General features: G+C 39.7%; 61 protein-coding genes, 9 tRNA genes and 1 riboswitch (2 of these 71 cut by a window edge). Of the genes, 8 read left to right on the top strand and 62 right to left on the bottom strand.

Annotation, left to right across the window (positions count from 1 at the left end; genetic code table 11):
* From rplQ to rpsL, 32 genes are all read right to left on the bottom strand, one after another.
* On the bottom strand, positions 1-140 hold the 5' portion of the coding sequence (gene rplQ / locus ACSYTJ_RS02320) for a 50S ribosomal protein L17 (protein ID WP_491717242.1). Its footprint begins 244 nt before the window's first position; 140 of the gene's 384 nt are visible here — the first part of the coding sequence; its start codon is at positions 138-140; its stop codon lies off the left edge, out of view.
* 17 nt (positions 141-157) lie between these two features.
* Complete coding sequence (locus ACSYTJ_RS02315) at positions 158-1108, bottom strand: DNA-directed RNA polymerase subunit alpha (RefSeq protein ID WP_491720053.1); 951 nt, start codon at positions 1106-1108, stop codon at positions 158-160.
* A gap of 78 nt (positions 1109-1186) precedes the next feature.
* Positions 1187-1579: a 30S ribosomal protein S11 gene (gene rpsK / locus ACSYTJ_RS02310; RefSeq protein WP_219054222.1), complete on the bottom strand. Its 393-nt coding sequence runs from the start codon at positions 1577-1579 to the stop codon at positions 1187-1189.
* A gap of 31 nt (positions 1580-1610) precedes the next feature.
* Positions 1611-1961: a 30S ribosomal protein S13 gene (gene rpsM, locus ACSYTJ_RS02305; RefSeq protein WP_491717240.1), complete on the bottom strand. Its 351-nt coding sequence runs from the start codon at positions 1959-1961 to the stop codon at positions 1611-1613.
* Between the two features lie 30 nt (positions 1962-1991).
* A complete protein-coding gene (rpmJ, locus tag ACSYTJ_RS02300; protein WP_219054220.1) occupies positions 1992-2108 on the bottom strand; it encodes a 50S ribosomal protein L36 in 117 nt (38 codons plus the stop codon).
* A 25-nt stretch (positions 2109-2133) separates the two neighbouring features.
* The gene (gene infA / locus ACSYTJ_RS02295) at positions 2134-2352 is read right to left on the bottom strand and encodes a translation initiation factor IF-1 (RefSeq protein WP_219054219.1); all 219 of its coding nucleotides are present in this window, start codon (positions 2350-2352) and stop codon (positions 2134-2136) included.
* Positions 2353-2496: 144 nt separating this feature from the next.
* Entirely contained in the window at positions 2497-3153 is a 657-nt protein-coding gene (locus ACSYTJ_RS02290) for an adenylate kinase (protein WP_491717285.1), read from the bottom strand.
* A 27-nt stretch (positions 3154-3180) separates the two neighbouring features.
* Positions 3181-4497, bottom strand: coding sequence for a preprotein translocase subunit SecY (gene secY, locus ACSYTJ_RS02285; protein WP_491717239.1), 1317 nt, complete (start codon positions 4495-4497; stop codon positions 3181-3183).
* Entirely contained in the window at positions 4497-4928 is a 432-nt protein-coding gene (gene rplO, locus ACSYTJ_RS02280) for a 50S ribosomal protein L15 (protein WP_491717238.1), read from the bottom strand. The genes secY and rplO overlap by 1 nt, the downstream gene beginning before the upstream one ends.
* Before the next feature lie 31 nt (positions 4929-4959).
* Positions 4960-5142: a 50S ribosomal protein L30 gene (gene rpmD, locus ACSYTJ_RS02275; protein ID WP_491717237.1), complete on the bottom strand. Its 183-nt coding sequence runs from the start codon at positions 5140-5142 to the stop codon at positions 4960-4962.
* 14 nt (positions 5143-5156) lie between these two features.
* Positions 5157-5675: a 30S ribosomal protein S5 gene (gene rpsE / locus ACSYTJ_RS02270; protein ID WP_219054214.1), complete on the bottom strand. Its 519-nt coding sequence runs from the start codon at positions 5673-5675 to the stop codon at positions 5157-5159.
* A 21-nt stretch (positions 5676-5696) separates the two neighbouring features.
* Positions 5697-6053, bottom strand: a complete 357-nt coding sequence (gene rplR / locus ACSYTJ_RS02265; protein ID WP_491717236.1) for a 50S ribosomal protein L18 — start codon at positions 6051-6053, stop codon at positions 5697-5699.
* A gap of 51 nt (positions 6054-6104) precedes the next feature.
* Positions 6105-6644 (bottom strand): 50S ribosomal protein L6, encoded by a 540-nt coding sequence (gene rplF / locus ACSYTJ_RS02260; protein ID WP_491717235.1) that lies wholly within the window; start codon positions 6642-6644, stop codon positions 6105-6107.
* 27 nt (positions 6645-6671) lie between these two features.
* On the bottom strand, positions 6672-7085 hold the full coding sequence (rpsH, locus tag ACSYTJ_RS02255) for a 30S ribosomal protein S8 (RefSeq protein ID WP_491717234.1): 414 nt from the start codon (positions 7083-7085) through the stop codon (positions 6672-6674).
* A 31-nt stretch (positions 7086-7116) separates the two neighbouring features.
* On the bottom strand, positions 7117-7302 hold the full coding sequence (locus ACSYTJ_RS02250) for a type Z 30S ribosomal protein S14 (RefSeq protein WP_491717233.1): 186 nt from the start codon (positions 7300-7302) through the stop codon (positions 7117-7119).
* A 23-nt stretch (positions 7303-7325) separates the two neighbouring features.
* Complete coding sequence (rplE, locus tag ACSYTJ_RS02245) at positions 7326-7868, bottom strand: 50S ribosomal protein L5 (protein ID WP_491720052.1); 543 nt, start codon at positions 7866-7868, stop codon at positions 7326-7328.
* A gap of 28 nt (positions 7869-7896) precedes the next feature.
* Positions 7897-8205 (bottom strand): 50S ribosomal protein L24, encoded by a 309-nt coding sequence (rplX, locus tag ACSYTJ_RS02240; protein WP_491717231.1) that lies wholly within the window; start codon positions 8203-8205, stop codon positions 7897-7899.
* Positions 8206-8236: 31 nt separating this feature from the next.
* A complete protein-coding gene (rplN, locus tag ACSYTJ_RS02235) occupies positions 8237-8605 on the bottom strand; it encodes a 50S ribosomal protein L14 (protein WP_219054207.1) in 369 nt (122 codons plus the stop codon).
* 49 nt (positions 8606-8654) lie between these two features.
* Positions 8655-8921, bottom strand: coding sequence for a 30S ribosomal protein S17 (gene rpsQ, locus ACSYTJ_RS02230; RefSeq protein ID WP_491717230.1), 267 nt, complete (start codon positions 8919-8921; stop codon positions 8655-8657).
* Between the two features lie 25 nt (positions 8922-8946).
* On the bottom strand, positions 8947-9141 hold the full coding sequence (gene rpmC / locus ACSYTJ_RS02225; protein ID WP_491717229.1) for a 50S ribosomal protein L29: 195 nt from the start codon (positions 9139-9141) through the stop codon (positions 8947-8949).
* Positions 9131-9562, bottom strand: a complete 432-nt coding sequence (gene rplP / locus ACSYTJ_RS02220) for a 50S ribosomal protein L16 (protein WP_491717228.1) — start codon at positions 9560-9562, stop codon at positions 9131-9133. Before rplP ends, rpmC begins: the two co-directional genes overlap by 11 nt.
* Before the next feature lie 2 nt (positions 9563-9564).
* Positions 9565-10278 (bottom strand): 30S ribosomal protein S3, encoded by a 714-nt coding sequence (gene rpsC / locus ACSYTJ_RS02215; protein ID WP_491717227.1) that lies wholly within the window; start codon positions 10276-10278, stop codon positions 9565-9567.
* A 12-nt stretch (positions 10279-10290) separates the two neighbouring features.
* Complete coding sequence (gene rplV, locus ACSYTJ_RS02210; RefSeq protein ID WP_219054202.1) at positions 10291-10638, bottom strand: 50S ribosomal protein L22; 348 nt, start codon at positions 10636-10638, stop codon at positions 10291-10293.
* Positions 10639-10655: 17 nt separating this feature from the next.
* Entirely contained in the window at positions 10656-10934 is a 279-nt protein-coding gene (gene rpsS, locus ACSYTJ_RS02205; protein ID WP_219054201.1) for a 30S ribosomal protein S19, read from the bottom strand.
* A 41-nt stretch (positions 10935-10975) separates the two neighbouring features.
* The gene (rplB, locus tag ACSYTJ_RS02200; protein WP_491717226.1) at positions 10976-11818 is read right to left on the bottom strand and encodes a 50S ribosomal protein L2; all 843 of its coding nucleotides are present in this window, start codon (positions 11816-11818) and stop codon (positions 10976-10978) included.
* Between the two features lie 25 nt (positions 11819-11843).
* Positions 11844-12131, bottom strand: coding sequence for a 50S ribosomal protein L23 (gene rplW, locus ACSYTJ_RS02195; protein ID WP_491720051.1), 288 nt, complete (start codon positions 12129-12131; stop codon positions 11844-11846).
* A complete protein-coding gene (gene rplD, locus ACSYTJ_RS02190) occupies positions 12131-12754 on the bottom strand; it encodes a 50S ribosomal protein L4 (RefSeq protein ID WP_491717224.1) in 624 nt (207 codons plus the stop codon). The genes rplW and rplD overlap by 1 nt, the downstream gene beginning before the upstream one ends.
* A gap of 17 nt (positions 12755-12771) precedes the next feature.
* Positions 12772-13407 (bottom strand): 50S ribosomal protein L3, encoded by a 636-nt coding sequence (gene rplC / locus ACSYTJ_RS02185; protein ID WP_491717223.1) that lies wholly within the window; start codon positions 13405-13407, stop codon positions 12772-12774.
* Between the two features lie 34 nt (positions 13408-13441).
* Positions 13442-13750, bottom strand: a complete 309-nt coding sequence (rpsJ, locus tag ACSYTJ_RS02180) for a 30S ribosomal protein S10 (RefSeq protein WP_219054196.1) — start codon at positions 13748-13750, stop codon at positions 13442-13444.
* 312 nt (positions 13751-14062) lie between these two features.
* A complete protein-coding gene (gene fusA, locus ACSYTJ_RS02175; protein ID WP_491717222.1) occupies positions 14063-16156 on the bottom strand; it encodes an elongation factor G in 2094 nt (697 codons plus the stop codon).
* Between the two features lie 109 nt (positions 16157-16265).
* Entirely contained in the window at positions 16266-16736 is a 471-nt protein-coding gene (gene rpsG, locus ACSYTJ_RS02170; protein ID WP_219054194.1) for a 30S ribosomal protein S7, read from the bottom strand.
* A gap of 33 nt (positions 16737-16769) precedes the next feature.
* Entirely contained in the window at positions 16770-17183 is a 414-nt protein-coding gene (gene rpsL / locus ACSYTJ_RS02165) for a 30S ribosomal protein S12 (RefSeq protein WP_219054193.1), read from the bottom strand.
* A gap of 240 nt (positions 17184-17423) precedes the next feature.
* On the opposite strand from rpsL, the gene ACSYTJ_RS02160 reads away from it, so the two are divergent.
* Positions 17424-18098, top strand: coding sequence for a prepilin peptidase (locus ACSYTJ_RS02160; RefSeq protein WP_491720050.1), 675 nt, complete (start codon positions 17424-17426; stop codon positions 18096-18098).
* 48 nt (positions 18099-18146) lie between these two features.
* On the opposite strand, the gene rpoC is transcribed toward ACSYTJ_RS02160, so the two are convergent.
* The 15 genes from rpoC to ACSYTJ_RS02085 all read right to left on the bottom strand — a co-directional run bounded on the left by rpoC (position 18147) and on the right by ACSYTJ_RS02085 (position 32970).
* Complete coding sequence (gene rpoC, locus ACSYTJ_RS02155; RefSeq protein WP_491717220.1) at positions 18147-21803, bottom strand: DNA-directed RNA polymerase subunit beta'; 3657 nt, start codon at positions 21801-21803, stop codon at positions 18147-18149.
* Between the two features lie 17 nt (positions 21804-21820).
* Positions 21821-25444: a DNA-directed RNA polymerase subunit beta gene (rpoB, locus tag ACSYTJ_RS02150; RefSeq protein WP_491720049.1), complete on the bottom strand. Its 3624-nt coding sequence runs from the start codon at positions 25442-25444 to the stop codon at positions 21821-21823.
* Positions 25445-25721: 277 nt separating this feature from the next.
* Positions 25722-28199, bottom strand: a complete 2478-nt coding sequence (locus ACSYTJ_RS02145; RefSeq protein WP_491717218.1) for an ATP-dependent Clp protease ATP-binding subunit — start codon at positions 28197-28199, stop codon at positions 25722-25724.
* Between the two features lie 21 nt (positions 28200-28220).
* Complete coding sequence (locus ACSYTJ_RS02140) at positions 28221-28691, bottom strand: CtsR family transcriptional regulator (protein ID WP_491717217.1); 471 nt, start codon at positions 28689-28691, stop codon at positions 28221-28223.
* Positions 28692-28787: 96 nt separating this feature from the next.
* Positions 28788-28861, bottom strand: a tRNA-Pro gene (locus tag ACSYTJ_RS02135).
* A 37-nt stretch (positions 28862-28898) separates the two neighbouring features.
* Positions 28899-28972: transfer RNA gene (locus tag ACSYTJ_RS02130), tRNA-Pro, on the bottom strand.
* A gap of 43 nt (positions 28973-29015) precedes the next feature.
* Positions 29016-29089 (bottom strand) — tRNA-Arg (locus tag ACSYTJ_RS02125).
* A 21-nt stretch (positions 29090-29110) separates the two neighbouring features.
* Positions 29111-29196: transfer RNA gene (locus tag ACSYTJ_RS02120), tRNA-Leu, on the bottom strand.
* 26 nt (positions 29197-29222) lie between these two features.
* A tRNA-Gly gene (locus ACSYTJ_RS02115) sits at positions 29223-29294 on the bottom strand.
* Between the two features lie 7 nt (positions 29295-29301).
* Positions 29302-29375 (bottom strand) — tRNA-Thr (locus ACSYTJ_RS02110).
* Between the two features lie 11 nt (positions 29376-29386).
* A tRNA-Leu gene (locus ACSYTJ_RS02105) sits at positions 29387-29469 on the bottom strand.
* Positions 29470-29484: 15 nt separating this feature from the next.
* A tRNA-Lys gene (locus tag ACSYTJ_RS02100) sits at positions 29485-29557 on the bottom strand.
* Between the two features lie 15 nt (positions 29558-29572).
* Positions 29573-29645 (bottom strand) — tRNA-Val (locus ACSYTJ_RS02095).
* Positions 29646-29880: 235 nt separating this feature from the next.
* Complete coding sequence (serS, locus tag ACSYTJ_RS02090) at positions 29881-31173, bottom strand: serine--tRNA ligase (protein WP_491720048.1); 1293 nt, start codon at positions 31171-31173, stop codon at positions 29881-29883.
* A 327-nt stretch (positions 31174-31500) separates the two neighbouring features.
* Positions 31501-32970: an amino acid permease gene (locus ACSYTJ_RS02085; protein ID WP_491717215.1), complete on the bottom strand. Its 1470-nt coding sequence runs from the start codon at positions 32968-32970 to the stop codon at positions 31501-31503.
* A 111-nt stretch (positions 32971-33081) separates the two neighbouring features.
* A riboswitch (Lysine riboswitch) is annotated at positions 33082-33255 on the bottom strand.
* 205 nt (positions 33256-33460) lie between these two features.
* Between ACSYTJ_RS02085 and ACSYTJ_RS02080 the strand changes: the two genes are divergently transcribed.
* A complete protein-coding gene (locus tag ACSYTJ_RS02080) occupies positions 33461-34255 on the top strand; it encodes a lp_1002 family arylesterase (RefSeq protein WP_491720047.1) in 795 nt (264 codons plus the stop codon).
* A gap of 33 nt (positions 34256-34288) precedes the next feature.
* Here ACSYTJ_RS02080 and ACSYTJ_RS02075 read toward each other — a convergent pair whose 3' ends face one another.
* The gene (locus ACSYTJ_RS02075; RefSeq protein WP_491717213.1) at positions 34289-34966 is read right to left on the bottom strand and encodes a phosphatase PAP2 family protein; all 678 of its coding nucleotides are present in this window, start codon (positions 34964-34966) and stop codon (positions 34289-34291) included.
* 150 nt (positions 34967-35116) lie between these two features.
* On the opposite strand from ACSYTJ_RS02075, the gene ACSYTJ_RS02070 reads away from it, so the two are divergent.
* Both ACSYTJ_RS02070 and ACSYTJ_RS02065 read left to right on the top strand, forming a co-directional pair.
* Positions 35117-35962, top strand: coding sequence for a sulfite exporter TauE/SafE family protein (locus ACSYTJ_RS02070; RefSeq protein WP_491717212.1), 846 nt, complete (start codon positions 35117-35119; stop codon positions 35960-35962).
* Entirely contained in the window at positions 35962-36345 is a 384-nt protein-coding gene (locus ACSYTJ_RS02065) for a DUF1634 domain-containing protein (RefSeq protein WP_491717211.1), read from the top strand. Before ACSYTJ_RS02070 ends, ACSYTJ_RS02065 begins: the two co-directional genes overlap by 1 nt.
* 72 nt (positions 36346-36417) lie before the next feature.
* Here the strand turns inward: ACSYTJ_RS02065 and ACSYTJ_RS02060 are convergent, their stop codons facing one another.
* The 3 genes from ACSYTJ_RS02060 to ACSYTJ_RS02050 form a co-directional block, all read right to left on the bottom strand.
* Positions 36418-36909 (bottom strand): threonine/serine exporter family protein, encoded by a 492-nt coding sequence (locus ACSYTJ_RS02060; protein ID WP_491717210.1) that lies wholly within the window; start codon positions 36907-36909, stop codon positions 36418-36420.
* An 11-nt stretch (positions 36910-36920) separates the two neighbouring features.
* Positions 36921-37682 (bottom strand): threonine/serine exporter family protein, encoded by a 762-nt coding sequence (locus tag ACSYTJ_RS02055; protein ID WP_491720046.1) that lies wholly within the window; start codon positions 37680-37682, stop codon positions 36921-36923.
* A gap of 72 nt (positions 37683-37754) precedes the next feature.
* Positions 37755-38411 (bottom strand): metal-dependent transcriptional regulator, encoded by a 657-nt coding sequence (locus ACSYTJ_RS02050; RefSeq protein ID WP_491717208.1) that lies wholly within the window; start codon positions 38409-38411, stop codon positions 37755-37757.
* 158 nt (positions 38412-38569) lie between these two features.
* Between ACSYTJ_RS02050 and ACSYTJ_RS02045 the strand changes: the two genes are divergently transcribed.
* Positions 38570-38914, top strand: coding sequence for a hypothetical protein (locus tag ACSYTJ_RS02045; RefSeq protein WP_491717207.1), 345 nt, complete (start codon positions 38570-38572; stop codon positions 38912-38914).
* 43 nt (positions 38915-38957) lie between these two features.
* On the opposite strand, the gene ACSYTJ_RS02040 is transcribed toward ACSYTJ_RS02045, so the two are convergent.
* From ACSYTJ_RS02040 to ACSYTJ_RS02020, 5 genes are all read right to left on the bottom strand, one after another.
* Positions 38958-39878: a cation diffusion facilitator family transporter gene (locus ACSYTJ_RS02040; RefSeq protein WP_491717206.1), complete on the bottom strand. Its 921-nt coding sequence runs from the start codon at positions 39876-39878 to the stop codon at positions 38958-38960.
* Positions 39879-39989: 111 nt separating this feature from the next.
* The gene (locus ACSYTJ_RS02035; protein WP_491720045.1) at positions 39990-40385 is read right to left on the bottom strand and encodes a hypothetical protein; all 396 of its coding nucleotides are present in this window, start codon (positions 40383-40385) and stop codon (positions 39990-39992) included.
* Positions 40375-41136, bottom strand: a complete 762-nt coding sequence (locus ACSYTJ_RS02030) for a DUF1003 domain-containing protein (RefSeq protein WP_491720044.1) — start codon at positions 41134-41136, stop codon at positions 40375-40377. The genes ACSYTJ_RS02035 and ACSYTJ_RS02030 overlap by 11 nt, the downstream gene beginning before the upstream one ends.
* A 4-nt stretch (positions 41137-41140) precedes the next feature.
* Positions 41141-42064 carry an RluA family pseudouridine synthase gene (locus ACSYTJ_RS02025; RefSeq protein ID WP_491720043.1) on the bottom strand — a complete coding sequence of 308 codons (924 nt, stop codon included), beginning with the start codon at positions 42062-42064 and terminating at the stop codon, positions 41141-41143.
* A 39-nt stretch (positions 42065-42103) separates the two neighbouring features.
* Positions 42104-42433, bottom strand: coding sequence for a hypothetical protein (locus tag ACSYTJ_RS02020; RefSeq protein WP_491717203.1), 330 nt, complete (start codon positions 42431-42433; stop codon positions 42104-42106).
* Positions 42434-42792: 359 nt separating this feature from the next.
* Here ACSYTJ_RS02020 and proB point away from each other — a divergent pair, with 359 nt between their 5' ends.
* Entirely contained in the window at positions 42793-43608 is an 816-nt protein-coding gene (gene proB / locus ACSYTJ_RS02015) for a glutamate 5-kinase (protein ID WP_491717202.1), read from the top strand.
* Positions 43601-44845, top strand: coding sequence for a glutamate-5-semialdehyde dehydrogenase (locus ACSYTJ_RS02010; protein WP_491720042.1), 1245 nt, complete (start codon positions 43601-43603; stop codon positions 44843-44845). Before proB ends, ACSYTJ_RS02010 begins: the two co-directional genes overlap by 8 nt.
* Before the next feature lie 245 nt (positions 44846-45090).
* Here the strand turns inward: ACSYTJ_RS02010 and ACSYTJ_RS02005 are convergent, their stop codons facing one another.
* From ACSYTJ_RS02005 to helD, 5 genes are all read right to left on the bottom strand, one after another.
* Complete coding sequence (locus tag ACSYTJ_RS02005) at positions 45091-45477, bottom strand: hypothetical protein (RefSeq protein ID WP_491720041.1); 387 nt, start codon at positions 45475-45477, stop codon at positions 45091-45093.
* 14 nt (positions 45478-45491) lie between these two features.
* Positions 45492-47282 carry an SEC10/PgrA surface exclusion domain-containing protein gene (locus ACSYTJ_RS02000; RefSeq protein WP_491720040.1) on the bottom strand — a complete coding sequence of 597 codons (1791 nt, stop codon included), beginning with the start codon at positions 47280-47282 and terminating at the stop codon, positions 45492-45494.
* Between the two features lie 240 nt (positions 47283-47522).
* Positions 47523-49079 carry a glutamine-hydrolyzing GMP synthase gene (gene guaA, locus ACSYTJ_RS01995; RefSeq protein WP_491717199.1) on the bottom strand — a complete coding sequence of 519 codons (1557 nt, stop codon included), beginning with the start codon at positions 49077-49079 and terminating at the stop codon, positions 47523-47525.
* Positions 49080-49166: 87 nt separating this feature from the next.
* The gene (gene coaA / locus ACSYTJ_RS01990) at positions 49167-50090 is read right to left on the bottom strand and encodes a type I pantothenate kinase (RefSeq protein ID WP_491717198.1); all 924 of its coding nucleotides are present in this window, start codon (positions 50088-50090) and stop codon (positions 49167-49169) included.
* A gap of 9 nt (positions 50091-50099) precedes the next feature.
* Positions 50100-52394: an RNA polymerase recycling motor HelD gene (gene helD / locus ACSYTJ_RS01985; protein WP_491720039.1), complete on the bottom strand. Its 2295-nt coding sequence runs from the start codon at positions 52392-52394 to the stop codon at positions 50100-50102.
* 152 nt (positions 52395-52546) lie between these two features.
* Between helD and ACSYTJ_RS01980 the strand changes: the two genes are divergently transcribed.
* Positions 52547-53194 carry a histidine phosphatase family protein gene (locus tag ACSYTJ_RS01980; protein WP_491720038.1) on the top strand — a complete coding sequence of 216 codons (648 nt, stop codon included), beginning with the start codon at positions 52547-52549 and terminating at the stop codon, positions 53192-53194.
* 186 nt (positions 53195-53380) lie between these two features.
* Here ACSYTJ_RS01980 and ACSYTJ_RS01975 read toward each other — a convergent pair whose 3' ends face one another.
* Positions 53381-57671, bottom strand: the 3' end of a protein-coding gene (locus ACSYTJ_RS01975) for a DUF5776 domain-containing protein (RefSeq protein WP_491720037.1). 4394 nt of this gene lie beyond the right edge of the window; 4291 of the gene's 8685 nt are visible here — the last part of the coding sequence; the start codon falls outside the window, past its right edge; the stop codon is at positions 53381-53383.

The following is a 57671-nucleotide window of genomic DNA, read 5'->3' as shown; positions in this document are numbered from 1 at the left end:
ATCTTATCAGTTGTTGAGCGAACTTCTTTAGCACGTGCTTCAGTAGTCTTAATTTGACCATTGATTAATAATTCAGTGGTTAAATTACGAAGTAATGAACGACGATGAGCACTAGTGCGTTGTAATTTACGGTAACTCATATCTGGATATCCTCCTTTTAATCTTCTTTACGTAGGGACAAGCCTAAGTTATTTAACTTAATTTTTACTTCATCAAGGGACTTACGACCAAGATTACGAACCTTCATCATATCAGGTTCACTCTTATCAGTAAGTTCTTGAACAGTATTAATCCCAGCACGTTTTAAACAATTGTAAGAACGAACAGAAAGGTCTAATTCCTCAATTGTCATTTCTAACATTTTTTCCTTATGTGTTTCTTCTTTTTCGACCATTACCTTTGTGTTCTTAGCTTCATCGGTAAGGTTAACAAACATATTAAGGTGATCAGTTAGAATCTTAGCAGCCAAACTAACAGCTTCACTAGGTGTCATAGAACCATTAGTCCAAACATCTAGCGTAAGCTTATCATAATCAGCTTTATGACCAACCCGTGCATTTTCAACTTGGTAATTTACACGTTCGATTGGGGTATAAACGGAATCAACTGGTAAAACACCGATTGGCATTCCTTCATTACGTTCTTTATTTTCATCAGCAGAAACGTAACCACGACCCTTATTTGCAGTTAAGCGCATATGGAAAGTAGTCCCTTCTGCAACCGTTGCAATGTGTAAATCTTTATTCAAGATTGTAACATCTGCATCGGCTTCGATATCACCAGCAGTAACATTAGCTGGACCAGTCACATTAATCTCGAAAGATTTTTCAGCGTCATCTGATCCTTCAATCTTCAAATCAATTTTCTTAACATTAAGAATAATTTGAGTAACATCTTCCACAACACCCTTAATAGTAGAGAATTCATGTAAGACGTCATCAATTTGAACACTAGTAATCGCAGCACCAGGTAAAGATGAAAGTAAAATTCTTCTTAAAGAATTACCAAGGGTTGTTCCATAACCACGTTCTAATGGTTCTACAACAACTTCACCATAGTTATCGGTTTCATCAATTTTATGAATATCAGGCTTTTCAAATTCAATCATTCTTATCTTCTACCCCTTTCAAAACGTTACGAGTCAATAAAAGTTTATCACCGTTAAGCAAATAACGGATAAATAACCTTAAACCCGACGACGCTTTGGAGGACGAGATCCGTTATGAGGAACTGGAGTTACATCGCGAATAGCGGAAACTTCTAAACCAGTAGATTGAAGTGCACGAATAGCAGATTCACGACCTGAACCAGGACCCTTAACAGCTACTTCAACAGTCTTCATACCATGTTCCATTGAAGTCTTAGCAGCAGCTTCTGCAGCCATTTGAGCAGCAAAAGGAGTTGACTTACGACTACCACGGAAACCTAAAGCACCAGCAGAAGACCAGGCAATAGCATTTCCTTGAACATCAGTGATCATTACTAAAGTATTATTGAAAGTGGAGTGAATATGAGCAACACCAGATTCAATATTTTTCTTTACACGACGCTTACGTGTATTTCTTTTTTTAGTTGCCATGAGAATTATTTACCTCCTTCATAAATATTTTTTACTTACTACCCTTTTTACCCTTACGAGTACGAGCATTGTTCTTAGTGTGTTGACCTCTAACAGGTAAACCACGACGATGACGCATTCCACGGTATGAACCAATTTCTTGTAGTAACTTGATGTTCATACTTACTTCACGACGTAAGTCACCTTCAATTTTGTAACTGTCAACAACTTCACGAATTTTATCTTCTTGGTCAGGAGTTAAGTCACGAACACGAACATCTTCAGAAACGTTTGCTTTTGAAAGAATTTCTTGTGATCTTGACTTACCGATACCAAAAATGTAAGTTAAACCGATTACGATACGCTTATCACGTGGTAAATCAATTCCAGCGATACGAGCCATTAAATTACACCTCCTATATTAATAAATTAATTACTTACCTTGACGTTGTTTGTGCTTAGGGTTAGTACAAATAACCATAACCCGACCCTTACGTCTAATAACTTTACAATTTTCACACATTGGTTTTACTGATGGACGTACTTTCATTCTAATTGCCTCCTAAACAAAAGTTTTACTTAAAACGGTATGTGATGCGACCCTTAGTTAAGTCATATGGAGATAGTTCCACAGTAACTTTATCACCAGGCAAAATGCGAATGTAGTGCATCCGAATCTTACCTGACACGTGAGCCAAAATATCATGTCCGTTTTCTAATTCAACACGAAACATTGCATTAGGTAAAGTTTCTAAAACTTTACCCTCAACTTCAATGACATTATCTTTAGACAAAGAAAAATCCTCCTAAAAATTTATAGATTTTATTAATGAGCAAAAAGCCCACTTATCTCTCAAAATCCTACATACATAGGATAGTTTAGCACACAAAACGCAGCTGAACAATTATATCAACAATAAATTGATATTTAAGAGAAATTATGCTTTAAATTGATCAAGAATTTTTGTAATTGCCTTAGTAACATCTTCGATGGATTGATTACCATCAACAGTGAATAAAACATTTTTATTCTTGTAAAAATCAATTAAAGGTGTATTCATCTTAATGTTTACATCTAAACGATTCTTAACTGTTTCTGGCTTATCATCACTTCGTTGATAAAATTCATGTCCGCCACAAACATCACAAGTATCCTTAACCTTAGGCATTTTGTAAAGTTTGTGATAAGTAGCACCACAATTCTTACAAATAAATCGGCCGGATAATCTTTCAACTAATGTATTAGGATCAACATCAATATTAATCACTGCATCAATTGGTTTATTAAGTTCACTTGTGATTTTTTCTAAATCATTTGATTGTTGTAAAGTTCTAGGAAAACCATCTAACATATAACCCTTATTAGTATCATCTTTTGATAAACGATCCTTAACGATTCCAGATGTAACTTCATCTGGAACTAAATCACCTTTATCAATGTACTTCTTAGCTTCAACTCCCATTGGAGTTTGATTTTTAATCGCAGCACGAAAGATGTCACCAGTTGAAATATGAGGAATTCCATACTTTTCAACAATATATTCTGCTTGAGTACCTTTACCAGCACCTGGAAGGCCCATTAAAATAAGATTCATTGACATAGCTATTTATCCCCTTTGATTTTATAAATCAGTTGGTCTTGGGTTCTTAATGAATCCAACGTATTCACGCTTCATCATCAATCCCTTAATTTGTCTAATTGCTTCGATTGCAACACCAACAATAATCAACAAACTAGTACCACCTAAACCAACTGATTCACTCAAGTTCCAAACGTTTTGAGCAATAAGTGGAATTAATGCAACGATTCCTAAGAAAACAGAACCAACAACACTCAAACGCATTAATAATTTAGAAATATAGGTTTGAGTTTCATTACCTGGCCAAACTCCTGGAATATAACTTCCTTGCTTTGTTAAATTCTCAGAAAGTTTTTCTGGGTTGACCTGAACGAAAGCATAGAAGAAAGTAAAGATAACGATTAGAAGTGTATATAATATGGAACCATAAATTGATTGCATATTAAATATTTGTGACATAATCTGATACCAAGTATCGTTTTGATGGTTATTCGCAAAGTAAATCAAAATTGTTTGCGGAGTCGAAATAAACGAACTGGCAAAGATAACTGGGATAACCCCAGCAACGTTAACTTTTAATGGTAGATAACTACTATCATTTGAACTAGAAACCCGTCTGGTATATTGGATCGGAATTCTTCGTTCAGCCTGTTGAACCCAGGTAACAAAAGTAACAATAATTAAAACAGCAACAAGAATTACAGCTAAGAATGCAATTCCTTGCCATAAACCAGATCCACTTTCACCCAAAATATAATCAGTATATAGTTGTTGGATTCCAACTGGAATTCTTGCAACAATACCTGCAAAGATAATCATGGAAACACCCTGACCAATTCCTCGATCAGTAATCATGTCTCCCATCCAGGTTGTTAACATTGAACCACCGGTTAGAATAATACCGATACTTACATATGTCGCAATTCCTGGGTTTTTAACAAGATTTAAACTACTTAAAGTATTAAAACCTGCAGTAATCCCAACAGATTGGATGAATGCAAGAACAACGGTCATAATTCTAGTAACCTGATTTAATTTACGTCGTCCAACTTCCCCTTGTTTTCCCCATTCCACAAATTTAGGAACGATGTCCATTTGGAGCAGTTGAACAACAATCTGAGCAGTAATATACGGTGAAACACCCATAGCGAAGATGGAGTAGTTTGTTAATCCACCACCACTAAAGGTGTTTAAAATGCTAACCAATCCAGAAGAAGAAACGCTTTGAAGTGCCTTCGCGTTTATACCAGGAACAGTAATAAATGAACCAAGTCTAAAAACAATTAGTACTCCTAAAGTAAAGAGAATTTTATTTCTAATATCCTTTATCTTAAAAGCGTTCGTTATGGTTGATAGCATTAGATCACCTCAATTTTACCGCCAGCGTTTTCAATTGCTGATTGGGCTGACTTAGAAAACTTGTTAGCCTTAACAGTCAATTTCTTAGTTAAATCGCCTTCGCCAAGGACCTTAATTCCGAACTTAACGTTTTTAACTAAACCAGCTTCCGCAAGCTTTTCAGGAGTTACATCAGCACCATCATCAAATTGATTTAATGATGCTAAGTTAACAACTGCATATTCTTTACGGTTAATGTTAGAGAAACCACGTTTTGGCATTTGACGGTAAAGAGGCATTTGACCCCCTTCAAAACCTAAACGAGTCTTGCTACGAGCCTTTTGACCTTTTTGTCCACGACCAGCGGTCTTACCTTTACTTCCGCGACCACGACCAATTCTTGATCTTGATGAACGTGAGCCTTCAGCAGCTTTTAATTCATTTAACTTCATTAAAAGTACACCTCCTTATTAAATAGATAAATTACTTAACTTGTTCAACTTTAACTAAATGTGCAATTTTGAATAATGCACCACGAACAGCTTCGTTGTCTGGTCTTACAACAGTGCTGTTAACACGATGTAAACCAAGTGCTTCAACGATTTTACGTTGCTTAGGGAGACGGTGCGTTGCACTATGAGCTAAAGTAATTTTTAATTGAGCCATCTCTAAACTCCTCCTTATTCTGCTAAGTGTTGAGCAGAAACACCACGTAAAGCAGAAACTTCTTCTGCACTCTTCAATGAAATTAAGCCTTCAAAAGTTGCACGAACTGAATTAATTGGTGTGTCTGAACCTAAACGCTTACTAGTAACATCATCGATACCAGCTAATTCCATAACGGCACGAACAGCACCACCAGCGGCAACTCCAGAACCTTCAACGGCTGGCTTCAACATGATCTTTCCACCACCGAAGATACCAACAACTTCGTGAGGGATAGTAGTTCCAACGATTGGTACTTCAATTAAGTTCTTACGAGCGTCTTCAACAGCTTTACGAATAGCTTCTGGAACTTCTTGAGCTTTACCAGTACCGAAACCAACATGTCCATTCTTGTCACCAACAACTACTAAAGCAGCAAAACGTAGACGACGTCCACCCTTAACAACCTTGGTAATTCGATTAATAGCAACAACATTATCTTCAAGTTCTAATTTACTTGCGTCAATTTGGTTCGGACGAATTTTTTTAGCCATGTGTTATCAATTCCTCCTTTTTTAGAATTCTAGTCCATTTTCACGAGCGGCTTCAGCCAAGGCTTGAACACGGCCATGGTATAAGTAACCCCCACGATCAAATACAACATTTTTAACATTTTTCTTAGCTGCACGTTCAGCAACTAACTTACCTACAAGTTTAGCTTGATCAGTTTTGTTACCTTCACTAGCTTCGCTATCAAGAGTTGAGGCACTAGCAAGCGTCACACCCTCTACGTCATCAATAATTTGAGCGTAGATGTTTTTGTTAGAACGGAAAACGTTCAAGCGTGGGCACTCGGCAGTACCAGAGATCTTATTACGGACACGTAAATGACGACGTTGACGTGTCTTGTTCTTATCTGGTTTTGTAATCAAAATAGTCACCTCTAATTTAATATAGTAGCAAAATAATAAGTAATAATAATATTACTTACCAGTTTTACCTTCTTTACGACGTACATATTCGTCTTCGTAACGAATACCCTTACCCTTATATGGTTCAGGTGAACGAACGGCACGAACCTTAGCTGCGAAATCACCAACGTGTTGTTTGTTGATTCCATTAATGTTGATAGTAGTGTTATCAGGAACTTCAAGTTCAAGATCTTCAGGAACTTCAATTTCAACTGGGTTTGAGTAACCAACGTTAAGAATTAAAGTCTTACCCTTTAGTTGAGTACGGTATCCAACCCCGATAAGCTTAAGGGTTTTCTTGAAACCGTTGCTAACACCTTCAACGATGTTGTTAAAGTTAGCACGCATAGTACCGTGCATTGCACGAACTTTGTTAGTGTAACGAACGTTAGGTTCGAAACTTACTACGTTGTCTTCAACTTTAACTGAAATTTCAGGAGAAAGGATAGTTGATAAAGTACCCTTTGGTCCCTTAACAGTTAACTTGTCATTATCTTGACTGAATTCAACCTTTTCAGGTAATTCAACCTTTTTATAACCAATACGACTCAAAATTACACCTCCAATACTTTTAAAATTTTACCAAATGTAAGCTAATACTTCTCCACCAATCTTCTTGGCACGAGCTTCCTTATCAGTAATAACACCTTCAGAAGTTGAAATAATCGCAATTCCTAAACCATTTAAAACCTTAGGAACAGATTGAGAATCAACGTATGAACGTAAACCTGGCTTTGAAATACGCTTCAAACCAGTAATAACACGACGGTTGTTTCTACCATCGTTATCCTTACCGTACTTTAAGAATACGCGGATAACACCTTGCTTGTCGTCTTCGATGTATTCAACATCGCGAACGAATCCTTCACGTTTAAGGATTTCAGCAATGGCACGTTTAATTTTGGATGCAGGTGCTTCAACTGATTCGTGACGAGCCATGTTGGCATTACGAATGCGAGTTAAGAAATCTGCAATTGGATCTGTCATAGACATAAACGATAAGCCTCCCTTTATTTTTTATATTTTACCAACTGGCCTTCTTCATACCAGGAATTTGACCCTTGTGGGCTAAATCACGAATACAAAGACGGCATAGATGGAATTTTCTGTAAACAGAGTGAGGACGTCCACAGCGTTCACATCTTGTGTATGCTTGAGTTGAGAACTTTGCAGGACGATTTGCTTTTAAAACTAATGCTTTTCTAGCCAATATAAAGCCTCCCTATTGATTCACTACTTAGTGAATGGCATTCCGAACTGTGCTAATAATTCACGTGATTCTTCATCACTATTAGCAGTAGTAACAATAACAATATCTAATCCACGAACGCGGTTAACGTTATCGTAGTTGATTTCTGGGAAAATTAATTGTTCACGTACACCTAAAGTGTAGTTACCACGGCCATCAAATGATTTCTTGCTAACACCATGGAAATCACGAACACGTGGAAGTGAAACATTGATTAATTTGTCTAAGAATTCGTACATGCGTTGGCCACGTAAAGTAACCTTAGCACCGATTGACATACCTTCACGTAATCTGAAACCGGCAATTGATTTCTTAGCCTTAGTAACTAAAGGCTTTTGACCTGAGATCAAAGCTAATTCAGCAACGGCTTCGTCTAAATTCTTAGCGTTGGTAACAGCGTCACCAACACCCATGTTCAAAACAATCTTATCAAGCTTAGGAGCTTGCATGATTGATGAGTAGTTAAATTTTTCAACTAATGCTTTTGAAATTTCATTAGTGTATTTGTCTTGTAAGCGACTTGTCATAAATGAGATATCCTCCCTTCGTCAAATTTTAATCGAGTGATGTGTTTGTCTTCTTTGAGAAACGAACTTTCTTTCCGTTGTCTTCTCTGATACCAATCTTAGTTGGTTCATTGTTAGAAGGGTCAATAATCATAACGTTAGAAACATGAATTGGTGCTTCAACATCATTAATTCCACCTTGTGGATTGCTTTGTGAAGCTTTTTGATGCTTCTTAACGATGTTCACACCTTCAACTACTACGCGATCTTTTGAGGCAATAGTCTTAGTAACAGTTCCTTCTTTACCCTTGTCTTTACCACTGATTACACGAACTTTGTCACCAGTTTTAATTAACATTTTACGGCACCTCCTTGGCGTTTAGTAGTTATTATAGTGTTTCAGGAGCTAGTGAAACGATCTTCATGAAGTTGTTGTCACGTAATTCACGTGCAACTGGTCCAAAGATACGAGTTCCGCGAGGGCTCTTGTCATCATTAACGATAACGGCAGCGTTTTCGTCGAAACGAATGTATGAACCGTCCTTACGACGGGAAACAGACTTAGTTCTAACGATAACGGCTTTCACAACGTCACCCTTTTTGACAACGCCACCTGGTGTTGCTTGTTTTACAGTAGCAACGATGATGTCACCGATTCCTGCATAACGTCTGCTTGATCCACCTAAAACCTTAATGGTTAAAATTTCACGAGCACCTGAGTTATCGGCAACTTTTAAACGACTTTCTTGTTGAATCACGGTAAAATCCTCCCTTCATAGTTGGATCATTTAGAATACGATAAAATGATTAGATAATAACAGCTTTCTTAACAATCTTAACTAAACGGAAATGCTTAGTAGCTGATAATGGCCGAGTTTCCATAATTTCAACAATGTCGCCCATTTTAGCTTCATTATTTTCATCATGTGCTTTGTATTTCTTTGAATACTTAACCCGCTTACCGTAAGTTGGATGAGTCTTAGTGGTTTCAACAATTACAGAAATAGTCTTATCCATCTTGTCAGAAACAACGCGACCACGGTATACCTTGCGTTCATTACGTTCTTCGCTCATGTATAAACCTCCTTTTATCGTATTCTTACTTGTTTAATTCTTTTTGACGAAGTGCAGTTTTAATACGTGCAATGTTCTTACGAACTTGTTTTAATCTTGCAGTATTTTCCAATTGTCCAGTAGCCAATTGAAAACGAAGGTTAAACAATTCTGCCTTGTAACCTTGTTCTTTTTCGTGCATTTGATCAGTGGTTAATTCATTAATTTCTTTAGCCTTCATTTGATTCGCCACCTACTTCCTTTTTAACAATCTTAGTCCGTACAGGAAGCTTCATTGAAGCTAAACGTAAAGCTTCTTTTGCGATTTCGTCAGTAGTATCTCCTACTTCGAATAAAACTTTACCGCGCTTAACGGGAGCAACCCATCCAGCAGGAGCCCCTTTACCATTACCCATACGAACTCCGACACCTTTTTCAGTATATGATTTGTGAGGGAAAATCTTAATCCAAACTTTCCCACCACGCTTCATGTAACGAGTGATAGCAACACGACAAGCTTCGATTTGTCTGTTAGTAATCCAGTGAGAATCTAAAGCTTGTAATCCGTAACTACCGAAAGCAACTGATTTTCCACCCTTTGCTTGTCCACGTAATTTACCACGATGTTCACGACGGTGTTTTACACGTTTTGGTACTAGCATGTTTATTCCCCTCCTTTACGATTATTATTACGACGATTATTACGACGATTGTTGTTATTTGCAGGAACATCATTGTTCACAGCAGCTTGGCCTGGTAATACTTCACCACGGTAAATCCAAGTTTTAACACCAATAGCACCATAAGTTGTGTGTGCTTCTTCCCATGAGTAATCAATATCAGCACGTAAAGTATGCAATGGAACAGTACCTTCTGCATATGATTCGATCCGAGCCATATCAGCACCATTCAAACGACCAGCAACTTGAGTTTTAATACCCTTAGCTCCTGAACGAACACTACGTTGCATAGCTTGACGCATTGCACGACGGAAAGCCACACGACCTTCTAATTGAGCAGCAATGTTTTCACCAACAAGAATTGCATCTAAATCAGGTTTCTTGATTTCGATGATGTTGATGTGAACACGCTTACCAGTTAATGAATTTAATTGTTTACGAAGACTTTCAACTTCGGATCCACCTTTACCGATAACCATACCTGGTTTTGCAGTGTGGATAGAAACGTTAACACGCTTTGCAGCACGTTCAATTTCTACAGTAGAAACAGAAGCATCAGAAAGTCTTTCTGCGATATATTTACGGATTTGTAGATCTTCTTTAAGATTAGCAGCAAAATCTTTTTCAGCATACCATTTTGCTTCCCAATCGCGAATGATCCCTACACGAAATCCGTTTGGATTTACTTTTTGACCCACGCGTTATACCTCCTACTTTTCAGAAACTACGACAGTGATGTGACTAGTTCTCTTGTTAATTGGTGAAGCTGAACCTTTTGCACGAGGACGAAAACGCTTAAGAGTTGGTCCTTCATTTACATATGCTTCACTTACAACTAAGTCTTCACGATCTAAATCAAAATTATTTTCTGCATTAGCTACAGCTGACATAAGAACCTTTGATACAACTGGAGAAGCACCCCGAGGAGTGAATTTCAAGATTGCACTGGCTTCTGCCACGCTTTTACCTCTAATAAGATCAACTACAAGGCGGACCTTACGAGCGGCAATACGAACAGTTCTTGCAGTAGCTTTTGCTGATGTAACTTGTTCAGCCATTTATTAATCCTCCTTGTTTAAACAGTTTTCTTATCGTCACCCTTAGCGTGACCATGGAAAGTACGGGTTGGTACGAATTCACCAAGCTTATGTCCTACCATATCTTCTTGAACATAAACGGGAACATGTCTTCTTCCATTATAAACAGCGATAGTGTATCCAATGAAACTTGGAAAAATAGTTGATCGACGAGACCAAGTCTTAATAACTGACTTCTTTTCAGAATCCTTTTGAGCATCAATCTTCTTTAAAAGACTGGCATCAGCGAAAGGTCCCTTCTTTAAACTACGACTCATTATAAAACCTCCCTTACAATTTCATCATTGATGAATTTATATTACATCTTTGAACCCTTACGACGACGAACAATCATCTTGTTAGAACGAGCACTCTTAGAACGAGTCTTCTTACCAACAGTCTTCTTGTGCCATGGTGATAATGGAGATGGGTAACCAACTGGTGCTTTACCTTCCCCACCACCATGTGGATGATCATTAGGGTTCATTACGGAACCACGAACGTGTGGACGTTGACCCTTGTAACGAGTACGACCAGCTTTACCAACGTTAACTAATCCGTGTTCTTCGTTACCAACACTACCGATAGTAGCACGGTTTACAGAAAGAATCATCCGAACTTCACCAGATGATAATTTAACTAGTGCGTATTTGCCTTCGTTACCTAATAATTGAGCTGAGGCACCAGCAGAACGTACTAATTGACCACCCTTACCAGGTTTTAATTCAACGTTATGAATGATACTCCCAACTGGGATTTTATTCAATGGTAATGCATTACCAACTTTGATATCAGCATTTACACCTGATTCAACTTTATCTCCAACCTTAAGTCCCTTAGGGGCAAGGATGTATGATTTAACACCATCAGCGTATACTAACAATGCAATGTTAGCAGTACGGTTTGGGTCATATTGGATTGATTGAACAGTAGCCATAACATCATCTTTGTTACGCTTAAAGTCAATGATACGGTATTGGTTCTTGTTACCACCACCACGATGACGAACAGTCATGCGGCCTGAGTTGTTACGACCAGCTTGGTGCTTCTTAGCAGCCAATAAAGACTTTTCAGGCTTTTGAGTCGTAATAACTTCCTTATAGTTAAGGCTAGTCATGTTACGACGACCATTACTGGTTGGTTTGTACTTTTTAAGTGCCAAAGTATTCCCCTCCTATTTTAATATTTTATTTTTCGCTAAATAATTGAATTTCGTTTGAATCTGCGGATAAGGTAACGATTGCCTTACGACGCTTCTTAGTGTAACCTTCGAATGATCCTTGACGCTTCTTCTTACCCTTAAGATTCATAATGTTTACTTTAACAACCTTAACATCAAAGATGTCTTCAATTGCTTTTTTAACTTGAGTCTTAGTTGCCCGTACGTCTACATCAAATGTGTAACGCTTGTCATCCATCAAAGCAGTAGTTGCTTCAGTGATAACTGGACGTAAAATGATATCGCGTGATTCCATTATGCGAGCACCTCCTCTACTTGAGAAAGAGCAGCCTTAGTAATAACAATCTTGTCGCTGTGAACAACATCAAGAGTGTTAACACTCTTAGCATTGATAACAGTAACATTCTTTAAGTTACGTGCTGATAAAGCAACGTTATCATTGTCATCTTCTAAGACAACTAAAGTCTTAGTAGTAACATCTAAATTCTTTAATACGTTGTTAAATTCCTTAGTTTTAGGAGCACTAAATGCTAATGAATCAACAACAACAAAGTCGTCGTTAGCAACCTTTTCAGAAAGAACAGATTTAACAGCTAAACGAGTAACTTTCTTTGGAAGGTGGTATGCGTATGAACGAGGAGTTGGTCCGAAGACAATTCCACCACCACGCCATTGTGGTGAACGAATGGAACCTTGACGAGCACGACCAGTACCCTTTTGACGCCATGGCTTCTTACCACCACCACGTACGGCACTTCTGTTTTTAACAGCATGAGTACCTTGACGTTGTGATGCGCGTTGCATAGTGATTGTATCGAATACAACACTATCGTTTGGTTCGATGTTAAAAATGGCATCATTTAAGTCGATGTTTCCATTTTTACTACCATCTTGTTTGTATAATGCTACGCTTGTCATTTATTGTTCCTCCTTTCTTATTTTTGAGATCCGCGTGCTGCAGATCTAACTACTAATAATGATTTGTTGGCACCTGGAACGTTACCCTTAACAAGAAGAACGTTGTTTTCAGTGTCAGCCTTAACGATTTCAAGGTTTTGAATAGTAACAGTCTTGTTACCCATCCGACCTGGAAGCTTCATACCCTTAACAACTCGGTTAATGATTGAACCTAATGAACCAGGACGACGGTGGTATCTAGAACCATGAGTTTCTGGTCCACGTGATTGACCATCCTTATGGATGTTACCTTGGTATCCATGACCCTTTGAGATACCTGTAACATCAACGATGTCACCTGCTTCGAAGACATCTGCCTTTACTTCATCTGCTACATTATAATCGCCAAGCTCAACATCTCGAATTTCTTTAATGAAGCGCTTAGGATTAGTCTTTGCTTTTGCTGCATGACCTTTTTCTGGTTTGTTTGAACGAACAGCTTTTTTGTCGTCAAAACCAACTTGAATTGCTTCGTAACCGTCATTTTCAACAGTTTTCTTTTGCAAAACAACATTAGGAGTAACATCAATAACAGTAACTGGTGTTAATTCACCATTTTCACTGAATACTTGAGTCATTCCTACTTTTTTACCTAAGATTCCTTTTTTGGTCATGAGTACACCTCCGATATGATTGTATTTCTAAAAATTATAATTTGATTTCGATATCTACACCACTTGGTAGATCAAGTTTCATCAATGAATCAACAGTTTTTGGTGTTGGATTCAAGATGTCGATTAAACGTTTGTGAGTTAACATTTCGAATTGTTCACGTGACTTCTTAAACTTATGTGGTGAAGCTAAAAGAGTGTAAACAGTACGATCAGTAGGCAATGGAATTGGACCTGAAATCTTGGCACCAGTTCTTTGCGCCGTAGCAACAATCTTTTCTGCAGATTGGTCTAGAATGCGGTGTTCATAAGCCTTTAATCGAATACGAATTTTTTGTTTTGCCATTGTATTCCCTCCTTCGTCTATTTTAAAAATAAGACTAACTCCGTGAAAGTTACCAACGCACCTCCGTGGCAATGCATCCGGGTGTGTCGCAATCTCTCACATCAATGCTATCATCTGTCCTGTTTAGGGTATAACAACCCCTCAAAAATCAGTACTTAACTATAATACCCGATTTAAAGCTGGGTTGCAAGAGTTTCTAAAAAATAATTTGCGGTTTTAAAATTATTTTTGATTTAACTTCCTATTATTATAGATAGAAAAAAGGAGACTGAAAATTTCAGTCTCCTTCAATAATAAAATTAAAATATTTTATTATTCAGCGTTTCCACCGTTCTTCTTGATAATGTCTTCTTGAATTGCCTTTGGAACTGGAGCGTAGTGATCAAAACTCATTGAGAACGTACCACGACCTTGAGTTGCAGAACGCAATGTAGTTGCGTAACCAAACATTTCAGAAAGTGGAACAAAAGCATGAATTAATTGAGCCTTTGAACGAGTTTCCATTCCATCAACATTCCCACGACGTGAAGTTACTTGACCCATAACATCACCCATGTTTTCTTCAGGAACAACAATATCAACCTTCATGATTGGTTCTAGGATCACTGGGTCAGCAGTCTTAGCAGCATTTCTCAATGCAATTGAAGCAGCAATCTTAAATGCAGCTTCACTAGAATCGACATCATGGTAACTACCATCGTATAACTTAGCCTTAACGTCAATCAATGGGTATCCAGCAAGCACACCGTTAGCCATTGATTCCTTCAAACCTTGTTCTACTGAAGGGATAAATTCACGAGGAACAACCCCACCAACGATAGCATCTTCGAATTCGAATCCTTTACCAGCTTCATTTGGAGTAAATTCAATCCAAACGTCCCCGTATTGACCTTTACCACCAGATTGACGAATGAACTTACCTTGAGCCTTAGTAGCCTTAGTAAATGCTTCACGGTAAGCAACTTGAGGAGCACCGATAGTTGCTTCAACCTTGAATTCACGCTTCATACGGTCAACGATAATGTTTAAGTGAAGTTCACCCATTCCAGAGATAATCGTTTCACCAGTTTCAGGGTTAGTTTCAGCCTTGAAAGTAGGATCTTCTTCAGCAAGCTTTTGTAAAGCGTTGTTCATCTTATCTTGGTCAGCCTTAGTCTTAGGTTCAACAGAAACACTAATAACTGGGTCAGGGAATTCCATTGATTCAAGATGTAATGGGTGCTTAGGATCAGTTAATGAATCACCAGTAGTAGTGTTCTTTAAACCAATCGCAGCAGCGATATCACCAGAGAATACTTCAGGAATTTCTTTACGGTGGTTAGAGTGCATTTGTAGTAAACGACCAACACGTTCACGCTTGTCCTTAGTAGCGTTCAATACATATGAACCTGATTCCAAACTACCACGGTAAACACGAATAAATGTTAAACGTCCAACGAATGGATCAGTCATAATCTTGAATGCTAAGGCAGCAAATGGCTTGCTGTCATCAGCCTTCAATTCAACTTCTTCACCAGTATCAGGATCAGTTGCATTGTATGGACGAACATCAAGTGGTGATGGAAGATAATCGATAACTGCATCAAGCATCATTTGAACACCCTTGTTCTTGAATGCTGAACCAGCTAATACTGGGTAAAATTCAAGATTTAAAGTTGCCTTACGAATTGCAGCCTTTAATTCATCCTTGGTGATTTCTTCACCTTCAAGATACTTGTTCATGATGTCTTCATCAACGTCAGCAACGGCTTCAACTAATTCATCATGACGCTTTTGTGATTCTTCCTTCAAGTTATCAGGAATTTCAACAGTATCCCATTCTGAACCTAACTTATCTTCATCATATAGGTATGCCTTCATTTCAATTAAATCAACCATACCTTCGAAGTCATCTTCAGCACCAATTGGCATTTGAATTGCATGAGCATTAGCATCCAAACGTTCGTGAAGTGACTTAACTGACATATCAAAGTCAGCACCTAACTTATCCATCTTGTTAGCGAAAACAATTCTAGGAACATTGTATTCAGATGCTTGACGCCAAACAGTTTCAGTTTGAGGTTCAACCCCAGCAGCAGCATCCAAAATAGTAATTGAACCATCAAGAACCCGTAGTGAACGTTCAACTTCGGCAGTAAAGTCCACGTGTCCTGGGGTATCAATAATATTTACTCGGTATCCCTTCCATTGTGCAGTAGTTGCAGCAGAAGTGATAGTAATACCACGTTCTTGTTCTTGTTCCATCCAGTCCATTTGTGAAGCACCATCATGGGTTTCACCAATTTTGTGGGTAATTCCAGTGTAGTACAAGATCCGTTCAGTAGCGGTAGTCTTACCAGCATCAATATGGGCAGTAATACCGATATTACGAGTCTTTTCTAGTGGGAATTCACGTTTGTTAGCCATGTGTAATTGTTTCTCCTCTCAAAACAGTTCAGTTTCAAATAAAAGTGGCTATTGAAAATCAACTAGCCACTTTCTATTATAACAAATTATAAGAATAACTAAACGCTAATTACCAACGGTAATGTGCAAATGCACGGTTAGCTTCAGCCATCTTATGAGTGTCTTCACGTTTCTTAACGGAAGCACCAGTATTGTTAGCGGCATCCATGATTTCGCGACCTAAACGTTCAGTCATCGTGTGTTCCCCACGTAAACGTGAGTAGTTAGTGATCCAACGAAGACCTAAAGTAGTCCGACGACCTGGACGAACTTCGATTGGAACTTGGTAGTTAGCCCCACCAACACGACGAGCCTTAACTTCAAGTACTGGCATAACGTTCTTCATTGCTTCTTCGAATACTTCAACTGGGTCATTTCCAGTTTCTTCTTTAATCATGTCGAATGCACCGTATAAAATCTTTGATGCAGTTCCTCTCTTACCATCTAACATTAAATGGTTAATTAAGCTGGTAACCAACTTTGAATTGTAAATTGGATCAGGAAGTACTTCGCGATCCGCAACATGTCCTTTTCTTGGCATTTAAATATCCTCCTCGGTTTTAATTTTAATCGATTATTCCTTAGGCTTCTTAGTACCGTACTTAGAACGACCTTGACGACGGTCATCAACACCGGCAGTATCTAAAGCACCACGAATAATGTGGTAACGAACCCCAGGTAAATCCTTAACACGACCACCACGAATTAAAACAACACTATGTTCTTGAAGGTTGTGTCCAATTCCTGGGATGTAAGCAGTAACTTCGATTAAGTTTGATAATCTAACACGGGCATACTTACGTAATGCAGAGTTAGGCTTCTTTGGAGTCATGGTACCAACACGGGTAGCAACTCCACGTTTTTGAGGAGCTGGGTTGTTGGTTTGAACTTTCTTGTAACTGTTGTACCCATGGTTTAAAGCAGGGGATTTTGATTTAGAACTTTTAGATTTACGTCCGTTACGAACTAATTGGTTAATAGTAGGCATCTAAAAATTCCTCCTTTCATAATTTTAATATAATATATAAGTCCACACATCCAGGTGGTTCATTTTTATTTTTAAAAAAAGAACCGCCGTTTACGTACGAAATTGTACATAGTGCAAAGAAAATAAACCTTTGCAATAGCAAGCACCTTATTATCTTATCACTCACCATATATGCTGTCAATGAATTTTAAAAATAGTCCGTGGTATTTTTTGCGTAATTTAATTCCAGAGGTGTTAAAAATGAACATAATTTTTTTATTCTTTATCGGTGCCGCATTAGGATCTTTTATTTTATTAATCATTCAACGCAACGAACGCAATGAATCAATCGTAACTCCCCGTTCCCATTGTGATAGCTGTAAAACAACCATTAGTTGCCTGGATTTAATTCCAATTATTAGCTACCTAATATTAAAAGGACGCTGCAGAAATTGTCAAGCTCCAATCAATAAAAGCGTTTTGGTTACTGAATTGGTGATGGGAATTGTTGTCGTACTTCAATCATATTATAAATTCCACATCTTAATTTTTATTTCATTAATAATGTTAATAATATTATCGATCATTGACGCAGAGAAACTAATGGTCCCCACTAAATTGATCATATTGTTATTAATCAATAACGTATTTTACTATTTTATATTTAATAATGGCAATATTATCTACTTTGTACTCTTAATTGGTGCATATTTAGTCGTTCAATTTATCAATTACTTTACTTTAAAAATTGGAAGTGGCGATATAGACATTATTTTTATTCTTATGTTAGTGGTCGGGATTAAGGGAATCCCACCATTAATTATCATTGCTACAATAGTTGCACTAACGTATTCAATTATTTTTGCTAAACGCAATCAAATTGCATTCATTCCATTCTTAAGCGTTGGATATATTATCACATTATTAGCTATGTAAAAAAATAAGAACCCTCAATAAATGAGAGTTCTTATTTTATGGTATTAACTAGTTTTTAGCGTCTTCTTCTTTTTTAATCTTTTCTTCTAATTGACTAATTGAATAAACACCATCAGTACTAGATGCACCAATTTCCTTTGGCTTAATGTCACCATAAGTGTGCATACCAGTTCCTGCAGGAATTAGCTTACCAATAATAACATTTTCTTTCAATCCGATTAATGGATCGTTCTTGCCCCGAATAGCAGCGTCAGTTAAGACACGAGTTGTTTCTTGGAATGAAGCAGCGGATAAGAAACTGTTAGTTTCAAGCGCAGCCTTCGTAATTCCAAGCAATACGGGACGTGAAGTAGCAGGAATCTTACCAGAGATAACGGCATCACGATTACTTTCCTTAAAGTCATTAATATCCATTAAAGTCCCAGGAAGTAATTCAGTATCACCAGGATCCATGATTCTAACCTTACGAAGCATTTGTCTAATCATGATTTCGGCATGCTTATCACTTAATTCCACCCCTTGACCACGGTAAACAGTTTGAACTTCACTAAGCAAGTAAACTTCAGTTGAGATTGTATCTCTAACCTTGATTAATTCCTTAGGATCAATTGAACCATTGTTCAACTTAGAACCACGTCTGATAAAGTCACCTTCAGCAACTTGCAATTTAGAGTTGATTGGGACACTGTAGGTTCTTGTATCCGTGTCACCCTTAATTGTAATTTCTTGAGTTCTATCAGCTGGGTTTTCTTCGATTGTTTCAACAGTCCCAGTAACTTCAGTAATTTCAGCTTTCCCTTTTGGATTTCTAGCTTCAACAATTTCTTGAATCCGAGGAAGTCCTCGGGTAATATCTGAATTTCCGGCAACCCCACCAGTATGGAAGTTACGCATCGTTAATTGAGTACCAGGTTCCCCAATGGCTTGGGCTGCAACAGTTCCGACAGCTTCACCAACTTCAACTGGATCACCAGTTGCAAGGTTACGTCCATAACACTTTGAACAAACCCCGTGAACACTGTTACAAGTAAATGCTGAACGAATTTCAACTTCCTTGATTCCAGCATCTTCAATTGCTTGAGCTTCTGCTTCGTTAATAATTTGATTCTTCTTAACGATTACTTCACCATTAGCAGGATTAACAACGGTCTTCATTGCATTTCTACCAATAATTCTGTCAGAAAGTGGTTCAGAAATTTGCTTATCATCATCATTGTACAATGCTCTAACAATTAAGCCACGATCAGTCCCACAATCTTCTTCACGAATAATAACATCTTGAGCAACGTCAACAAGTCGTCTAGTTAAATAACCAGAGTTGGCAGTCTTCAAGGCCGTATCGGTCATCCCTTTACGAGCACCATGAGTAGAAATAAACATTTCCAAAACAGTTAATCCTTCACGGAAGTTAGAAGTGATTGGCAATTCCATGATGTCCCCACTAGGGGAAGCCATCAACCCACGCATTCCGGCTAATTGAGTAAAGTTTGAAATGTTACCACGAGCTCCAGAATCACTCATCATAAAGATTGGGTTTTGAGGATCAAAGTTATGCGCCAATAGTTCTTGAATCTTATCCCTAGCATCAGTCCAGATTTGAATAACCTTTTCATAACGTTCATGATCAGTAATCAAACCATGACGGAATTGCTTGGTAACGCCATCCACTTTTTCATGAGCTTCTTCAATTACTGAAGGTTTTTCCTTTAGTTCAATAACATCGGTAATCCCAACCGTTAAACCAGACTTGGTAGATTTATCGTAACCAATATCCTTAATTTTATCAAGTAACTTGGAAGTAATTGTAACCTTGTATTGGTTGTATACTTCGGCAATCACATCACTTAAGAACCCTTTTTTGAATGGTGGCACAACTGGTGCATCCTTCAAATGATCAAAAATGTTTTCACCTGGTTCGAGGAAGTACTTATCAGGAATATGACCATGAACGTTAGTATCAGTAGGTTCATTTAGGTAGGTAAATGCCTTGGGTAAAATATGGTTGAAAATAATCTTACCAGTAGTCGTAACCAAAATCTTATCCCTTTGATCATCTGTAAATGGCTTATCAGGCATTGATGATACACGAATCCCAACTCTAGTATGCCAGTGGGTCGTTCCATTTTGGTATGAAAGAATTGCTTCGTCATAATCATTGAAGATTGATCCTTCACCTTCACGACCAGCTTCTTCCATAGTAAGGTAATAGTTACCGATAACCATATCTTGTGATGGAGTAACGATTGGCTTCCCATCACGAGGTGCAAGAATATGACTGGCAGCAAGCATTAGGATTCTAGATTCAGCTTGGGCTTCGTCTGAAAGTGGAACGTGAATGGCCATTTGGTCACCATCAAAATCGGCGTTGTAAGCTTCACAGGCCAATGGATGTAAACGCATTGATTTCCCACTTACTAACACTGGTTCGAAGGCTTGAATTCCCAAACGGTGAAGAGTAGGAGCCCGATTAAGCAACACTGGGTGTTCCTTAATTACATCTTCTAAGACATCAAACACTTCATCTTCTTGACGATCAATTTGGCGCTTAGCATTCTTGATGTTAGAAGCAATGCCTCGCTTAACCAATTCTTTCATAATGAAAGGTTTGAATAATTCCATTGCCATTGGTACTGGTAGACCCATTTGGTTGAACTTAAGGAATGGTCCAACATCAATAACTGAACGGCCTGAGTAGTCAACCCGCTTTCCAAGTAAGTTTTGTCTGAACCGACCTTGCTTACCCTTAAGCATGTGTGATAGTGACTTCAATGGACGATTACCTGGACCGGCAACTGGACGACCACGACGACCGTTATCAATCAAAGCATCAACGGCTTCTTGAAGCATCCGCTTTTCATTTTGCACAATGATTCCAGGAGCATGCAAATCTAATAATCTCTTAAGTCGGTTGTTACGGTTAATAACCCGCCGATAAAGATCGTTTAAATCTGAAGTGGCAAAACGGCCACCTTCCAATTGAACCATTGGACGAAGATCAGGTGGGATAACAGGAATTGCATCCATTACCATCCAATCTAAGTCATTTTCAGAAGTTAAGAATGCTTCCAAAATGTCTAATCGACGAACGGCACGCGTTCTCTTTTGACCAGTAGCCTTCTTTAATTCTTCTTTTAATTCATCTGTTTCTTTTTGAACATCAACATTTTCAAGTAACGTCTTAATGGCTTCTGCACCAATATCAGCCTTGAATCGATTACCGTATTCTAACTTCTTTTCACGATAGTCATGTTCTGATAGTAATTGTTTGTTTTCAAGTGGTGTATCCCCACCATCAGTAACAACGTAGGAAGCAAAATAAATAATTTCTTCCAATGCACGGGGGCTCATGTCTAAAACAAGTCCCATTCTACTTGGAATTCCCTTGAAGTACCAAATATGGGTAACGGGTGCAGCCAATTCAATATGACCCATCCGTTCTCTTCTAACCTTGGAGCGCGTAACTTCCACTCCACAACGATCACAGACAATTCCGCGGTAACGAATACGCTTATATTTACCACAAGCACATTCCCAGTCTTTAGTAGGCCCGAAAATTCGTTCATCGAACAAACCTTCTTTTTCAGGCTTTAAAGTCCGGTAGTTAATGGTTTCAGGTTTTTGAACTTCACCATATGACCAACTACGGATTTTATCAGAAGATGCTAGGCCAATTTGCATGCTTTCGAATTTATTAACATCGACCAATTGAGCGGCCTCCTTATTTAATCATTAGAATTTGTGTTAGTAGTATTTGTATCGGACTTTTCAGATTCGCTGTCTTCTTGTTCTGCTTTTTCAGCATTTTTCTTAGCTTCTTGTTCCTTAGCTAACTTGCTTAAAGCATCAACATTAACAACATCGCCATCTTCATTGTCCATATCTCTTAGTTCAACTTCCTTGTGATCCTTGTTAAGAACCTTCATATCAAGTCCTAAGGCTTGTAGTTCTTTAACAAGTACTCGGAATGATTCGGGAACCCCTGGCTTTGGAATTGGTTCACCCTTAACGATGGCTTCGTAGGTCTTAACCCGACCAACCACGTCATCAGACTTGTAGGTTAGGATTTCTTGAAGGGTATAAGCAGCCCCATAAGCTTCAAGAGCCCAAACTTCCATTTCACCAAACCGTTGGCCCCCAAATTGAGCTTTACCACCAAGTGGTTGTTGGGTAACTAATGAGTAAGGTCCGATTGCACGAGCATGAATTTTATCATCAACCATGTGAGCGAGCTTCAAGTAGTGCATAACACCAACAGCAATTCGCTTATCAAATGGTTCACCAGTCCGTCCGTCATAAACTACTGACTTAGTATCAGGAGCCATTCCAGCTTCCTTAACGATGTCATCAATATCATCATCACTAGCACCATCGAAAACAGGGGTAGTAACGTGAATTCCTAATTTACGAGCAGCCATTCCTAAATGCAATTCAAGCAATTGACCAATATTCATCCGAGAAGGCACACCCATTGGACTCAACATAATGTCGATTGGAGTCCCATCTGGCAAGTATGGCATATCTTCTTCTGGAATAACGATGGAAACGGTCCCCTTGTTACCATGACGACCAGACATCTTATCCCCAACTTGAATCTTCCGTTTTTGTGCAATGTAAACTCGAACCATTTGGTTAACACCTGGTGCAAGTTCATCACCATTTTCACGACTGAAGACCTTAATGTCTTGAATAATTCCTCCAGCACCATGAGGTACCTTAAGGGAAGTATCACGAACTTCACGCGCCTTTTCACCAAAGATCGCATGAAGCAAACGTTCTTCAGCAGATAGTTCAGTCACACCCTTAGGCGTAACCTTACCAACTAAGATATCACCATCGTGAACTTCAGCACCAATTCTAACAACCCCGTTTTCATCAAGGTTCTTAAGTGCATCTTCCCCAACGTTAGGGATTTCACGAGTCATTTCTTCAGGTCCTAACTTCGTATCACGAGCTTCTGATTCATATTCTTCAATATGAATTGAAGTATAAACATCATCACGAACTAACCGTTCGTTAATAGCGATCGCATCTTCGAAGTTATAACCTTGCCAAGTCATGAAGGCAACAACTGGGTTTTGTCCTAATGCAAGTTCACCGTTTTCCATTGAAGGTCCATCGGCAAGCACTTCATTAGCGTCAACATGGTCATTGACCTTAACGATTGGCCGTTGGTTGTAGTTCTTACCACCATTGGAACGTTGGAATTTCATTAATCTGTAGGTATCTAAGGCCCCATCATCACGACGAACCCGAACCTCACGTGAATCAACGTATTCAACGTTTCCTTCGTGTTTACAAATTAAAGCAACTCCAGAATCATGGGCAGCCCGATATTCCATCCCAGTTCCAACAAGTGGAGCGTGTGGATTTACCAAAGGAACTGCTTGTCGTTGCATATTTGCACCCATCAAAGCACGGTTGGAGTCATCATTTTCCAAGAAAGGAATACATGCAGTCGCAACCGAAACTACTTGCTTAGGCGAAACGTCCATGTAATCAACGTCTTCGATGTTAGCAACGATATTATCTGAACGGTGACGTGCTAAAACAGTTGGTTCTGCAAATGAACCATCGTCGTTCAACTTAGAGTTAGCTTGCGCAACCACGTACTTATCTTCTTCGTCCGCACTCAAGTAATCGATCTTATCGGTAACCTTGTGATCCTTCCAGGACACACGACGGTATGGAGTTTCAACAAAACCATACTTATTAACCCGTGCGTAACTAGAAAGACTATTGATCAACCCGATATTTGGACCTTCTGGAGTTTCAATTGGACAAATCCGACCATAGTGAGTATAGTGAACGTCCCGCACTTCATATCCGGCCCGATCACGAGTCAAACCACCAGGTCCTAAGGCAGATAAACGCCGTTTATGAGTTAATTCACCAAGTGGATTCGTTTGATCCATGAATTGTGAAAGTTGTGAGGAACCAAAGAATTCCTTAACGGAAGCCACCACTGGTCTGATATTAATCAATTGTTGTGGAGTAACAGTAGCAGCGTCTTGGATTGACATCCGTTCTCTAACTACTCTTTCCATCCGTGCTAAACCAATTCTGAATTGATTTTGTAATAATTCACCAACTGAACGAATCCGACGGTTACCCAAGTGATCGATATCATCAGGTTCACCAATTCCTTCTTGTAAGTTAAAGAAGTAATTGATGGATGAAATAATATCAGCTGGGGTAATGTGCTTGAAGTCCAATGGAATATTATCGTTACCAATTACTGGAACGATTCGATCTGGATCGTTCTTTGAGTAAACCTTGATAACTTGAATCGTCATTGGTTCAGTCACAACGGCTTGATCAGAAGGTTCGAAAGTATAAGCCTTGAAATCTTGGCGATCAAGATATGGCTTTAATTTTTCTAATAGTTCACGACTAATCACGTCATCCTTATTAGCAATGATTTCACCAGTATCAGGATCAGCCAAAGTTTCTGCTAGGGTCAAGCCTAGTAATCTATTTTTAAGTGTTAATTTATTGTTAGTCTTGAAACGACCAACTGGTGCCATGTCATAACGCTTTGGATCAAAGAAACGAGCAGTCAAAAGACTTCTTGATGAATCGGCCGTCTTAGGTTCACCAGGACGTAGTCGTTCATAAATATCCTTTAATGCTTCTTCAACACGAGAATCATCAGCGTTTTTATGAACATCCTTTTCTAATGTTAATGATAGGCTATCATTAGAACCGAGGATTTCACTAATTTCGCTATCATCACCAAAACCAAGTGCTCTAACGAGTTCGGTAATTGGTAACTTCCGTGTCCGGTCAATTCTGACATATGAAACGTTTTTAGCATCCGTTTCAAATTCCATCCAAGCCCCACGGTTAGGGATAATGGTGGAACCAAATACAGTTCGGCCATTCTTATTAATGTCCTTATGGAAGAATACCCCAGGAGAACGAACTAATTGTGAAACGATAACCCGTTCGGCACCATTAATAATGAAGGTCCCTTGGTCAGTCATCAATGGAAAATCGCCAAAGAAAACATCTTGGGTCTTGATTTCACCAGTATCATGGTTCGTTAACTTAAGCGTAACGTGTAATGGAGCTGAATAATTTGCCTCATGCGCACGTGCTTCTTCTACTGTATACTTTGGTTCTAATAATTGATAATCAACGAACTCTAAAGATAAATTCCCCTTAAAGTCATCAATTGGCATAATGTCATTAAACATTTCCCGTAATCCATCATCCAAGAACCATTGGTATGAATTCGTTTGGATTTCAATCAAGTTAGGTAAATCAAGAACTTCCTTGATTCGAGCGTAACTTCTACGAATACGGTGCTTTCCATATTTAACTAAATGTCCTGCCAAGTTATTCACCTCTCCTAATTATTTCTACGAAAAGAAATGTTACAATTTGATTACAAATTGTATTTTTCCTATTTTTTTACCTAATTTGGGCAAAAAAAATCCCCAAAACAGATTCAATAATCTCAACTTTGGGGGATATAGGAGCTCTTACGGACAATAGATCGCAAGAACTCATTTCAATTCGTAGTTATATAATGATATAATACTCATTTTATTGATCAATGTCAACATATAAAGCTCAAAAAAAAGAGGAAATAATTCCTCTTTTTTTGTTAAATTAATTCAACTAATTAGTCGATTTTTGATTAACACTTTTTACATTAATCTTAATCTTACCATGACTCGCACCAATTGTGATTGAATCTCCTGTGGCAACTTGCCCAGAAAGCATCGTTTCACTCAGTTGATCTTCAACCTTAGTCTGTAGTGCCCGTCTAATTGGCCGAGCCCCGTATTGAGGGTCAAAACCAGCTTCCGCCACTACGTCAATTGCAGCAGGAGTTAATTTAACATTAATCCCCTGTTCCTTAATCCGATCAAGTAAATTCTGTGCCATCAATTTAACGATTGAGTGCAACTGTGGTTTATTAAGTGAGTGGAAGATCACTACTTCATCAATTCGGTTCAAGAATTCTGGTCTGAAATGTTTCTTTAGTTGATCCTTGATGGTTGCAGACATTGCTTTATAGTCATCAGCATCAGCTTTTTCAGCACCGAACCCAACGGTCTTCTTGTACTTAAGTGTCGTTGCACCTAAGTTGGAAGTCATAATGATGACCGTATTTCTAAAGTCGACTTTCCGCCCCTTTGAGTCAGTCAGGTATCCATCATCAAGCACTTGAAGTAACAAGTTAAAGACATCTGGATGGGCTTTTTCAACTTCATCAAGTAAAACTACTGAGTAAGGGTGTTGTCTAACCTTTTCAGTTAATTGACCACCTTCATCATAGCCAACGTAACCAGGAGCTGAACCAATCAAACGACTTGTTGAATACTTTTCCATGTATTCAGACATGTCTACTCTGATCATATCATTTTCCGAACCAAACATTGCCTCAGCCAAGTCCTTAGCTAATTCAGTTTTCCCAACCCCAGTTGGTCCCAAGAACATAAATGAACCGATTGGTTTGTTAGGGTCCTTTAGTCCGCTACGAGCCCGTCTAATTGCTCTCGCAACTGCAGAGACAGCTTCATCTTGACCGACAACGCGCTTATGAAGAACATCTTCTAAGTTAATTAAACGATCAGCATCTGTTTTCTTCAATTGAGTAACTGGAATGCCAGTCCATTGTGCTACAACTTCAGCAACATCTTGACCAGTTTCTTCTAGCTCATAACCATTGTCTTTATTTGATGCCCGCTTCTCAGCTTCTTCAGCTTCCACCTTCACTGCAATGGCTTTAGCTTGTTGTCTAATTAAAACAGCCCGATCAAAATCTTGATTTTCAATTGCTTGTTCTTTTTCTTCATCTAGTTGATTTAACTTAACCCGATTTGCTGAAGCATTCGTTGGTTGATCATTGATTCTCACCTTAGCAGCAGCTTCATCCATCAAATCGATCGCCTTATCTGGTAAGAAACGACTTTGAATGTAACGGCTAGAAAGCTCTACTGCCTTTTCGATTGCTTCATCGGTAATTTTCACATGGTGGTGAGCTTCATATTTAGGACGAATCCCCATTAGGATTTTAACCGCTTCTTCAGGAGAAGGTTCTTCAACTTGAACCGTTGCGAACCGTCTTTCTAAGGCCGTATCAGATTCAATGTATTTTTGATATTCATTAAGCGTGGTTGCCCCGATCATTTGTAATTCACCACGTGCTAATGATGGCTTCAAGATGTTAGAAGCATCAATTGCTCCCTCAGCTCCACCAGCACCAACTAACGTATGCAATTCATCAACGAATAAGATGATATTGCCACTATCTTTAATTTCTTTGATGACCTTTTTAAGCCGACTTTCAAATTCACCACGATATTTAGTTCCGGCAACTAGCGAACCCATATCAAGCATCATTAAACGTTTTTCGGCCATATCATCAGGCACTTTGCCCTGAATGATTTTTTGTGCTAAGCCTTCAGCAATTGCAGTTTTACCAACCCCTGGTTCACCAATCAATACGGGGTTATTCTTAGTGCGCCGACTGAGGATTTGGATTACCCGTTTAACTTCTTTATCACGACCAACAGTCGGATCAAGACGATCTTCTCTAGCTACTTCGGTTAAATCAGTAGCTAAAGAATCTAAGGTAGGGGTACTTCCCTTGGGTTCGTTTCGACTCTTTTGGCCAGCAAAGGAACCTTTTTTACCAGAAACCGAGCTAACGCCCATCTTTCTGAGGGTAGCCATTCTAATTGCCTTTGGAGCAGCACCTAGAGTAATAAAAATTCTGGATGATAAAATGGCATCATCACTTATTAGGGCTAATAACAAATGTTCAGTTCCAACTTTATTAGAGCCATATTTACGAGCAATCGTTCCGGCTAAAGCAAGAATATCCTTTGCCTTTGGTGAATATGGAAGGTAAGAAGAACTATCCAAGCCCTCTACATTTCCAAACCCTGTTACTCGTTCGATTTCACTTCTAATGTCTTCATCATTAATTTGAAATTGTCTCAAAACACTATAAGCAATTCCGTTAGATTCTAAGGCCAATGCTAATAGTAAATGTTCTGTTCCAACCGCTTGGTGTCTAAAATTTTTCGCTTGTCCTTGTGCAAGTACTAATACATTGCGTGCGCTGGGAGTAAATAAATTATCCATAAAATGCCTCGCTTTCTGTTTCTAATCTTCGAATCTTAAATGATTCAATACAGAAGATAGGATTTGTGATCTTAAACGATTTGCTGTTTCTATATCATTATGAATCACCAAACTATCCTTATCAATTGCAGCTAAAATAATCCTAGCCTCTTTACTGGTAAGCAATTGACTATGATACAATGTTTTAACAATTGAACCACCGTCCCTTTCGGAAATACTAGAGCCGATAATATCAAGTAACGAATCTAATACTTCTATATTATCTAGCAACTTTACTTTTTCGATTCTAATATATCCTCCACCACCACGTTTACTTTCAACAACGTAGCCGTTTTGAATTGTGAATCGAGTCTTAATAACATAGTTAATCTGTGAAGGGACAACATGAAAAAGATTAGCAACCTCTGAACGTCGAATTTCAACATGACTAGAATCAGCTAAAATCTGCTTTAAATATCTTTCAATAATATCTGAAACATTTTTTGATTGCATATCTTCATCTCATCTCTGACTAATCTTGACTAATATTATAAGAAATTCATTAGCGAAATAAAAGTATTTTGTTTATTAAATTTTAGGACAAAAAAATCGGGAAAACAAGATTCGAACTTGCGACCTCTGCGTCCCGAACGCAGCGCTCTACCAAGCTGAGCTATTTCCCGATGTTTCCCGTTTTATTTAACTGTAATTAGAACTTGATCGGGAAGACAGGATTCGAACCTGCGACCCCTTGGTCCCAAACCAAGTGCTCTACCAAGCTGAGCTACTTCCCGAAACTTACTTCTTACTACTATATATAATAGAAGAAATAAAAAATGCACCCAGTAGGAGTCGAACCTACAACCTTCTGATTCGTAGTCAGACACTCTATCCAGTTGCGCTATGGGTGCAAAATATTATTAAAATTAAAATGCCGAGGACCGGGATCGAACCGGTACGGTTATCACTAACCGCAGGATTTTAAGTCCTGTGCGTCTGCCAATTCCGCCACCCCGGCAGGCTATTTATTTTTATAAAATAAAAAGCGGAAGACGGGATTCGAACCCGCGACCCCCACCATGGCAAGGTGATGTTCTACCACTGAACTACTTCCGCACAAAAATGCCGACTAGACGATTCGAACGCCCGACCTCATCATTACTAGTGATGCGCTCTAACCAACTGAGCTAAGTCGGCAAATTGGTAAGTGCGGGCGAAGGGACTCGAACCCCCATGTCCAAAGGACACTAGAACCTAAATCTAGCGCGTCTGCCAGTTCCGCCACGCCCGCATATTAATATGAAAATGAGCCGTGGGAGGTTCGAACTCCCGACCCTCTGATTAAAAGTCAGATGCTCTACCGGCTGAGCTAACGGCTCGTGAAAATAAAAAAATGGAGGATACAGGGCTCGAACCTGTGACCTCCTGCTTGTAAGGCAGATGCTCTCCCAACTGAGCTAATCCTCCGAGGTCTCAATGCTTATTAACTTAAGCAACTATTTAATCATACTACTTAGTTAACTTAATGTCAACAGTTTTTTAATTTTTTATTTTCGCCTTTCAGCTGAAAAGCAATTACTAAAAATCAACAAAAACTAGTATATAATAAATCCACCCAAAAAGCTACCCCCTTTTTCAAAAAAAATAAGAATCGGGATTAAAAATCCGATTCCTATTTAATAATCATTGATATTATCGCAATTTAGAATAAGTCTTGCTTTTCAATTTTTTTCATTCCGTGCATATATGGTTGAAGAACTTCTGGAATATTTACAGTTCCATCTTCATTTTGGAAGTTTTCCAAAATTGCAGCAACCGTCCGACCAACTGCTAATCCAGAACCATTTAAAGTATGAACAAATTGTAGTTTCCCACTTTCATCACGATATTGAATCTTAGCCCGTCGTGCTTGGAAATCAGTTGTATTAGAACAACTTGAGATTTCCCGATAACAATTTTGGGCTGGCATCCAAACTTCGATATCGTGAGTCATCGCAGCAGTGAAACTCATGTCACTAGTGGTTAAAGTAATAACGTGATATGGAATCTTCAATAACTTAAGCAAACTTTCAGCTTGGTGAGTAATTTTATCCAAGGCTGCCCATGATTCCTCTGGCTTTGTAAATTGAACCATTTCAACTTTGTTAAATTGGTGTAATCTGATCAAACCTCTGGTATCACGACCAGCACTCCCTGCTTCAGAACGGAAGGCAGGACTTAAAGCGGTGAACTTAACTGGTAACTTGTCTTCTGGGATAACTTCGCCACGATAGTAGTTCACTAATGGTACTTCTGCGGTTGGAATCATTGTTAGATCACTATCAGCAATTTCAAACCCAGCCTTCTTTTCCAAGAACTTAGGGAATTGGCCGGTCCCATACATTGATTCTGAATTAACCATGTATGGTGGAATAATTTCTTCATAACCAGCATTCGTATTTTGATCCAAGAAGAAGTTGTAGATGGCCCGTTCGAGTAATGAACCAGCACCAACGTAGTATACGAAACGACTTCCTGCTACCTTAGCACTTCTTTCGAAGTTTAAGATGCCAAGGTCTTCACCGATTTCCCAGTGGTTCTTAGGCTTAAAATCAGTGAATTCACGAGGAGTCCCAACCTTCCGCAGTTCCTTTGAACCTTCTTCAGTTAAACTGATTGGGTCATCATCATTTGGAATGTTTGGTAGGTGAGCTGCTAAATCATGTTGCTTAGCTGAAACTGCTTGTTCTTGTTCATCTAATTCCTTAATTTCAGCCCCGACTTCTTTCATTCGGTTAATTGGACCAGTAGCATCTTCTTTAGCCCGCTTCATCTTAGCGATGTCATCTGAAACTTTATTTCTTTCAGCCTTTAAGTTTTCAACCTTAACTAAGATGTCACGACGGTTTTGATCAAGTGCCAAGAGTTCGTCAATTTGTTTTTCATCGATCCCTCTAGTGGCCATCTTATCCTTAAACCATTGTTCGTTGTTTCTAATCAACTTCATATCTAACATGGAAAATCCCTCCTAAAAATATAAAAAGCAGGCTTCGTCATTGGGACGAAAGCCTGCTTTTCGCGGTACCACCCAAGTTCCCGATTAAATCGGACAACTCATCTGTGATAACGGCCACCAACCGTGCAGCATTACCTGCCCACTCATAAATATGTCGGAATTTTCGACTTGTAGTTTTCACCAACCACTACATCTCTAAAAGTCTACTTAAGAAACATACATCGTGTTATAATCTAAATCCTATTCATAATAATAATATTATATCCATTCAAAATTAGCAATATTTTTGTATTAAAAAAGGTGATCATAATTAATCACCCTTAAAAACTATTTTTCCTTGTCAATCGTTTCCTTAGAAACAGGACTAACGTCAACCTTATCCAACGGAATCAACTTAGTATGATTCTTGAGCTTGTAAACAACGTACAAAATAAGAACCAATGGAACACTAATGTAAGTAATTCCAATTTCCTTCCAATTAAAATTAGAAAAAGCAGATAAATCTTGCCCAATAATAATTAAAATACATAGAATCAAAGTCAAAACAGGTCCAAATGGGAACCACTTAGCATGGTAAGCAAGTTCGTTGATTGAATGACCCTGCTTAATAAATGCTCGTCTAAATCTAAAGTGTGAAATCGCAATTCCGACCCACGCAATAAATCCAGTTAATCCGGATGCAGCAACTAACCACAGGTAAATTTCTGGGCCAGCAAAACTAGTAATGAAAGTAGCCAGTGCAATTACGGTCGTAACGACTAACGACAATACTGGAATCCCCCGTCTGTCAGTTTTACCAAATGCTTTTGGTGCATAGATTCCATTTGACATTGAATATAACATCCGAGTAGATGCATACATTCCAGAGTTAGCAGAAGAAATCACCGAAACCAAGATCACGGCATTCATAATTCCAGCAGCAGCAGCTAGCCCCGCCCGTTTAAATACCAAGGTAAATGGACTGATCGCAATATCACTAGCGCTAGAGCCTAACAAATTAGGGCTAGTGTAAGGAATTAAAGCAGCAATTACAAAAATTGCTAAAATGTAGAATAAAATAATTCTCCAAAATACTTCACTAATTGCCTTTGGGACACTGTGTTTTGGATCATCAGATTCACCAGCGGTAATTCCAACTAACTCAGTTCCTTGAAAGGAAAATCCGGCAACGACGAATACTGATAGCATTGCGGGAATCCCACCCACAAATGGTGCTTGTTTATAAGTGAAATTACTCAAGCCAACTGAATTACCACCACCCATAATTCCAACAATCGTTAATACTCCAACGATCAAGAAGATGATGATAGTGGCCACCTTAATCAATGATAACCAGTATTCAATTTCTCCGAATGCACCAACTGAAGCGGCGTTAATTAAAAAGATTAAAATTAATACGCCTCCACTAAAGATCCAGCTAGGAACGTTTGGCATCCAAAACTTCATTACCAACGCAGCGGTACTAATATCCACAGCAACGGTAATTGCCCAGTTAAACCAGTAGTTCCAGCCCATGGCAAACCCCAATGCAGGATCGACATACTTACCAGCATACTCAGCAAATGATCCACTGACCGGTGTGTTCGTGGCCATTTCACCCAAACTAGTCATTAGGAAAAATACCATTAGCCCCATTAAAACATATGCTAGCAATGCACCACCAGGACCCGCTTGCGAAACGGTGGAACCACTTGTAACAAATAAACCAGTCCCAATCGATCCACCAAGTGAAATCATTGAAACATGGCGGGTCTTAAGCTTTCTCTTAACCCCGCCAGATTGATTTTCCGTACTCATATCAATATCCTCCTAAAATTTAAGTTGAAGAAGTCAGAGGAGTTCCCAATTAAAAAGCCCCCTTCTTTATAAAAAAGAAGAGGGAATTATAATTGCATTTAAGCCATTATGAATATTGGAAGCACCCCGTGTAAAACACGACAGTTCAGGGTCTCTTAAACCCAGCCCCAGTTAAAAATAGAAAAAGCTATTCCAAACTTCGGCAGTCATCCCTTTCATCACTGGTCCCAATCGCTTTTTCGACTCACAGTAACTACTAATGATTTCCGCACCTCTTCATATGAAATTTTGATATCGGACATTATTATATCTTTTTTAAGATTTATTTACAATCTTTATTTATGATTGGCCAGTTCCAAGATGGTGCTATCAATAAACTAAAAAGGCCATTGGAAAGCAGAAAATGTAACCATTTTGCCCCACCATATTTCACCTCCCCCGCCATCAAATGAGTTACAATATACTTAATTAAAACAACAGGGGGTTCACAATGAAAATAATCAAGCAATCATTATTTCCGCAATCAAACGCCTTCTTAAAGGGCTATGTTAGGGAATCAGACACTGATGCTCAACATTTTAAATTTCCAGCAGTTATTATCGTGCCAGGGGGATCATTTACCCACATTTCAGAACAACAAGCAGAAAGTTTTGCACTTAGTTTTGCAGCTCAGGGGTACCAAAGCTTTTATCTCAGATATAGCTTTGAAAATGAAAAGCATCCATTGATGCCCCATCCATTGATTGAATTAGCTAAATCAGTTGATTATTTAAAAACCAATGCAATTAGCCTTAATATCGATCCTAATAACATTGTAATTTGTGGTTTCTCAATTGGTGGGTTCGTGGTCAGTTCATTCAATAATCGTTATGACGATGATAAATTATTAAAACTGGTACAACCACAAACCAACTTAAAACCAAAAGCTACCATTCTAAGCTACCCAGTGATCGATTTAAACCTTGGTTTCCCCCCAGACAAGGATAAAATTGCCGATTGGGAAACTGATAATCAACTAACTGGCACCGAAAACGGGGTTACGGATACGAACGTTCCTACTTTTATTTGGCATACTGCAGACGATCCCTTTGTCCCATCGATCAATGCATTAAAATATGCAGAAGCATTGGCTGACCATGGCATCGACTATGAATTACATGTTTTCCACCACGGTAGCCACGGACTAGCAATGGCCAATCAACTGACTGCATGGAATGAGGCAAGTAACGATCCACACGTTGCTAATTGGTTCCCCCTAGCAATCGAATGGCTCAATCAAATTTAACAAACAAAAAAGCATTGCTTGCGCAATGCTTTTTTAATAAACAGATTTTTGGAATGGATGGTACTTCTTTAATTTTCCTGCATAATGATAGTAAAGCCACTCACAAAATTGAAACCAAGTATACCCTACTAAAAATGCTCCAATGGTATCAGAAGGAAAATGGGCATTTAAGAATACCCGCGATAACATCACTAGAATTACATAAATCACTGCAATCGTCTTCGCGATCATTTGTGCTTTTTGCGTATTCAGTAACGGAATCACCATTACCCAAACAACGCTGATCACTAATACCGTGCCTAGAACATGCCCGCTGGGGTAACTAAAACCAGTATCAGATGCTGAGTGTAGTAATGGCCGTGGTCTTTGGATTATGTTTTTCAAAATTGCTCCGATCACATTTCCGCTTAGCAACGTAAAAATCGCCCAGACAGCCGGGATTCGATATTTAATCGTCCAAAGAAAGAACGCAATGATCAAAATCCATAAAATGTCCATCTTAGGACTAGCCAAAAACGAAACAAATCCATAAATCAATTGCTTATAAAATTGTTCACGTCCTTGCACTGCACTAGTTACGATCGAATCTAAAAATGATAGATACCCAGAATCAGATCCCGTACTAATCATCACCCCGCCCGTAACTATAATCGTCAGCACGAGTGATAAAATAAACCGATACATGCGGTTTATATCCTTATTAATTAACACCTTTAAATTCATCCCCTAGAATATAACTCTGTATTTACCAATTATAACATAGCAATAACTACAACGCTTCCATTAAAAATTTACAATTATTTAAAAATAAGCATATAATTGATAACGTATTATAATATCTAAACTATTAGGAGGATTATCATGCTTGAGACTGCTCTTATTATGATGGCACTTGGTGTTTTCGCTGGAATCGCTGGTGCAATCTTGGGCCTGGGTGGTGGAATTATTGTTACCCCCATTTTAACATTAGGATTTGGCCTGAATATTAAATATGCAATTGGTGCAAGCATTATCGTGGTCATTGCCACTAGCTCTGGCTCCACAATTGCTTATTTAAAAGATGAGGTCTTGAACCTCAGGGTCGCAATGTTTTTGGAAATTGCGACCACCATTGGTGCGGTTGCCGGATCATTGTTAACAGGAGTTTTAGATCCGAAATACCTATATGTTCTATTTGGATTATTACTTATTTTTTCTGGATTCAACATGTTCAGAAAGCTAAAAATGAAACCTGATGACTACCGATCTGGTAAAGAAGATTCGTTAGCCAAAAAGTTGGAATTAAATGGTAGTTACTATGATAAGAACCTTAAAAAAACAATTGACTATCAAGTTACCAACGTCCCAAGTGGGATGTCAGTTATGTTCGGTGCTGGACTTGCTAGTGGGTTACTTGGGATTGGGTCTGGTGCATTTAAAGTGATTGCAATGGATACCTTCATGAAAATGCCGTTAAAACCTTCTAGTGCCACCAGTAATCTAATGATGGGGGTCACCGCAGCTGCAAGTGCCACGGTTTACTTTTTTAACGGTACCATCCTCCCTAACATTGCTGTTCCGCTCGCCATTGGTATTTTAGGTGGTGCAGTAATTGGATCACGAGTTATGCAGGTCCTGCCTACTAAATTAATTCGTATCGTATTCATTCCGATATTACTATATATTGGTGCTAACATGCTATTTCAAGGATTTGGGGTGAAATTATAATGCAAAATCAACCAAATGAAAAACTAGATCAGGAAATGAATAGCATTGAGTTGATCATCGGTAAGATTCTGCGTATCGGAGTCATTATCTCAGCTACGATCATGATCATTGGCTGGCTGTTACTGGTCATTACGGGTAAATCAGGCTACTCTGGTGATTTTCATCCAACATCGTTTCATGAAATCATGGCTGGTATTTTCGCCCTCAAACCGTATGCCATCATGATGTTTGGCATTTTTTGTTTGATCTTAACACCGGTGTTAAGGGTCGTAGTATCAATCTATTCATTCTTCAAAGAACACGATATGCTATACGTTTACATTACTACGTTCGTCCTCATCGTATTAATCATTAGTTTCTTCATCGGAATATCACAAGCATAATAAAAGTCGTCACGTTAGCAACTGAAGGGCTCTATAATCGTTAGATTTTGTCTAACAATTATAGGGTCCCTACTAACGATGACGACTTTTTTCGATTCGTTCTAATTTATCACGATGATAATGACGAGGAGAACGGTAGTGACGGGCTTTAAAAAGCAATTGATTGATTACTTCAGCCACTAAGAATCCTGCTGAAATTGATCCAGCGATAAATGCCACTTGCAACAGATTATACTTAGCTAATCCGTATTGGTTCAATGCCATGTCCCGCATGACTTGATAGGCTTGTCCCCCAGGAACCAATGGCACTAAGCCTGGAATATTAAAGATGATCACCGGCAATCTTTTATAACGAGATGCTAAAATCCCAGCCATCCCAATCGTAAAAGTACCAAAAAAGTTACCGCCAATATAACCACCAATATAATTAACGTATAGATAATATACCAACCAACCAAGAACCCCGACAATTCCATCTAAATTCAATGCGCGGTGGGGAACGTTAACTAAAATCCCAAAGCAAACTGTTGCAATGTAGACAAAGCAGATATTTAAAATAAACATTGGAAAACTCCCTATTTGAATAGTGTTATTGCTAACGCAACCCCAAATCCAAGTGCACAGGCAATCATTAATGCCTCAATCCCACGCGCAGGACCACTGACTAAATTTCCAGACAGTGCATCCCGCACCGCGTTCGTAATTGGCACTCCTGGCACCAGCGGCATGATGCCACCAATAATTAAATCATCAATGCTAGTCGCAATATGTAGCTTAATGATAATAATTGATGCCAATGCAACCACGAACGCTGCCAAGAACTCACTAATGAATTGAACTGCAATATACTTGTTGATCATAAAATATGCGATCCAACCCAACATCCCGACAAAACAAGCTGCCCAAAAATCAGGTAAATTATTTCTAAATACCACTTCCAAAGTCCCACTAATCACTGCTGCAGATAGTGTTTGTAGCCAAAACGGAAAGTCCTTCACATTTTTTTCGATCAAAGACAGGCGATAGTGAAATTCTTTCAGCGTGATTCGATGCTCTGCAAACTGTCGAGAATAATCATTTACTAATGACACCTTTTCCAAATTAAACGTCCGTTTTTCAATTACGGCAATTTGAGCCCCAATCTTACTACTTGGCGACATCATAATCCCAGTTAGGGTAACGTATGCTCTGGCTTGATAGGCCTGTGCATTTTCAGCAATTCGATAAATCGTATCTGTCACCCGACTCATTTCTGAGCCGTTTTCAATCATTATTTTCCCCGCTAGTAAGCAGGTTTCCACAACTAACACATCTTTTTTAGTTCGTGGTTTTGGCAATTCTAACACCACCCTTAATTTTATTAATATGTATTAAAAGAGCTCCCAAAGGGCGCCCTTTTTAAAATCATTCTATTCAACTGGCTTAACAAAGACATAGTGAGAAGCCTTATAACTAATTGAGATCTCTTGATTATCAGTAATATTAATTACCTTCATTGGACCCTCGAATGGAGCATGTTCGATGACCTTAAGCTTATCACCAATATCCAATTGAATATCCCCCAGATAAGTTAATAAATCATGGTTATCAATAAACCGATCAACAACGACAGTTGATCCATCTTCTGCATCATTTAATAACGTATGACTATCCTCGGAATACTTTCCACTGGCTGTTGGAATTACTCCACCATGTGGACAGTGGGTCGGATGGCCTAACTTATCATCTAATGCGTTCAATAACCGTGGACTAGTAACATGTTCTAATTGTTCCGCCTCATTATGAACATCAGGTAAGTCATAATTTAATTCTTTCACTAAGAAAGTTTCCCAGATTCGATGCTTCCGAACCAGCCCCTCAGCTAGTTTAACCCCCGCTGGGGTCAGAGAAACTCCAGAGTAGGGTTCATGTGAAACTAACCCCTCTTCAACTAGCTTATTAACCATCTCAGTGACAGAACCTGCGGCGATATTTAGTCCAATCGAGATTCTTTTGTTGGAGACCTTTTTAGTCGTGCCACCAAGTTCGAAAATGATCTTAAGATAGTCTTCCTTCATTGGACTCATTGATTTCACCTATTTTCATATCACTTCGTAAAAAAACACATATAAAATACTCTGTTTTATTTTACGAAAATAACAATACAATATATAATTAAATTATACAGCAAATCAAAGCCTAAATAAATGGTTAGGTTTTGTTAGTTAGTTAGGAGAGTTATTATATGAGTGATAAATTGTTCAGTTTTAGTGAGCTTAGTGATCAAGCTCAACACACTGCGGTAAAGGATTTTGCAATCTTTTATGTGCATCAATATGAAAATAACAACATGGAATTAATCGCTAACTACGATATTGACGGTGTTGTTCAAGATATCAATCGTGATTTATACATCAACCGCTTCAATCTGGAATCAACCATTATCAATGATTCAATTTCAGAACGGTTCACTAAGTATGCGCACTTATTAAAAAACATTGATCAAAAGTACTTCGATAACGGTAATCCCGAAAAGAGTTGGGATAATTGGTACGAAGATAAATATGCTGATGTTCAACGCGGCCTTTAAAAAAATGGTTTCAATCGCAATCAAAGACGATTGAAACCATTTTTTATTTGATGTCATTTCCCTGGTCAAAAAAGAATTCCTCTTGTTTACCACGCTCAACTTCCGCTTGAATTGTAACGTGATCAATATGATACTTACGCTTTAATAGATCAGCAATCGGTTGATAAATTTTCTCAGCCTCACTAATCATCATATCGTCCATATTGACATGGGCCGAAAAAATAATACTATTTTCATCGATCGACCAAAGATGGACATGGTGAACATTAGTAACGCCATGTACATTCATAATGTCTCTTTTCAACATTGCGCAATCAACGTTCGGTGCTCCCTGCATTAAAATATAAATTGTTTTTTTAATGATGGGCCACGTTTCAAAAATAATATAGATTGCAACGATAATCGTGACCAATGGATCCATAAAATACCAACCAAAGAACTTGATCAAAATCCCTGCAATAATAATTCCGACCGAAGATAGTGAATCACTCAAGAAGTGTAAATAAGTTGCCCGAATATTTAAGTTGCCCTTTGAACCACGGCTCAACATGACAGCTGAAATAAAATTAGCAATTGTCCCAATAATGGCAACGATGAACATTAAATCACCGTCTACATGTTCGGGCTTCAACAATTTTTGCACTGCTTCAATGATCAAAAATCCAGAAACAACAATTAAAAATACGGAATTAATAAATGCAGAGATAATTTGCGCCCGCCTAAAACCATAGGTATTCCGACTGGTTTGTTGGCGTCCACTAATTCGATGGGCGTAATAACTCAATATTACCGATAATGAATCTCCTAAATTATGAAATCCATCAGAGATTAAAGATAAACTACCGGCAAAGATACCGCCTAAAAATTCTACTAATGTAATTAAAGCGTTCAAGACGGTAACGAACAAAAATTTACCGCCGCTTAGTGCATCGGCATGGTTGTGATCATGATGATTTTCTGCCATTAATATGTTCCTCCTTTTCTTCATATACACTTATAATTATACGTGCATAAGTATTTAAATGTAAACCACAAACCAAAAAAAGGATGCTTGTTATTCACAAGCATCCCATTATTATTCCACCATGCGCCAATTTCCCTCGGCAGCCTTAGAAATTTGATTTAAAAAATGCAGGATCCGCCCAGCAGTTTCTTGATCATGAACTGCTAAGTGATTGAGCCCTTCACCAGAAATCAATGGTGTCCCCAAACTAAATTTAGTCCCATCTAATTGACCCTCAGAAAAGGCAACTACTGTTTCACCCGATTCAATTTGGGTAAAGATAAAGAACAGGCTATATTCATCATCTTCCTTCATATAGGCAGGCATTGACCAAACGCCATCAGCAATTTCTTGCATCTCTTCATTATCAAACTTGTAATATTTATGATTAGCTTTTGTGATGGGCTTTTCCAACACAAATAACATCTTATTAAAAACCGCATCACCCAGTTTAATATTATCTTCCATCTTGCGAGTTCTCCTTTGATTGATTTAAGCGATTATGCTCAATTCGCAACCGCTCAATTTCGCCTCTAATTTCACCTAACATTTCTAATTGGAGGCGTGAAACTTCCAATGAATGCGGCAATTGGCTTTGGTTCAAATGATCCAACTTAGCATGTAAAATCCTTAATTCGTGTTCTGACTTTAGATTAACGTGAAAATCGTTTTCTGCATCCATTCGATCACGATCAGCAGATCGATTTTGACTCATCATAATGATCGGAGCTTGAACCGCAGCAATACAACTTAAAAATAGGTTCAAAAGGATAAATGGGTATGGATCAAATTTAACCCCGAACAAGTGGGTCACATTGAAGAACATCCAGATTGATAAAATGGCAATGAAGATTAAAATGAACGTCCAACTACCACCGAACCTGGCAACCCCGTCAGCAACTTTTTCACCAAAGGTTTGTTGATCCTTCAAAATTTTGTTCACATCGGTCACTTCATAATTATCATCTTGTAATGCCTTCGTCAAACGACGGTTGATTCGCTGGTTATGTAGATCATCTGAATGAATCATCTGGTCAATCCGCCCAATTCTATAGTCTAACAAATGGTGCTCACAAATAAAACTTTGCGGGGTGGCTTGATGGTGTTCATTTTTGATCTGGTTATAAAGTGGCTTTTCTAGTTCGTATAGGTACATCCCCGATTCAATCGGAAAAATCTTCCCATCTACAATGCATTTATCAGTTTTTAAATCAGCCATGGGGCTATTCATCTCCCTTGATTAATGATTCCATGTCAGCTGGGACTGGGGCTTGATATTCAACGAACCGTCCCTTAAATGGATCATAAAATTTAATATCGCTTGCATGCAGTGCCTGGCGTTCAATCCCCAGGTGTAATGGCCCCCCATATAGTTGATCACCTAGCAAGGGATGCCCCGTTTCACTAAGGTGAACCCGAATTTGATGGGTCCGCCCCGTATGCAATTTAATCCGCAGTTCGGTAAAGCTAGCAAATTCATTTAACACCCAATACTCAGTTCGTGCGGCTTGGCCATCTGCCATTCGGTGCCGCTTGACCTCCGATTCTAATTTACCGATCGGAAAATCAATTATGCCATGAGAACGATCTAATCGACCCTTCACTAACGCTAAGTAGCGTTTGTCGATCGCATGGTTCATGACCTGTTGATTAGCAAAACTATTCGCAATCCGGTGTTTGGCAACTAATACCACTCCACTAGTAAAACGATCCAAGCGCGTTATCAAGTGCGGTCTTAGGTCCTGACTTTTCTGGGCGATCAAGTGACCTTTGATTCGATTAACCAGTGTATCATGACGATTACTAGGGCCTGGGACGGAGGTTAATCCAGCAGGTTTATTGACTACCAGCCAGTTAGCATCTTCATAAATAATGTCAATTGGCTGATCACTTGGTTCAACGTTAGGGTCGCTAGTCTCAGGCGGTAAAATAACTTGCACGACATCGTTAGGCCGCAAAGCAACGTTGCCAGTAATGGACTTGCCATTGACCTTAAAATCACCGGTATTCCTAAGCGATAAGAACATCCGATGACTAATTCCGTGTTGCTTTAAAAAACTTTTTAGTGTGTTCCCAGTTTGGTTTTGATATTGCCACTCTAGTTTAATGGTCCAAGCCCCCTTAGTAACGTTCTTGATTAATATCATAACAAAAAAAGACCGCTGTTGGCAGTCTTTTCAGAGTAACTATTTTACAATAACACCCTGTTTAACGAAATTATCTTTAATATACCTAGCAATATGATCGAAGTCAGTCGCCCCGAATGGGTGCCACTCGGATTGATTATCCATTGCCATTAATCGGTTATCCCGTTCTTCAACGTGAATCCCAGCTAAATGAGAATAATCAACCTTTATTTCCGGGTGATAGCTCTTTAGCCAACCAATTAAACGCCGATAGCTAGTGTCATAAATAAAGCTAGCTTTTTCTAAACCGCGATCCAATCGGTTTCGGACATCAGAGCAAACGTTATTGAACGCACTGTCTTCAGCGGTTCGGTACATGCATGAACTCATTTAATCAATCCTTTCATAATTATGAATAATTCATTATAACATCTTGTACAATTTAATTAAAATAAACCAAATAACTTATTTAAGATTATCTAATGAATAAATACGTAAAAAATATTAACTGATTTAACTTTTTTAATCATTTAGTTGGTAATATTTAATTGAGTGCCAGCTCACTGCGATATAGCAAAGTTGAGCCATCAATATACTAACATAACATCAATTATAATGATGAATATGAATTCAATCAATAGTTTTGAGTTAAATGTAACATAATTATTTTGATGATTATAAATCTAATTTAATTGTTAGAAACGCTCAATTAAAGTAAACTAGATTTAAAGAATGAAGGGATAAACAATATGAAAAATAAAAACCAACGCATTGTTGTCAAAATCGGGACTAGTTCCATTATTGATTCCGACAGTAACGTTAAACTACCAGTAATTAAAACATTGACCGCAGTATTGAGTACATTACGCAAACAGCAATTTGAGGTCATCCTAGTGACGTCTGGGGCAGTCGGGGTCGGCATGAACACGGTTGGAATCAAAAATCGACCAGAACAAATCGCCGAATTACAAGCCCTATCCGCAATTGGCCAAAGTGAGTTAATGGACATTTACTCTGATCAATTTAAAGCATCCGATCAAACCGTTGCCCAACTGTTACTAACCAGGGACGTTGTTGACTATCCTAAAAGTCGCCAAAACGTTTTGCAAACCATTAACACCCTCTTGAAAAACAATGTCATCCCGATCATCAACGAAAACGATGCCGTTTCGGTCGATGAATTTAATCATCAAACTACCTTTGGTGAAAATGATCAACTAGCCGCCATCGTGACTAACTTCGTTGATGCTGACCTATTAATCATCCTGTCCGATATTAATGGCCTTTATGATGCCAACCCTAAAAACAATCCCGACGCAAAGTTATTGCAATGGATTCCAGAGGTCAACGATAACTTGATGAAAGTCGCTGGCGGCCACGGTTCTCAATTCGGAACTGGTGGAATGGCCACCAAGCTAAACGCCGCTCGGTTAATCCTTGAACACCACAAAGAAATGGCCATTTTAAATGGTCAAGATCCAGCAATTATTGAACAACTAATCTCAGGTGCCAATGTCGGCACCTACTTCAGTACTAAGAAACCGGAGGGTCGTAATAATGAATAAGGATGATTTAATTCAATTGGGTAAAAACGCCAAGCATGCTAGCTTTACCGCCAGTAACTTAGGTACGAAACAAAAAAATGATATCTTGCTCGCATTCGCTGATGCAATAGAACAGGCCACCCCCACCATTTTAAATGCTAATCAAAAGGATTTAGCAAATCCGAATATCGAACCCCGCTTTTTAGATCGGCTAAAACTAGATGATTCACGCATTGCCAACATGGCAACTGGGCTGCGCAAACTAGTCGAACTAAAGGACCCGATCGCCTCAATTGATGGCGGTTGGGAAACTGAAAATGGACTGCGGGTAATCAAACAACGCGTTCCCTTGGGCGTAATTGGAATGATCTATGAAGCCCGCCCCAACGTGACCATTGATGCTGCGGGACTATGCTTTAAGGCAGGTAACGCGGTCATCTTACGGGGTGGCAAGGAAGCAATGCATTCTAACCTCGCTTTAGCATCGATTCTGCGCGCCGTCTTAAAAAGCCATAAGTTAGACCCAAACATCGTTCAAATCATCGATGATTCTGCACATGAGCTTGCCCAACAATTCATGGAACTAACCGACTATGTTGACGTTTTAATTCCCCGCGGGAGTGCCAGGTTGATTCAAGCCGTAGTAAAACACGCTAGCGTCCCCGTGATTGAAACCGGTGCTGGTAATTGTCATATCTACGTTGACAAGGATGCAGAGCTGAAAATGGCCGTTGATATCATTATTAATGGTAAGGTCCAACGTCCTTCCGTATGTAACTCAACCGAAAAGATCCTAATTCACAAAGATGTCGCAGCTAAAATGCTGCCTAAGATCGTGAGTGAACTCACTAACGCCAACGTCGAGGTGCGGGGGGATGAACAAACCCGCATGATCGTGCCAGGCGTGATTCCAGCAACCAATGAAGATTGGCAAACTGAATACAATGCGTTGATCATTGCCATTAAGGTGGTCGATTCAGAAGCTGCGGCCATCGAATGGATCAACCATTATGGGACCCACCATTCCGAGGTAATCGTTTCTGACAACTACCAAGCGGGAGTCCAATTTCAAAAACAAGTTGATGCTGCTTGTGTTTACGTGAACGCCTCTTCGCGCTTCACTGATGGATTTGAATTTGGGTTTGGAGCTGAAATCGGAATCTCCACCCAAAAATTACATGCCCGTGGCCCGATGGGATTGGAAGCCTTAACTTCGTATAAGTATGTAATCAACGGGGATGGCCAGACCAGAAAGTAAGGATAAAACGCCATCCATGACTTAATAGCTTGAAGACGCTATGATGATATAAACAGGATCAAAAAAGTTAGTCAAGGCTTTTAAAGAGGCATTCGAAAGCAACTTTAACAACGAACCCTATTAAAATTTAACCATAAGTTTGCAATCTTTTTAATGGTTGATAAATTATCCAAACTAAAAGGGAACTTAGACAATAAAAGAGCGGTCAAGACATTTTAATCTTGATCGCTCTTTTATCGTCATAATTAATACTTATATAGCAAATGGGAATCATTTCCAATTTTAATATTCTTGCCTATTTTTTTCATAGTGAATTTTAAATTTTTCCCACCATGAAGAATCCCACTTGATTTAATGCTGTATCTTAAGACGTACTTGTGATTACCTGTAATCTTATAACTAAGATTATATCCATTTTGAACTGGAATCCCAGAAGTCCAATAAATCATTTTTGTCTTTGTAATATTTAAAGTCGACATTAAATCAGCACCATATTTATGTGATTTATACTTGCCTCTCAATACTTTTGGAGTTCCCTTATGCCAAGTAGCTGCATTTACATTAATATTGCTAAATGTAAAACTTAGTCCAGCAGTAACGGCCAATCCTAAAATCAGCTTATTAAATTTCATTGTAAATCGCTTCCCTATCTTCTTTTAGTGGTGTGTTTCTTGGCCTTTTTGACATGCTTTTTTGCCTTCTTGACATGCCGCTTAGATTTCTTAACTTTCTTTTTAGCCTTGGCCTTCTTATGTTTAGCCTTTTTAACGTGCTTTTTAACTTGCTTATGCTTCTTATGATTGCTCGTTGTGCTACTGGTACCAGTAGTTCCAGTATTATCATCATTAGAATCAATATCACTTGATGAATTATTAGTGGTACTGGAACCACTATTTGGGGCAACCTGGTTAGCATTAGTACTAGATCCAGCGGTATTATTAACAGTTTGACCTGCATTTGTACTGCTGGAATTACCCGGCGTTACGACCGGTTGATAAGCCTGTGCCGCATTCACAGCCACGGTAGCTTGTTGTTTTAGTTGACTCAATTGTTGGGTCAAGCTATTGACGGTTTGACTCCGGGTGTTGATTTGACTTCGCAATTGACTAATCGTATCGGTCAAGCCCTGGATATCGTTTTGCAAACTACTGATTAAAGCTTGTTTGTTGCCGTTGTTCGTGTTCCCGAGTTCGGCTTGGGCATAGGCTAAACTCCGCTTGCTCAAGGTCACTTGGGTTTGCAGACTGGCCACGGTGGCTTTTGCCTGGTTGATGGCATTCGTGTCGACTTGGACGGGTTGGGCAACGTAGGCGTTGGTAACATCAAGTTGGCTTCCATTTGCCCCCCAAATTGGACTATCAGGTGTTGGCATCATCGCACTAAAGAAGTGGGCTTGGCCGAGCGTATCGAAGCCGACGCTCCAGTAACTGCGGGGCAAAAAGGATGCTTGATTGGTCTGCAAGAAATTACGCGTATGGCCCCAGTTACTATCACCATCTTGGGTGAGCATACTGGTATATTCACGATAAATCATCTTGTAAACATCGTTCATCGTCATGCTGGGATTATATGGAGCGGGCATGTATTGAGCCGGAATCCCAAAATCACCACTAGTGTTGAATCCGGATGAATAGTTTTCGCGCCATGAGGATTGAATCCCGTTATTACTGGTGGCGTTGTTCAAGGCGTTCAAATCATGCCCATCTTTGTAGTAAATACTCCAATTGTCTTGACTATAACCAGCGGTGATTTGGTTCATAATGTTTTGCGTCCCGTTGGCGCCAAAGTAAGCCAATGGTTGGCCGGCTTGTTGTAAGACGCTATTTTCAAGTTGGCCAAAGAAGGCTTGCATTTGGGCGTTTTGGTCACTGGTCAAATGGTTCAAGTCAACATGTTCGTTCATCGCGGCTTGATTGTCTTGATAAGCGGGGACTTGGACTTGACTGGCCCATTGGGCCCATTGGTCGTTACTCCAAAAGCCCATATTGCTAGCGTTCGTGCCACTTGGTAAGGTGATTTGTGGAACTTGGTTAGCGGTCAATTGGGCGTACTTAGCGTTAGCGGCATCGTATTGAGCTTGCCAATTGTTCAAGTCAGATTGCTTAGCGTTAACGTTCGCTTGAGCCTGGGCAGGAGTAATATTGCTAGTGCTGCTACTCTGTGCAGATGCCAACTGTGACTGCTTATCACTTAAAGCATTACTCTGGGTAGCTAATTCAGATTGCGCACTAGCGATTGCAGACTGATTGATATTGATCAATTGCTGAGTGTAATCAACTGACTGCTGAGCCTTATTAGCATTAGCAGTGGCATTCTGGTAATTAGTAGATTGCGGTGAAGGATTAACCGTATCAGCATGGGCAGCGGTTGCTCCAGCACCAAAAAATGCAGCAGCAATCCCAGCAGTTAACAGTGCACGATTGACTCTCTTATCCATTAATATGTAATCTCCTTCTATAAATAAAATTAAAAATATCTTAATTTGATTATAACATTTATTAAATCCTAAAATCTATAATAAGACAGTTAATAAAAATATGTAAAATAAAACCCCACTTAGATTTAAAATCTAGGTGGGGTTTTGGATGGGGAACCATGTTTAATTCTCCAAATCAATCCGCTTTGCAACAACTTAAAATGCTGTTAAATCAACCATTAGGCTTCAAGTTATTATTATTTATTCCCATTCAATTGTCGAAGGTGGCTTACTCGTGATGTCGTACACAATCCGATTGATTCCCTTCACACTGTTAACCATCCGAGTGGAGATCTTGGATAAGACATCCCATGGAATTTGTGAAAAGTCAGCCGTCATTCCATCAATCGATGAAACAGCCCGAATCGCAATCGTGTATTCGTAAGTTCGGCCATCACCCATGACCCCGACACTCTTAAAGCCAGGCAGAACGGTGAAGTATTGCCATACTTCGCGTTGAAGCCCCGCCTTTGCAATTTCATCTCGTAAAATCGCATCGGTTTCCCGAACCAAGTGGAGTTTTTCTTCGGTAATCGCACCGATCACCCGAATCCCAAGGCCAGGCCCTGGGAATGGTTGCCGCCAAACAAGGTCGTCAGCAATCCCAAGCTTCTTACCTAGCACCCGCACTTCATCCTTAAAGAGTGAGCGAAGTGGTTCGATCAACTTAAATTGCATGTCTTCTGGTAATCCACCAACGTTGTGGTGTGACTTGATAGTTTGGGCAGTATCAGTTCCACTTTCGATCACGTCGGTGTAAAGCGTCCCTTGAGCTAAGAACTTAATATCCTTGAGCTTAGCGGCTTCATCGTTGAACACTTGAATGAATTCATTTCCGATGATCTTACGCTTTTGTTCTGGGTCTGAAACGCCGGCTAATTTATCTAAGAACCGTTTTTGCGCATCGACCTTAATGATGTTAACCCCGAGATCTTCGTTTAAGGCCTTCATCACTTGTTCTGGTTCGTCCTTGCGCATCAAACCGTGGTCAACGAAGATACAAGTCAATTGATCACCAATTGCACGGTTCAATAATGCGGCAACGACACTGGAGTCCACCCCACCAGAGAGGGCCAAGATGACCTTTTGGTCGCCAACTTCTTGGCGGATGGAGTTTACTTGTAAGTCGATGAAATCATCCATCGTCCAGTTCGCTTTTGCTCCACAGACCTTAAATGCGAAGTTCTTCAAGATGTCATTTCCATACTTGGTATTGCGAACTTCGGCATGGAATTGCACCCCGTAGAACTTGCGAGCAGTATCTTGCATTGCAGTGATTGGGCATTCTTCAGTCGTTGCAACACTTTCAAAACCATCGGGAACCTTGGTCACTAAGTCCCCATGACTCATCCAAACTGGTTGTTTTTCTGGAAGGCCAGTGAAAAGGGTCTCTTTATTTTGTTCGGTCACGTCAATATCAGCATGGCCGTATTGACCGTTGGAAGACTTAACTTCACCACCACCAAGGGTGTATGCCATTAATTGCATCCCATAACAAATTCCCAAAATTGGAATTCCCAACTCAAAAATCTTAGGATCGACACTTAATGAGTCCTTATCGTACACACTATTAGGACCACCAGAGAAGATAATTCCCTTTGGTCCCCATTCTTTAACTTCTTCAGCAGTCATCGTATGGGGTTTTAATTCTGAGTAAACACCCAAATCTCGGATTCGACGGGTAATCAATTGATTGTATTGACTCCCAAAATCTAATACCAAAATCTTATCGAATGCAGATAAATCAATATTAGCCAAGCCGTTACACCCTTTCACATAATTCAAACAAATTATTTTTATATCAATAATGATAATCGATAAACTAGGTCAAGGTCAAATTAAATTCTAGTATTTCCGCAACAATAGCTCATCAATAATGTGATGTTTTGCTTTATGAATAATCATATTGGCCCGACTTCTAGTGGGGAGAATGTTATCAGTTAGGTTCGGCATATCAATGTCACGCCACACCCGTTTTGCCATTTTCATCGCTTCATCCCGATCGCCGGTTGCATAATCATAGTAATAGTTAGAGGGGTTCATGAACGCCGTATCCATTAGTTTTGCAAAGCGGTCTAAATACCAACTCTCGATCAACTTCGGATCAGCATCAATATAGATCGAAAAGTCAGTAAAATCACTAACGTAGATTTGTTGATTACTAGGCAGCTGTAAGGTGTTGATTCCTTCAATGATCAAGATATCAGGACGGTCGATAATATCATAACGATTTGGAATAATATCGTAAACATCATGTGAATAAACGGGTGCCTTCACGTCTTTTTGGCCATCCTTGACCTGATCTAAAAAATAGATCAGCCGCGCCATGTCATAACTTTCCGGAAAGCCCTTACGATCCATTAAATGCCGTCGTTGTAGCTCCGCGGTGGGATACAAGAATCCATCCGTCGTGATCAATTGAATCTTACGGTCATTCAAAAAATAAGATAGTAGCAGCTCTAATAAACGTGCAGTCGTTGACTTGCCGACTGCTACACTCCCTGAAATCCCAATAATGAACGGGATCTTACGGTGGGGTTGTTGTAAAAAGTCCGCTCGCGTTGCCTGCCACTGGTTAAAACTATCAGTTCTTAATTTTAACAGATGGACCAGTGGGATATAGACATCCCGAACGTCCTTCAATGAAATCTCATCATTGAACGCCTTGACCCGTTTGAGGCCCTTTTTAGTCACTGGCAACGATTGAGCGGAGTAAAATTCACTCCACCGTTCCTTGGTAAATGAATAGTAGTTAATCGGTTTACTCATGGGTCGCTCCTAACTTAACTGGTAGCGTTGGCTTGGGACTGCAGCAAATAGCGGTGATAATTCCCCATTTGAAATCACAGTGAGATCATGCATTGCCCGCGTACAAATTGTGTAAACGAGTTGACTATCATCCTTACCAGGATATTGCTTTTTAGAAGCATCCCACATTACAACAGAGTCAAATTCTAGCCCCTTTGCAAGATACGATGGAATTACTAATACCCCATTGGTAAGTCGTTGGTTTTCGGTGCGCAATAAATTATTTTTAATTCCCCGTTCATTTAATTGTGCACTAAGGGATTCACAATCAGCAAGGGTCTTGCCAATCACCGCAATCGTTTCTCCTGATTCAGCCTGGATAACAGATTCCAAGGCATCCAAAGCAGCAGTATTATTTTTAGCAACCTTAATCGTTGGTAATGCACCCTGCCGTGCAAATGATTCAATCTTTGTATCATTACCTAAAAGGTACTTGCTAAAGTCAGTAATCTGTTCCGTTGAACGATATGATTTATTTAATTCGATCACCCGTGTTGTTTCAGGATCGAACATAATTGCTAAGCCCTTCATCATGCTGCGGCTATTTTCATGGGTAAAAATAGCTTGGTTCAAGTCCCCTAGCAAAGTGAACTTAGCCCGTGGGAAGTTATACTTTAAAAACGCAATCTGGAACGGCGTGTAGTCTTGGACTTCATCAATAAAGAAGTATCGAATATCACGATTAACGTGGCGACCAGTCATCTTATCATATAGGTACAAGTATGGTGATACGTCAGCCATTGAAATTTGGCCATTCTTAAGGCCCTTAATCGTTGAATTAATGCCCGCCTTCCATTCGGCCTCGTTAATAGTATTCTGGCTTAAATCGATTAATTTAGGGATTTTTCTTAGCATATCAACCGTTTGTTGGTTAATACTCAAAAAACGATTATGAATGATTTGTTTATGGATCTTTTTAAACGCACCAATTACAATATGCTTTGCTAAGAACCGATACTCTGCATTATGGTCGGCAAAGTCATCTGGGTGGCCCATCCGCAGGGTCCTGATTTGTTCATCGCTTAGGTCTTGAATCGCATTTTCCACCCACTTGGTCTTAATTTCAGACTTAATGCGGTTGTTCAATCGCTTCACTAAGGCTTCGCGGGTCCCATCAATGCGGTTTCGTAGGTTATAATAATTGTTAAAACCATAATAAATGTCGCGGATCATCTCTTTGCTGAACAAAATTTCACCACGAAACTTAATGTTTCTAAAGCGCATTCCAGAATGATTCAATGCCTCAGCATACTTGGTGACCGCCTCAAAATAAGGCAGACTACTTTTAAAATCATTAATTTTGCGTTTATGGGTGGCCCCAGAATTATCTTCTAAAAAGCGTTGGGAAAGGTTTTCCACTGCTAAATGGGGTAACCGATGGCTGGCGTATTGGTAATAAGTCATCTGAACCATGTTTTGTTCCCCTAATTCAGGGAGGACCTGGTTAATATAATCATTGAACAGTTGATTTGGTGAAAATAAAATTACTTGTGAAGAATTAAGTTTTCCCCGATAACGATATAGTAAAAACGCAATTCGTTGTAAGACCGCAGCCGTTTTTCCAGAACCTGCAGCCCCCTGAACAAATAGTAAATTAGACTTAGTGTCACGAATGATTTGATTTTGTTCCCTTTGAATCGTAGTAACAATACTCTTCATCTTAGTGCTGGACTGGTTGCTCAAGTTATTTAACAAAAGCTGATCACCAATTGCTGCATCGGTATCAAAAATCGTTTTAATTTTACCATTTTCAATTTGGAATTGCCGTTTGAGCTTTACATCAACAGTTTGTTCACCATCAGGAGCTACATACTGAACTTCTCCCAACTTGTTTTCATAGTAAATACTGGAGATGGGTGCCCGCCAATCATAAATCAAGTAATGATCAGGAGCGTCTGATAACGATGCTAGGCCAATGTAGATGGTTTCATCGTGATCTTCACCATTCTCACGAATATCAAGTCGCGCAAAGTATGGACGTTCTTGGAGCCGTTTTAATTTTTCGATTTGGAAAGTGGCATTGTTCCAACTATTTTGTCGTTCATCTAGCAACTGTTGTTGTTGTCTAATCGAAATAGAGGTATCCATTAAGCCACTATAGGTCCCCGTATTGACGCGGACATCATTATAAAAATTATCCTGAATCGCCGTTTCATCGTTTTCTGCTTTTTTAGCACTAATCTCAAATTTGTGCTTTTGGGTTCTGATTTCATCTTCTACTATATCTAAGTGATGCTGTTCATATTCTTTAATCGAGTCAGCCATTTTTTTATCTCCTAACTTCAAAACTTGAATAAATATTTTAGCACAATTTCAGCTAATAACAAACTAAAACGCTGTAAAATCACAATTAATCACTTTCATCATTAAATATGATAAAATTAAGGTATTAATTAGCATTACTGAGGAGGATATTTATGACAACCGTAAACATATATTTTGTTCGTCATGGTCAAACTTATTTAAACTATTATAATCGCATTCAAGGAATTATTGATGCCCCATTAACTAAAAAGGGAATTGCAGATGCTGATAATGCTGGTGAACGGCTTAAAAATATTAATTTTAATGCCGCATATTCAAGTGACCTACCAAGAGCTGCTAATACAGGTCGTCATATTTTAGCTAAAAACCCAAGTGATGTAAAAGAACCATTATTGGACAAGGCTTTTCGTGAGGAAAACTTTGGTTACTTTGAAGGAAACGATAGCGGTCAAGCATGGCACGTTATTGGTGGACCAGAAGGTTTTAATGATTTTAGTGAAATGCTTAAAAAGCTAGGAATGGGTGGGACTGCAACCCTTATTCGCAAGGCTGATCCATATAACCAAGCTGAAGACGATGATATGATTCGAGCACGCTTTCAACCTGGCTTAAAACGAATTTTAGAGCATGCTAGTGATGGTGATAACGTCTTAGTTACGGCTCATGGTAGTATCATTCGTTGGGTCACCGAACAATATAGTGACTTTGATATTTCAAAACCAATTCTGAATGGTAGTATTACCAAAATGGTCGTTAAGGATAATCACCCCTCAATTGAATACTATAATCATATTGATTAGTGCCTAATGTTTTATGAGGCTTCAATGATCATATGAAATTCAAAACTTCTTTAATAATATTAAAGAAGTTTTTTTATTTCCCATTAAACAAAAAAGGTGAAAGGCAATCGGATTAATTCCGACAGCCCTTCACCTAAAACACATTCTGATAAAGTCTAGACCCTATCTGGTTTTTATTTAGAAGCATTATTTTTCATTATCAAATTCAATAAATCGTTTGTTAGTTGTTAGGTAATGACCCGCACTAGTTTTAAAACGAGTAATTGATTGATAAGGAACTACCTTAGAAATACTGTAATTAACTTTACTCTTTTTAAGATAATTTATCCGTGCATTTTTAGTAAACTTAAGGGTCTTATAAGTGTAGACACCCTTTGAGTTAATTACTCTGACCTTAATCGTTTTAGCATCATTAAGATCTGATTCTTGGTAATAAGCATTCATTACGAATTTTGGATTTGCAGTTACATATCCACCCTTAACAATGTAACGAACTAAGCCGTTTTTATTAACCGAAATTCCAAGGACCTTAAACTGTTGTTGTTTTTCACGAACCTTACGTGCAAGCTTTTTACCTCGATTGCCCGTGGTAAAGACATCCTTGCTGTGTTTATAGATCGTATTGGTAACTTGGATATGAAGTGGCTTATTCTTCAAACGATTATCGAAGCCTTGTACATAACCTCTCCGATATGCTTCAGACTTACCACGAAGATTACTCCGTGAAACAGAGGTAGTAGCATATCCAGCCTTCAAACCAGCTTCGTATTCAGCATTAGAATCGGCTGCACTAGAACTAGCCACGGTAGAACTAGCTGAACTCCCCTGCGCCTTATTAGCAGCACTAATAGCTAAACTTGCATAACTGGCAGCCATTGAGGCAAAGAAACTCTCTTGCCCATTAGCTGAATTAACGATGTTAGCAAAGTAACTAGCAGCTGTGGAGTTCCCACTATTCATCTGGTTAACGGCTGCACTGGCGGCACTCTTAGCAGCACTTGCTGCAGCTTCAGCCTGACTAGCAGCACTTGCAGCTTGACTAGCATAACTAGCAGCTGCACTAGCTGCAGATGAATCCTGTGGGTTGTTCTGTGCAGAAGAAGCAGCAGATGATGCCATGCTAGCAGCAGATGATGCAGTGCTTGCATCTGATGAATCAGCACTAGCAGGAGCGCTGCTGGTGTTTGAACTAGATGTTGATGAACTAGCACTACCACTAGCGGCTGAACTACCAGTTGAACCAGATGGAACGTAACCACCATTATTAGTACCTGAGCTAACAATGAAGGCCTTGGCAGCATTAGCTGCTGATGAAGCAGTACTTTCTGCGTTACTTGCATTAAATGAATTAATTTCAGCAACGGAAGTAGCACTAGAAGCAACACTAGCAAGCGATTCTGCATTCTTAGCATATGAAGCGGCTAACGCCATGTATGAACTTCCAGCACTGCTGTTTCCAGCACTGTATGCAGAATTAGCAAGGGACTCTTCTGAACTAGCAGCCTGCGATTCATTCACAGCCGAACTATAAATACTATTAGCAACCGCAGCAGCACTTCTTGCAGCATTATTAGCATTATTTGCAGCAGCTGAAGCCGTATTAGCAACATTAGCTAGGGACAATGCTGATGAAACTGGATTAGCACTCGCAACACTGTTAACAAAGCTGGCATCATTATTAGCAGCACTAGCGTATTGACTAGCAGCAACACTAGCTGCATTCGCAACTGAAGCGTAGTTGCTAATATTAACATTGGCAACACTAGCTCTACTATTTGGATCACTGGCAATAGCAGCACTAGCAGCTGAACTAGCTGCATTAGAAGCACTGGCTGCATTGGATGCCTCACTAGATGCAGCACTTGCGGCCTTGCTTGCATCGTTTGAAGCACTAGCAGCCTTGCTTGCATCGTTTGCTGCAGATGATGCAGCAGCACTAGCTGCAGAGCTATCGCCAGCGGCAGATGCTGAACTAGCTTCACTGGCATGCTTACTTGCATCACTAGCAGCGGAGCTAGCAGTTGATGCAGCGCTAGATGCTTGAGAGGCATCGCTATTTGCAGCACTAGCGGCCGAACTAGCGGCACTTGCAGCACTCGAGGCCTTAGATGCATTTGAACTAGCATCTGGGTTATGACTAGCAGCACTTGCAGCCTTGGATGCATCGCTGGATGCACCACTTGCATCGTTTGAAGCACTTTTAGCAGCATTAGAAGCATTATTAGAGTTATTAGCAGCGGAGCTAGCATCAGCAGATGCTGAACTAGCCGTGCTACTTGCGCTCCCTGGATTCAATGCAGCACTGGATGCGATCGAACTAGCGGCACTCGAGGCAGTTGAAGCAGCACTCGAGGCGATCGAGGCATCACTAGATGCAGCGTTAGCAGCTGACTTAGCATTGTTTGAATCACTAGCGGCATTCGACGCAGCACTAGCAGCCCTAGACTCAGCTGAACTAGTTGCAGCACTATCGCCAGCAGCGGAAGCTGAACTAGCCTCACTGGCAGCATTACTTGCATCATTGGCAGCAGCACTAGCAGCACTAGCAGCACTCGAGGCAACACTAGCGTTACTATTTGCAGCACTGGCTGCAGAACTAGCAGTCGAAGCAGCGCTGGATGCAATACTTGCCGTTGAACTAGCTCCTGGCACATTATTTGCCATGCTAGATGCTTTAGATGCTGCTGATGAAGCATTATTAGCGTCATTATCGGCACTGGAAGCATCACTATTAGCCTTAGAAGCGTCGTTTGCTGCGGAACTAGCATCTGCAGAAGCGGAGCTAGCGGCACTCGAAGCACTACCAGGGTTATTTGCCCCGCTAGATGCAATTGAATTAGCCGCACTCGAGGCAATCGAAGCGTCATTAGATGCTTCTGATGCATCACTCGCTGCAGCACTAGATGCTGAATTAGCGGTACTATTGGCACTGCTTGCCTTGCTTGCATCGCTTGCAGCCTTTGAGGCAGCACTGCTTGCAGCGGAGCTATCGCCAGCAGCAGATGCTGAACTAGCTTCACTAGCGGCACTGGATGCATCACTGGCAGCGGCACTAGCTTCACTAGCAGCACTGGATGCCTTACTTGCATTGCTACTTGCAGCACTAGCAGCTGAGTTAGCTGCACTTGCTGCGCTAGATGCAGTACTTGCACCAGATTGAGCTCCTGGAACGTTGCTTGCCATGCTTGCTGCCTTAGATGCAGCTGCTGAGGCTTCACTCGCTTCACTCGAAGCCTTTGAGGCATCATTTGAAGCTCCTGATGCAGCACTGGCAGCACTTGATGCATTGCTATTAGCTGAATTAGCGGCATTTGATGCAGCTGAATTAGCTGATGCATTTGCTGAGGAGTTAGCATTTGCAATCGAAGTAGCTGCTGAGGCAGCAGAACTAGCTACGGAAGCAGCAGAACTGGCAACTTCTGAATCACTATTAGCCCGATTGGAAGCAGAGATGGCAACTGAGGCAGCGGCACTAGCAGCACTTTCAGCACTGGCGGCATTGCTATCAGCACTGGCAGCAGAATTGGCAGCGGATTCAGCAGCAGCGGAATCGTAAGGTTGCGCACTCTTTGCTGATTGGGCAACTGCGTTTGCGGAATTAGCGACGCTAGCGGCGCTACTTGCAACTGATGCAGCAGAGTGGGCTACAGAAGCAGCAGAACTTGCTAAAGCCCCAGCAGCTGCTGCATCAGAACTTGCTGATGAAGCAACAGCACTAGCACTTTGGGCGCTACTGTTCAAGCTGTTAATTGCGGAATTGTTTGGATAGTGACTAACGATCGAACTAGTGGTCGAAGCTGCAGAATTAGCAGCAGCACTTGCTGAACTAGTCTTGTCACTATTGGATTGAGCACCATTATTAGCAGATGTTGCAACCGAAGCATAACTTCCAGCATTATTAGCATGAGCACTCGCATCAGCAGCAGCACTCGATGCGCGATCTGGATTCAAAGTATTATTAGATGGAACTAAGCTGGCAGCCTTGGATTGAGCATCTGAAGCTGCGGAACTAGCGGTACTGTTGGCTGAACTAGCAACTGAGTTAGCAGATTGAGCAGCACTGGCAGCGCTGGAGGCATTTGCTGAATCAGATTTAGCAGCCGAAGCAGCCGAACTAGCGGTTGAAGCAGCCTTAGATGCATCACTGGCAGCACTCGAAGCAGCGCTATTTGCGGCAGATGCAGTTGAGCTATCACCGTTGGCAGCCGCACTGGAGGCAACGCTGGCAGCGCTAGAAGCAGTTGAACTATCTGCACTGGCCTGACTAGCTGCACTCGATGCAGTCGAAGCATCATTAGATGCGGCAGCGCTGGCTGATGATGCAGATGCACTTTGCTTACTTGCTTCAGAAGCGGCACTGGAGGCAACGCTAGCGGCACTGGATGCGGTTGAAGCATCGCTTGCGATCGATGAGTCTGGCTTACCAGCACTAGATGCAATTGAACTAGCGGTCGATGCAGCAGAGGCCGCTTGACTG

It is taken from the genome of Nicoliella sp. ESL1113 (assembly GCF_058509245.1).
This window is presented reverse-complemented; position numbering and strand designations above follow the sequence as displayed.

What these genes read in the sequence shown, in the direction of transcription:
- ACSYTJ_RS02315 (WP_491720053.1), bottom strand. Translation starts at nt 1,108, where the DNA reads ATGATTGAATTTGAAAAGCCTGATATTCATAAAATTGATGAAACCGAT.
- rpsK (WP_219054222.1), bottom strand. Translation starts at nt 1,579, where the DNA reads ATGGCAACTAAAAAAAGAAATACACGTAAGCGTCGTGTAAAGAAAAAT.
- rpsM (WP_491717240.1), bottom strand. Translation starts at nt 1,961, where the DNA reads ATGGCTCGTATCGCTGGAATTGATTTACCACGTGATAAGCGTATCGTA.
- rpmJ (WP_219054220.1), bottom strand. Translation starts at nt 2,108, where the DNA reads ATGAAAGTACGTCCATCAGTAAAACCAATGTGTGAAAATTGTAAAGTT.
- ACSYTJ_RS02290 (WP_491717285.1), bottom strand. Translation starts at nt 3,153, where the DNA reads ATGAATCTTATTTTAATGGGCCTTCCAGGTGCTGGTAAAGGTACTCAA.
- secY (WP_491717239.1), bottom strand. Translation starts at nt 4,497, where the DNA reads ATGCTATCAACCATAACGAACGCTTTTAAGATAAAGGATATTAGAAAT.
- rplO (WP_491717238.1), bottom strand. Translation starts at nt 4,928, where the DNA reads ATGAAGTTAAATGAATTAAAAGCTGCTGAAGGCTCACGTTCATCAAGA.
- rpmD (WP_491717237.1), bottom strand. Translation starts at nt 5,142, where the DNA reads ATGGCTCAATTAAAAATTACTTTAGCTCATAGTGCAACGCACCGTCTC.
- rpsE (WP_219054214.1), bottom strand. Translation starts at nt 5,675, where the DNA reads ATGGCTAAAAAAATTCGTCCGAACCAAATTGACGCAAGTAAATTAGAA.
- rpsH (WP_491717234.1), bottom strand. Translation starts at nt 7,085, where the DNA reads ATGTCTATGACAGATCCAATTGCAGATTTCTTAACTCGCATTCGTAAT.
- rplE (WP_491720052.1), bottom strand. Translation starts at nt 7,868, where the DNA reads ATGACAAGTCGCTTACAAGACAAATACACTAATGAAATTTCAAAAGCA.
- rplX (WP_491717231.1), bottom strand. Translation starts at nt 8,205, where the DNA reads ATGTTAATTAAAACTGGTGACAAAGTTCGTGTAATCAGTGGTAAAGAC.
- rpsQ (WP_491717230.1), bottom strand. Translation starts at nt 8,921, where the DNA reads ATGAGCGAAGAACGTAATGAACGCAAGGTATACCGTGGTCGCGTTGTT.
- rpmC (WP_491717229.1), bottom strand. Translation starts at nt 9,141, where the DNA reads ATGAAGGCTAAAGAAATTAATGAATTAACCACTGATCAAATGCACGAA.
- rplP (WP_491717228.1), bottom strand. Translation starts at nt 9,562, where the DNA reads ATGCTAGTACCAAAACGTGTAAAACACCGTCGTGAACATCGTGGTAAA.
- rplV (WP_219054202.1), bottom strand. Translation starts at nt 10,638, where the DNA reads ATGGCTGAACAAGTTACATCAGCAAAAGCTACTGCAAGAACTGTTCGT.
- rpsS (WP_219054201.1), bottom strand. Translation starts at nt 10,934, where the DNA reads ATGAGTCGTAGTTTAAAGAAGGGACCTTTCGCTGATGCCAGTCTTTTA.
- rplW (WP_491720051.1), bottom strand. Translation starts at nt 12,131, where the DNA reads ATGGAATCACGCGATATCATTTTACGTCCAGTTATCACTGAAGCAACT.
- rplD (WP_491717224.1), bottom strand. Translation starts at nt 12,754, where the DNA reads ATGACAAGCGTAGCATTATACAAACAAGATGGTAGTAAAAATGGAAAC.
- rplC (WP_491717223.1), bottom strand. Translation starts at nt 13,407, where the DNA reads ATGACCAAAAAAGGAATCTTAGGTAAAAAAGTAGGAATGACTCAAGTA.
- rpsJ (WP_219054196.1), bottom strand. Translation starts at nt 13,750, where the DNA reads ATGGCAAAACAAAAAATTCGTATTCGATTAAAGGCTTATGAACACCGC.
- fusA (WP_491717222.1), bottom strand. Translation starts at nt 16,156, where the DNA reads ATGGCTAACAAACGTGAATTCCCACTAGAAAAGACTCGTAATATCGGT.
- rpsG (WP_219054194.1), bottom strand. Translation starts at nt 16,736, where the DNA reads ATGCCAAGAAAAGGACATGTTGCGGATCGCGAAGTACTTCCTGATCCA.
- rpsL (WP_219054193.1), bottom strand. Translation starts at nt 17,183, where the DNA reads ATGCCTACTATTAACCAATTAGTTCGTAACGGACGTAAATCTAAAAGT.
- ACSYTJ_RS02160 (WP_491720050.1), top strand. Translation starts at nt 17,424, where the DNA reads ATGAACATAATTTTTTTATTCTTTATCGGTGCCGCATTAGGATCTTTT.
- ACSYTJ_RS02145 (WP_491717218.1), bottom strand. Translation starts at nt 28,199, where the DNA reads ATGGATAATTTATTTACTCCCAGCGCACGCAATGTATTAGTACTTGCA.
- ACSYTJ_RS02140 (WP_491717217.1), bottom strand. Translation starts at nt 28,691, where the DNA reads ATGCAATCAAAAAATGTTTCAGATATTATTGAAAGATATTTAAAGCAG.
- serS (WP_491720048.1), bottom strand. Translation starts at nt 31,173, where the DNA reads ATGTTAGATATGAAGTTGATTAGAAACAACGAACAATGGTTTAAGGAT.
- ACSYTJ_RS02085 (WP_491717215.1), bottom strand. Translation starts at nt 32,970, where the DNA reads ATGAGTACGGAAAATCAATCTGGCGGGGTTAAGAGAAAGCTTAAGACC.
- ACSYTJ_RS02080 (WP_491720047.1), top strand. Translation starts at nt 33,461, where the DNA reads ATGAAAATAATCAAGCAATCATTATTTCCGCAATCAAACGCCTTCTTA.
- ACSYTJ_RS02070 (WP_491717212.1), top strand. Translation starts at nt 35,117, where the DNA reads ATGCTTGAGACTGCTCTTATTATGATGGCACTTGGTGTTTTCGCTGGA.
- ACSYTJ_RS02065 (WP_491717211.1), top strand. Translation starts at nt 35,962, where the DNA reads ATGCAAAATCAACCAAATGAAAAACTAGATCAGGAAATGAATAGCATT.
- ACSYTJ_RS02060 (WP_491717210.1), bottom strand. Translation starts at nt 36,909, where the DNA reads ATGTTTATTTTAAATATCTGCTTTGTCTACATTGCAACAGTTTGCTTT.
- ACSYTJ_RS02050 (WP_491717208.1), bottom strand. Translation starts at nt 38,411, where the DNA reads ATGAGTCCAATGAAGGAAGACTATCTTAAGATCATTTTCGAACTTGGT.
- ACSYTJ_RS02045 (WP_491717207.1), top strand. Translation starts at nt 38,570, where the DNA reads ATGAGTGATAAATTGTTCAGTTTTAGTGAGCTTAGTGATCAAGCTCAA.
- ACSYTJ_RS02040 (WP_491717206.1), bottom strand. Translation starts at nt 39,878, where the DNA reads ATGGCAGAAAATCATCATGATCACAACCATGCCGATGCACTAAGCGGC.
- ACSYTJ_RS02035 (WP_491720045.1), bottom strand. Translation starts at nt 40,385, where the DNA reads ATGGAAGATAATATTAAACTGGGTGATGCGGTTTTTAATAAGATGTTA.
- ACSYTJ_RS02030 (WP_491720044.1), bottom strand. Translation starts at nt 41,136, where the DNA reads ATGGCTGATTTAAAAACTGATAAATGCATTGTAGATGGGAAGATTTTT.
- ACSYTJ_RS02025 (WP_491720043.1), bottom strand. Translation starts at nt 42,064, where the DNA reads ATGATATTAATCAAGAACGTTACTAAGGGGGCTTGGACCATTAAACTA.
- ACSYTJ_RS02020 (WP_491717203.1), bottom strand. Translation starts at nt 42,433, where the DNA reads ATGAGTTCATGCATGTACCGAACCGCTGAAGACAGTGCGTTCAATAAC.
- proB (WP_491717202.1), top strand. Translation starts at nt 42,793, where the DNA reads ATGAAAAATAAAAACCAACGCATTGTTGTCAAAATCGGGACTAGTTCC.
- ACSYTJ_RS02010 (WP_491720042.1), top strand. Translation starts at nt 43,601, where the DNA reads ATGAATAAGGATGATTTAATTCAATTGGGTAAAAACGCCAAGCATGCT.
- ACSYTJ_RS02005 (WP_491720041.1), bottom strand. Translation starts at nt 45,477, where the DNA reads ATGAAATTTAATAAGCTGATTTTAGGATTGGCCGTTACTGCTGGACTA.
- ACSYTJ_RS02000 (WP_491720040.1), bottom strand. Translation starts at nt 47,282, where the DNA reads ATGGATAAGAGAGTCAATCGTGCACTGTTAACTGCTGGGATTGCTGCT.
- coaA (WP_491717198.1), bottom strand. Translation starts at nt 50,090, where the DNA reads ATGAGTAAACCGATTAACTACTATTCATTTACCAAGGAACGGTGGAGT.
- helD (WP_491720039.1), bottom strand. Translation starts at nt 52,394, where the DNA reads ATGGCTGACTCGATTAAAGAATATGAACAGCATCACTTAGATATAGTA.
- ACSYTJ_RS01980 (WP_491720038.1), top strand. Translation starts at nt 52,547, where the DNA reads ATGACAACCGTAAACATATATTTTGTTCGTCATGGTCAAACTTATTTA.